Here is a 47783-nt window from a genome sequence, read left to right on the forward strand (position 1 = left end):
TGGCGTCCCCAAGGGGATTCGAACCCCTGTTACCGCCGTGAAAGGGCGGTGTCCTAGGCCTCTAGACGATGGGGACACAGAATATGTGTCACTAGGACAATCGATTAGTTTAACTCACATCCTGAGCTTTTAAGGTAATGGCGTATAGTACAAATAAAGACTCGAGCTTTATGTGTTACGCTATTTTCTCGGTAAAACCGCCTTTAACTAAAAAGTTAAATGGCGTCCCCAAGGGGATTCGAACCCCTGTTACCGCCGTGAAAGGGCGGTGTCCTAGGCCTCTAGACGATGGGGACAAAAATCTTGTTGCAAAGCAAGCTTTGCAGATTTTTGTAGGCAAGATGAGCTCGCGAATCGCGCGACCTTATTTTTGATGCTTTACAAAAACCAAAATTCTTATCTATCTTTTCATCTACTGGCCTAGGTGGTAGTAGAGAATCCTTGATATTGGTGGAGCCAGGCGGGATCGAACCGCCGACCTCTTGCGTGCCACGCAAGCGCTCTCCCAGCTGAGCTATGGCCCCTAACTTATCTCGTTTGAAGTAAGTAGGTGTCATTCCTTGACAGCGGGGCGCATTCTAGGCATCTGCCCTTTTTATGTCAACGATTTTTTTAAGAATTTTCTCTGTTTGCTATATATTCCAGCGCTTTGTTTATACGTTGTTCAATTTGTACAGGTTTTAGTAAATTTAAAGTTAGATCTAACGAGGGTGAATTACCCGCACCTGTCACCGCAACACGTAAAGGCATCCCCACTTTTCCCATACCAATGTTTAGTTCTTCAGCTGTTTGATTTATAGCATGATGAATCGATTCAACATTCCACTCGGTCAAGGCAGATAATTTGCCTTGTACAACTAACAAGGCCTCTTTTGCAACGGGGCGTAAATGCTTTTTAGCGGCTTTTTCATCGAACCCATCATAGTCTTGATAAAAATATCCACTGATTTGGGCCATTTCTTTTAAAGTTTTAACACGGTCTGCTTGCACACTGATCACATCTTCCAGTGCTGGACCTTGGCTTACATCTATGCCTTGCTGCATAAAGTGCCATTTAGCGTGTTCTGCTACGTCTTTAGCTGGTAGTGCCTTCATATAATGTTGATTTAACCAGATAAGCTTATCGGTATTAAACGCCGAAGCCGATTGACCTATGGCATCCAAAGAAAACAACTCAATCATTTCATCAACTGAAAATACTTCCTGATCGCCATGAGACCAGCCAAGGCGCACCAAATAATTCAATAGCGCTTGAGGTAAATAACCCTCATCCCTAAATTCCATCACTCCAACCGCATTAGTGCGTTTTGAAAGCTTCTTACCATCGTCGCCCAAAATCATAGACACATGGGCATACTCAGGAATAGGCGCGCCTAATGCCTGCAAGATATTGATTTGCCTTGGTGTGTTATTAATATGATCTTCACCGCGTACTACATGGCTAATGCCCATATCCCAATCGTCCACCACCACACAAAAATTATAAGTAGGCGCACCATCAGAGCGGCGAATAATCAAATCGTCTAATTCGCTATTAGCAATTTCAATATCGCCGCGAATATGATCCTTAATTACCACGCTGCCTTCTAACGGAGTTTTAAAGCGAATAGCAAAAGGTTGATCCGTTGGATGATCGGTGCGGTCGCGCCACGTACCAGGATAACGTGGTTTTTCACCCTTAGCTTTTTGTTCTTCACGGATAGCATCCAACTCTGCAGCAGGCATAAAACACTTATAAGCTTTACCTTCAGCTAACAATTGGTCAATCAGTTGATTATAACGGTCAAATCGCTGAGTCTGGTAAAAAGGCCCTTCATCCCAATCTAGGCCTAACCACTGCATGCCTTCGAGGATCGCATCAATAGCCGCCTGGGTAGAGCGCTCAATATCTGTATCTTCGATACGCAATACAAACTTTCCCCCTTTGCTTTTGGCATACAACCAAGAATAAAGAGCGGTACGCGCCCCACCAACGTGAAGATAACCAGTAGGACTAGGAGCAAAACGAGTAACTGTTGTCATGTATATAAAAACCTGTTCTAAAAATTGGCAGCATTTTAACAGCCAATCGCAACAATTTATATCGTCAAAGGGTGAGTTTAAATAAAAGATTCAAAGGACATCGATGCAATTTTTCCCCATAAAAAACTAAAAGAACAGAATTCAGCGCACTTTTTATTCGATTAAACAGTATTTTTAAAATAGATGTTGACAGTCAAAAGTCCAACCCTATAATAGCGCCCTCTTATCAGCCAACGGCAAATAAGAAGAACAAGTAGATTACTTAGCTCAGTTATAAAAACAGAGCATCGCCCTTATAAGGCGGAGGTCACTGGTTAACATCAGTATAAATAAAGTGACTATCAAAATATGGACGCTTAGCTCAGTTGGGAGAGCATCGCCCTTACAAGGCGAGGGTCACTGGTTCAAGTCCAGTAGCGTCCACCATCTTATATATCAAGCACTTACCTCAGAATTTTCTGTTCAAATATCGAACAATTTTAGCCCGTGGGACCCCAGTGAGTCATTTGTGGGCCGCCAATGGGACTTTTGTGGGACATTTGTGGGTCAATAAGTGTTTACTCATCCTCTACAGACTTTGTGTTTACTGGGCTGAAGGCCGATACCACTGAGCCAAAAGGAAAACGAGGAACAATACTCAAAAACCTAAATTGTACAAAATAGTATTTAGCTTATTTTCTTGCTCTAACATTATCATTAAGTTAAAAGAAAAACTCAGTTGGTTGGGAAAGACACTCTTCAGAGATTGAGCCATCAATATCATTTTGTAGCGGATAAGATTGTATGCCAGTTAAACACCCCACAATTCCTGATGCATTAGCTCAGGCAGATTACTTCTAAGTGTAAAGCGACTCTAGTTCTAGAAATTTATTAGAGGGGTCTATATTGCATGTCTAATTATTGGACTAACTAATGATTCTGAGACATTGTCCCGTGTGGTATAGGGTTAAACCTAGCTCAGTAAGTGCTGACTTTAGATTTGAACCGGAGACTTTTGACTCTTCTAATGTTTTGAATGGTAATGGAATACAAGCCCTATCCCCGGTTTGAATATAGTCGGCAAAGCACTTACCCATAAGAGTTCCAGTTGTGATACCACGGCCATTATATGCAGTCGCGGTCAGTATACCTTCCTCAGGCTCCAACACCCGAAAGATATGATTTTGTGTAAAACCAAATTTACCAAACCATTCATACTGCCAATTAAACTTGGGTAGATAAGGGTAGTAACTTTTTTGTATATTGTTTGCCCACAACTGATAAAACCCTTTCGGTTTATATGCACTGCCGCCCACAGTTCCTAGTAAGAGACGGCCATCCTTATCACGGCGAAAGCTAGATAGCGCTATACGCGTGTCCCATGCCCCTGTTTTGTATGGCAAAATACGGTCCGCCATTTCTCCTCTAAGTGATTCAGATGCTATCTGATAATAAGAGACTAAATAGAATGTTTTTGTAGCTTCTGTCCATTCACCTTTTGTGTATGCATTAGTGGCAATAATCACCCGTTCAGCTTTTACATTTGCATTCGGAGTTCTAACGTACCAATTACCAACCGATTTTTCTAATGAGTTAACTGTTGAATTTTCATGAATTGTCACACCCAACTTAACAGCTACTTCAGCCAGGCCATTGACATATGCAAGTGGGTTTATCGTGCCTGCACGGTGGTCAAGTAACGCCTTATTAATACTCTTGGTTCCGCAATACTCATGACAACGGCTTCCCGTTAATACCTCAACATTTGCCCCGCGGCGAATCAACTGTTGATATCTGGTATCTACATCGGCTTCGCCTTTAGCATTATGTGCCATATGGATATTACCTGACTGCGTCGCTTGTGCTTCAATGCCGTACTTTTTAATCAAATCAAACACGAGGCGTGGTGCATTTCCAAGTGCCTCAGTTAACCGTTCTCCTTCCATTGCGCCAAGGGTTATTCTCATATCATCAGGTTGGGCCCAAGTACCAGCATTTACGAGGCCTACACTCTTCCCAGAAGCACCACCGCCGATAGTTTGACTTTCTAATAGGATAACTTTGAACCCTTTTTCAGCCAAGTGTATGGCTGCCGATAGTCCTGTGTAGCCGGCGCCAATAATACAAACGCTGGTCTGAGCATCGCTACTCAGCTCATCATAGTGATGAATTTGGGGGGTAGAAACGTTCCATAAGCATTTCTCTTGCAACATCTCATACTCCTGCGCTTTGATTATTTTTTAGCAGGAATTGTTGCGGTATTCGAATCTACTGATGGATCTTCACGTGGTGAAAACTTCCCAAGAATAGCCCATAGCAAACCGTACAAAGGCGAAAGCCAACAGGCAAACGCAAAAGGTGCATACGCTAATGTTGCTATTCCAAGTGTCGCTGCGACAAAGCTACCACCCATGTTCCATGGAATAAGTGGAGACAAAAGCGAACCACTGTCTTCTATGCTGCGAGTCAACAATGTGCGCTTATAACCCATTTCTTTATATTTATCTTTTAATAAACGACCGGGAAGCACTAATGTTGTGTATACATCTCCGATTATAGTACCTACACCAATAACACTAGTATATGTAGTTAAAACTAGGCTTAAACGTGATTTAACGAGTTTATTTATTTTTACCATAATGGCATTTAGAGTGCCGTAATGTTCAAGTGAACCGATGAAGGCTAAGGCAAATATGGTTAAGGTGACTACCCACGTCATCGACATCACCCCCCCTTTTGACAACAGTTGGTCAACGACATCAAAACCAGTGTCACTTTTAAAACCATTTTGTAAAACGTTGAAAATGTCACTAACCCCAACGCCTTGCATAAAAAAAGCGACCAAAGAGGCCACGACTACACCACATAGTACAGTTGGAATGGCTGGTACTTTCATGACTGCGGCACTTACAACTACAAAGGCAGGTAAAAGGGTGATTAGACTCAGGTTGTAGTTATCCATTAATGCCGCTTTCAAAACACTAATTGAAGACATATCAATACTATCGTTACCATAATCCAAACCAATCCAAGCGTAGATAGCGAGTGCTGTAATCATAGCGGGAATTGTCGTCGGTAACATTCCTCTAATATGCTCCCAAAGGTCCACCCCAGCCGCGGCTGGCGTCAGATTAGTAGAATCAGACAAAGGTGACATTTTGTCACCAAAAAAAGCGCCAGAAACAATTGCACCACCAGTAAGATAAGGAGGAATACCTAGGCCAACACCTATGCCCATCATAGCAAGGCCTACTGTACCTACTGTGCCCCAAGAAGTTCCTGTAGCAACAGAAATAATGGAGCAAATAATACAGAGTGAGAATAGAAATAAGGACGGTGAAAAGATACTAAGACCATAATAGAGTATAGTTGGAACTGTACCTGCAATTATCCAAGAGCCGATTAGCATCCCAACACTCATTAGGATGATCATAGCTGGTAAGCCTATCTTGACGACCTTTAAAAAACTAGCTTCCATACCTTCCCAATCTCGCCCTCTTAGCTTCATAAATAAGCCAGTGATTAGGATACCGCAAGCTAAAGGAATATGGGGTGTGAAATCTTTAAATACAAAAAACTGAACCATCAAAATCATGGCCGTTAGAACTAGAGGAGCTATATCAAGTAAAAATCTAGGGGAGTCATCGTTAACAGGATTGTGAAGTTTGTCGTCCATCATAATACACCTACCTTATTTAGTAGTAACTAACAGCCGTAGCAGCCCATCCTTGGTTGCTTGCAATTAGTAATTTTGCAATGAAACTTAAATAATATCAAGCGCTTGCGCCAAATTGCAGTTATCAATATTCAACTGATTGTTTACTCACTGATGGACTACAATTCTGCGCTTCGGGTGTAAAGCATAAACAAACATGCTTTACACCCGAAAAGTGATTGTATTTCATAGTAAGTGAAAAACTATCATCCAAAGTTAATCCCTTGAGCGAGCGGTAGTTCCGTTGAATAGTTGACAGTATTAGTCTGACGACGCATATAATTTTTCCATGCATCCGATCCTGACTCGCGACCGCCCCCCGTCTCCTTCTCGCCTCCAAATGCTCCACCAATTTCAGCACCACTTGTACCAATATTGACATTCGCAATTCCACAATCACTTCCTCGATCACTTAAAAAGATCTCTGCTTCACGTAAATCGTTAGTGAATACACAAGATGATAATCCTTGTGAAACATCATTTTGCATAGCAAGTGCGTCATTAAAGTTTTTATAAGTCATAACGTATAAGATAGGTGCAAACGTTTCATTCCTTACAACGTCATTTTGTTCGTCAAACTCTACAATAGCAGGCTTCACATAATAGGCATTAGGGTACTTGTCCATCAATACACGTTCGCCACCTGTGACTTTTCCTCCTAAGTCTTTCGCTTTTTCTAAAGCCAACTGCATGTTATTAAAACTGTCATTATCAATGAGTGGCCCAACTAAGTTACCTTCTAATGGGTGTCCAATACTGACTGTTTCATAGGCGGATTTTACGCGTGACAGAATATCTTCTTTAATAGATTCATGAACAAATAAACGGCGTAGCGTGGTACAACGTTGACCTGCCGTGCCTACCGCGGAGAACAAAACACCTCGGATAGCAAGATCTAAATCTGCGCTCGGTGTCAAAATCATAGCATTGTTACCACCCAATTCGAGTAGACATTTGCCAAAACGCTCTGCCACTTTAGGTCCTACAATTTTACCCATGCGCGTGCTACCTGTTGCACTGATCAAGGCGACATCTTTGTTTTCAACTAAAGCATTACCGATATCTGTTTTACCTAATAATACTTGTGACAAATATTCAGGTGCTTCACCGAATCTTGCTAGTGCTTTTTCAAACAGCGCCTGACAAGCTAGTGCTACTAGAGGGGTTTTTTCTGATGGCTTCCAGATCACAGGATTCCCGCAGATGATGGCAAGAGCAGAGTTCCAAGCCCACACAGCAACCGGAAAATTAAATGCCGAAATGACTCCTATTACGCCCAGAGGGTGCCATGTCTCGCGCATATGATGACCTGGGCGCTCTGAAGCAATAGTCAATCCGTATAACTGGCGAGAAACACCGACAGCAAACTCACAGATATCGATCATCTCTTGGACTTCACCTAGACCTTCTTCTTTAATCTTACCTGCCTCTAATGATACTAAGGCACCTAAGTTTTCTTTGTGTTCACGCAGCGTTTCACCAAGCAGACGAATTAACTCGCCACGCTTAGGTGCGGGAACTGTACGCCAAGCTTGAAATGCAGCTTTGGCATTTCCTACTTTATTTTCGATGGAATCAATACTGTCTAATGAAACCTTTCCAATGAGCGAGCCATTAATAGGTGATTGAACAATAAAATCTCCATTTTGATATTGTTCTTCTCTCACGCCCATTGCAGACATGTATTTCTTAATCATAATGTTTCCTTTAAATATTGGGGTATTGGGTCATTGATAGGCTTACTAAGTTATTTTGCATGCATGATAGCTGCAAGTTATTAGAACTATTGCAGTCACTTCATTTAGAAATGAAAGGTCTAATATTTTGGCCATGGTTTTATATCAAGTAAATTTTTTAATTTCTAATGGATTGTAAAAGTAATGCTCTAGAACTCACACGTGTCCTAAAAAAAGGAGCGCCCGAATATAAAAAGCGCTCCTTTGCCAGGAAATTTTAACTAAACTCTAAAAAAATAGACTCTAGAATGAGTAACCAAATTTTGCATAGTAATATCCACCACTAATTCCAAATACAGAATGGTTATCATATGGAGTTCCACGATCAACAAACGCTTGGCGACGCGCTGGTGGATAGGTATTTCCGACATTTCGAGCTCCGATAGAAATGTCGACTGGATCAAATCCGGTATAGGTTAGCTCTAGGTCAAAAATCACCTCTGCATCTCGAGTTTTAATATAATCACGGTCAACACGAGTCCATTCCCCAAAATAGGTTGCACGAGCCATCAAGTTAAAGTCACCTACATGATGAGTAGCGGTAAAATTACCACGCCATGCTGGAATGCCATCTTCAAATTCAAGCACTTTATCTTCTGTGTATATACCTGTTGGGTCACTACGCAGAATTTGTTCGTTGTAGCTAATAGCGAGGCTATAGTCGGTAGAGTGATCGCTGTTAGAGTAATCAGCAACATAAGTGGCAACCATATCAGCACCACGCACACGTGTATCAAGTTTGTTCTGGAAGTAACGAACGGTTAGGACACTCAGACCGTTTGTATAGCCGATACTGTCAAGTTGTGTACGCTGTTGTTCGGTCGTATCAATTTGTTCAGACAACAAAAGTCTACCATCAACATCAATTTGGTAAAAATCAAGCGTTGCTGAAAAGTTATCTTGTGACAAAACTAAACCCGCAGAAACACTTTTGGATGTTTCTGCTTCCAAAGCGTCAGAACCAAAAATTTGCGCCGCAGAAGACCCCGGAACTAAAACCGCATCTAAAATAAAATCACCATTAGCGGCGAGTTGAGATGTTTGTGACCCGCCGAATAATTGTCCAGCGGCAGGGGCTCTAAACCCACTACTAAATGCACCACGAATGGCTACAGCATCAGAAAAGTTGAAACGGGTGGCAAGTTTATAACTGAAATTATCCCCAAACGCTTCATAGTCTTCGTATCGACCAGCAGCAGATAATATCAATTGCTCTGTGATGTCAGCTTCCATCTCTAGGTAGCCTGCGTAGCTTGTTGTAGCAAAATCACCTGCAATATCGGGGCTATAGCCTTGAAAGCCGTTTGCACCAACCGGAAGGTCTATAAGTGCACCGGCAGCATAGGAATCTCTGTCTCCAGCTCCAATTGTATATTCTTCATTTCGATGTGTTACACCACCAAAAACATACAAATCGCTTGCAAAACTTTGAACCGGTATAGATTTGAAGGCTTCAAAACTGACTTCGTACTCGCGCTGAGCCAAAGAGCCAGGTTTAAAGCTCGTTGGGGATTCCACACCTAAAGATGCATTTATAGTATTCCACAAGCTATATTCGATTTTGTTATTTCCCCATCTGAATGAGGCGTCCCATCCAAAATTTTCATTCTCTTCTTGTCTAACACCAAAAACAGTACTGAAATCAGTCTGGTCGCCACCAAATTGAGGGATATACCCACCTGGATAGATGGCTGTAAGATCAAATGTTTCAGGATGTTCATCGGTATTATCGTATTCACTATCCGCATAGGTAGAATGCGCACCAAGGCCACCAGCAGCTAATGATTGACGATAGGAAAAGCCAACTTCACTTTCTGATTTCATGAAATTACCAAAAAGATAAGCTTCTCGACCCGCACCCAGATCAATACCCGCATTCCAAACAGTTTTCACTGCATCATATTCAGGATCGCCTGTTGCACCAGCTTCAAGAGGTACGTTTTGCACCCCCATTTCTAACAATCCTTGGACACCAATATGGGTTCCTACACGTTCAGATTTTGACTGAGTGATAATCTGCCCACTCAAATTTAAGAATCCAGACTTGGTTAGAGGTAAACCAATGTTTCCTTGTACATCGAAAGTGCGTCCACCACCATCAAAATACTCTCCGACTTCAGTACTAATGGATCCACCTTCAGAATCATCTTTGAGAGACAAGTTAATCACCCCAGCAATTGCATCTGAACCATATTGAGCAGAGGCGCCATCCCTTAGCACTTGAATAGAGTCAAACGCAATAGGTGGCGTCACATTGAAGTCTTGTCCTTGAGAGCCTGATGTTGTGGCGTGGCCGGTTCCAATTTGTACGGTTGCCGAACGGTGACGACGTTTGCCATTCATTAATAACAACACATGATCCGCAGGAGAACTTCGTAACGTAGCAGGACGCACAAACGAAGAACCATCATTAAGTGGCAGTCGTCTTACATTAAATGAAGGGACAAGGGTACGCAACACATCGTTTAGGTCTGAATAACCTGTACTATCGATCATACCTGGATCAATAACATCAACAGGCACAACACTATCTGTATCTGTCCGTCCAAGTCGTCGAGAGCCAAGTATAACAATTTGCTCTACTTCTTCGCTATTGTTCGCTTCTGAGCTCACGCTTTTATCATTAGGGTTCTCTTGGGCAAAAGCTGCAGAACTCCCTAACGCTAACGTAGCTAATGCTATGGGTGTTAAAAGCATATTTTTCATATTATCTCCTCACTGTAGTTGCTCATAAATATATATATAAGCACCGTCTATTTTCGAAACAATTTTTCCTATAGTAACTATTTATTCCTCCTTTGCAACCCATTAATTACACATTTAAATTAAATATTTCACACTTAAACAAGGAGTTGCAAAGATTATATAAAAGGTCTATTGTTTTCCTATAGGAAAAACAGGAGTGTAAATCATGATCAATCGAAGACATTTTATTGCTGGTACCCTAACAACAGTACTTGCCCAAACCGTGTCTAGTTCCGTATTAGCAAGTTCATTTAAAGGGTCCTCAAAAAACTCTATGATTTTTGATGCGATGGGAGAAATGAGACCAACCTATTCTCGCTCACTTATCGAAGAAATTAGAAAGAGTGGCCTTAACGCAATTACTGTGACACTGACTGACCCTAAGGTTTATGAGCAGCAAGCTTATATAGAAGCCAAGATGGGAATAACCGAATATGATAATTTTATAGCGCAATTTCCTGATTTGCTTACTAAAGGTAGAGCAATCGCAGATATTAGTAAGGCGAGACGAGAAAATAAGATCGCTGTCTTCTATCTATTTCAGAATAGCGCTCAGTTCGGACGGGATATCTCACGTGTAGAAGAATTCTATAAATTGGGCGTTCGAAGTTCTCAACTAACCTACAATTATCAAAACTGGGTAGGTGCTGGTTGTAAGGAATTGAATGGTTCTGGCATTACTCGTTTTGGAACTGAGATTATTAAAGAGATGAATCGGGTGGGTATGCTAATCGATCTCTCTCACGCCAATGAAGCAACAATGCTCAATGCTATAGACGCATCAAGCCAACCTACAATCATTTCTCACACCGGATTTCAGTCAGTTCATAAGAATATACGAAACACCAGCGATAAGGTCCTTAAGGCGCTTGCCAATAAAGGGGGAGTTGCCGGTGTTTGCCAGATTCGTCCTTTTTTAACCCACGCTCGCCCTGATGTCGCTCTTTCTGCCTATTTTGACCACATTGTCCATGCAGTAAATACAGCCGGTATTGACCATATTGCAATTGGTAGTGATCGCGACCATAGAGTGATCACAATGACCGATGAATATTTGGCGGAACTAGCCGAAGAAGAAGGGGAGAATTTTAATATTAAAGAGTGGCCTCTTTACATTGACGAACTCAATGGCCCTAACCGTATGGAAGTGATTTGGGAAGGCCTACGCAAACGTAACTATAGCTCACTAGATATTGAAAAAATTATGGGCAAAAATTTACAACAGCTGTATAAAAACGTCATTGGATAGGTTTGAAAATCGGATGTAACATGCTTCGTTTAATTAAAGCATGATGTATAAAAAGGTCCATTAACTAATGACTCCCTTTGGTACTTCATTCACAAACTAAAGAGCACATGACTTCTTGTAAAGTCATGTGCTCTGAACAATGTTAGTAGTTATCCTTTTTTATAACTGTTGCGACTTCGCTTATTTTATTTGCAGCGAAATGTCGTGGCCGTAGAAAGGAAAACAAGTAAACGGGCATTGACCGCCTGCAGAGTTGGGTAAGTCAAACAATGGCATCCTTCTTTTGATAAACACCATTAAATATTTTTTAAACTTGCCGTTTACGGCAGCAAAAATCGATATTAGAAAACCAACGAGGAAGTAAAATGAAGTTAAAATCTATATTGTACGGTGCCACCACTGTATTTTTTCTAACGAGTGCGTCTGCAAACAACTCAGTTTCTTCAGAGACAGCGAGTTTTGAAGGTGTGTCTTTATTAGGGCAAAGACTCTATTCAGCTGCTCCGTCAGCTAGTGCATTCGCTAAGTACGAATCAGCCAAGTCAGCTTACAAGGCGGCACCAAACGATCCTGAAAAACTTATCTGGTATGGACGCAGAACCGCCTATTTAGGGCGATATCTAGAAGCTATTGCAATTTTCTCTGAGGGTGTAGAAAAACATCCGTCAGACATAAGAATGCTACGTCACCGAGCACATCGCTATATATCTACTCGTCAATTGGACAAAGCTCTTGAGGACTTTTCCAAAGCAGCGAAGATGATGAAGGGGCAGAAAGATCAGGTTGAGCCAGATGGTTTACCTAACGCAATGAACATTCCATTGACAACAACTCAAGGGAACATTAGATATCACCTAGGTTTAACATATTATCTCAAAAAAGATTGGGAAAATGCTCGTCGTGTATTTGAGGAAGATTTGCGCAATACCGACAATGATGACGGAATAGTTGCCACTACGCACTGGCTTTACATGATATTAAAACGAATGGGCCGTGACCAAGAAGCTGCTGCATTGCTTGATAAAATTGATGCTGACATGAATATTATTGAGAACTTCGCCTACCATAGAGCTTGTCTTTTTTATAAAGGTGAAGTTGCCTATGAAGATGTTTTTGCAAACGATATCGCCGGCCCTGGTAACGCTGGTTTAGTTTATGGGTTTGCGAATTGGCATCTTTACAATAATAGAAAAAAAGAAGCGCTTAAAATAATGGAAGACCTTTTGAAAACACCAAGTTGGTCGGCCTTTGGTTATATTGCAGCAGAAGCAGATATAGCCGATTTAAAATAATGATAATGTCAATATTATCGTTGTTCATTTAAAACCATAACTATGGCCTAGCATCTAGGCCATAGTTATATTGTTAACATCAAATTTAACCAGAATTAATCCACAGCACTTTCGCATCTTCTTGACTGGTTGTAATACAGGCATGACGCATGCTGCTATCAATGTAAAGTCCATCACCTTCATTTAAGTCGGCTGGTTCATAAAAATCGGTATAAAATCGAACCGAACCTTCTAGAACATAAACAAACTCTTCTCCATCATGGGCGTTCAAATCTTCAAACTCATCAATTGAACGAGCTTTTATAACCGTGACAAATGGAAGTATTCTTTTGGCACTGAGATCACTCGCTAACATGAGATGATTGTAAACTGACGTTTCGTATGGTCGCCCCTCCCCTTTTCTAATTACGCTTCTTCTAGTTTGAGGTAAAGGATTTTGAGCTGAGGAGAACAGTGATGCAATATCAATTGAAAAACCTGTCGCAAGCTTCTGCACTACGTCAAAAGTGGGAGACATCCGATCGTTTTCGATTTTTGACAGCGTGGAAACCGCTAAACCTGTTGCATCAGCGAGATCATTTAAGGTCCAGTTTTTTGCCTGTCGTAAAGCTCTTACTTTGAGATCAAGCTGGATTTTTGAGGGCGGAAGACCTGCATTGGGCAATGCGTGGCTGAGTATGTCCTTGTACGTTACTTTTTGATTTGCCATATGGGCCTTTGTTAAACTTGAAACGGCCAGACCTAAATAAGCCTAAAATTTGAAAATGCAGCTTTGCGGCCTGTAACATAATTTAATGTTTTAATCCTATACAATCCACAAATTGCATTTATCTCAACTATTTGAAGTATAGATATAATTTCATCATTTAAGATGGATCAAACCATAGGTTTTATATAGTAGAAATATACTACAAACAGGCGCAAACCCAAAGTGAAAATTTCAGAAGTTTAAGGGTTATATCACTATTAGAAGCTTACAAGCGATAAGTCACATTTGTTACACCTTAACCACCTAAAATTTCCATAAATTAACAACAAGCACCGCATAGTTTGAGTTCTAACCTAAGTAGTAGGCTGTAGTGGAAATCGCTAAAGTTAAGCTGATTTCGTTTAAATAAACTCTAATTAAATGCAAGTAATCAAAAGACTTGCTGATAGATACTTTTATCAATAGTATATTTTTTAACCGGAGGTGACTCTGTTTTGTTGTTAACTTAAAACATAGGATAAGTACAATGGCATTTCTCTCGAGAATTATCATACCTCAGCCAATACGTCTGAGTATGGCTGTTTTTTCACTGGTATTTTCAGTTCAAGCTCAATCAGCTCCTCTAGAACAAAAAGAATTGGATGATTTATTTTCTAGTAATGAGCCATCTACAAGAGTAAAAACCACCTTGACCGGTCAAGTATTGACAGAGTCATCATGGCCTGATGCCTATCGAGAAAAAATTAACACCGATCTGAAAGTCGCTAAGGCCGCGTTTCATGCAGCACCAGATAGAGAGGAATCTTACATATGGTTAGGACGTAGATATGGGTATCTGGATCGCTATGATGAAGCAATCAAAGTATTCACAACAGGGTTAGAGAAATTTCCTAACAGTTATAAGTTATTACGCTTCAGAGGAAGGCATTTAGCTCGGAATCGAGATTTTGAGCGTGCGATTGCAGATTACAAACTTGGATTGAAGAAAATGTCAGGCCATGACGATAGTTTTGAACCTGACGGTATGCCTAATAAAGTTAACTTAACAATTTCAACTTATCGCCGAAATCTTCACTACTATCTTGGACAAACAAGTTTTGCGATAGGTGACTATCGCCAAATGTATGATCAACTAGAAAAATCTAGGAAACCTTTGATAGCTTTGCCAATTGATGATCACGAAGTTGCAGTTATATTCTGGCAATACATTGCTTTGAATAAGCTTGGGAAAAAAGCAGATGCCAATGCTCTGCTGGAGCAGCTAAATGAGCCAGTGGTGCTCTTAGAAAATACGTCTTATTACGAAGCGCTCCTCATTTTAACCGGTCGAGGAGAGAGTCAAAACTCAAGGTCTATTGGAGATAATCTTTCCAAGTTTGCTTTAGGTATGAGGCTACAGTTTGATGGAGATGAAAATGCTGCTCGTGATATTCTTAGTGAGCTTGTAACTGACAGCCCTAAAGGCTATTGGCCAGCAGAGGTAGAGCTAGTTAATTCATTGGATTATTAATAAACAAGGAAGGATTGCCTTTGTCCGTTCTCTTACTCTCGAATGCAGATGAAGACATTTCAATTGTCTATGCTAAAAGCCATTGATAATCGAATGAATATTAGTTGAAATTTACAGCAATAAACACAAGTTTGTGTGTGGGTGTTGAAGTACAGAAAAAAATGATACTAATTTTGTTGCTTTGCTATTTTGCTTAGCAGAAGTATGTGATGCATCGTTAGAGAGTAACGGATCGTTACTCTCTAACTGTACAACTTAGTGATTAGAAACCTCACTTTAAAAGATAATTATTAGGTTTACTTAGCAGTCTTTGTCTTCTGCCTTCATACCTTCTTTAACATCTTCACACGCATCTTCAATTGCGTTACCAACATCAGTTGCCACTTCATCTATTTTTTCACCTGCATCTTCTGCTTTGTCATCACCACAAGCGCTCAGTCCAACCACAGCAAAAAGGGCGATAAGTAAAGTAGATAATTTTTTATAAATATTCATAATGTCTCTCCTAGAGTTTTAAATTTTAAATTTTTGGTGATTTGCCACGAATTGCGTTTGCAATAAGCGATATAACCAGTAGAACAATAAAAACAAAGAAAATAATCTTAGCAATTCCGGTTGCGGCTCCAGCTATACCACCGAAACCAAAAACAGCTGCGACTACTGCTACAATTAAAAAGACAAGTGCCCAACCAAGCATGTTTACCTCCTAGATTATAATTTAAATCATTTAAACAAATGACTTACCTTCATATATGCTTTAACTGTGCCAAAATTAAAAATCAACATAAACCACTGAATTATAAGAATTTAATCAAAACATCACATTGAAATACTATTTTTAGTAAGTGTTCTCTCTGCAATATTTACATTACAAAATTGTACTATGTACAATTTTGTAATCTGGTTTCAATATAGTTTATCCCAGCAATAGATTAGTGCTCGCTGATGGCCAAATGTGATCATGGTCATACCCGTGCACTTTTAGAGTCATTAATCTTGAGACTGTTTGTTTTTGGTTAACATGGTATTGAGCTTTTCACCACCTTTAGCGCCAAAATCCAAAGTTCTGATAGGAAATGGTATCAGGATACCCGCTTGCTCCAAGGCCTTCTTAATAACAGTAACCCCTTGGTGCCTTGCTTGCATAAATCCAGTTTCCCCAGGGTATTTTATCCAAAACCATACGATTAAATCGACACTGCTTTCTCCAAAGCTTTGGGCAAATACGGCAGTTTTTTCGCTATTAACGATAAAGTCACACTGATTGATTTTTTCTACAATAATATCAGCTGCTTTTTGTGGATCATCGGCATAGGAAATTCCTACGGGTACATCTACGCGCCTTATGCCTTTAGTTGAATAATTGGTTAGCACATTTCGAAATAGAATTTTATTAGGGATAACCTCTAATTGGCCCGAGAACGTCTCAACCAATGTATTACGCAAGTTAATGGTTTTAACCGTACCAAACACACTGTCGGTTTCAATCACGTCATCAATTTGAAACGGCTTGCGAATTCCCATTGCAATACCAGCAATTAGATTTTCGGTCATATCTTGAAATGCAAAGCCAATTGCCAAGCCTATGATACCAGCTCCGGCTAGTAGAGAGGTTACCGTACCCGTTAGCCCTAAGAATTCTAGGGCAACAAATACGCCAGTAAATAGCACACAAACTTTTATGATTGAGGCAAGTAAATTAGCAATTTGCTTTGACTCGAGTGCTTTGTGCAAGATAGATTTCATGGCTTTACCGCTAATGCGGGCAATAACTGAAAACAAAATAGCTATTAGCAAAGCACCGACTAAGTTTGGTAGGTGCTTAATTAACGCTTCTAGCCAAGTGAGTAGTTTTTCGTCTATTAAGCTCCAAAATTTTTCGATATCGATCATGGCGGTTTAATTCCTCCTGAAAGGGCTGTTATTAGTTGAATAATGATGATGTTGCAGTGTCACTTAGCGCTGTTTGGCAATGAACCCAAGTTTGAGTTATTTATTAAGCGCTCGGATATGGCCATGATTTAGAAGTGCTACAAATATACTTCCTCCTAGCGCGTTACCCACTAAAATAACCGAAATAACTGAAATTGCCTTTGAGACTTGAAGTGAGTCAGAAGTAAACAAAGCAACAAATAGTTCCACTGATCCTGCAATTGAATGGTGTAAACCACCTACACCAATGACAAAAGTCACAATGTAAATACAAAGAATCTGACCGGCAGAAGAGTTTGTGGACAATATAGTCCAGGCACCTAGTGCCATTAACCACCCCGCTAAGACAGCACTGAAAAATAAAGTGCTGTAGTCATAAGAAACTATATGTTGAGCAACCATGGCGTATCCCTCTGATGCGTGAATAACACCTTCGGCGGAGGCAAGTAGTCCTGCACTTAAAAGCCCGCCAGTTAAATTACCTGTAATGACAATCGCCCACAGTTTAAATAACGTTCTAAATCCACTGCGCCTGTCTAGCACTGGATAAAATGCTGTGGCCGTGTGTTCTGTGAATAATTGAGTACCACTAAGAATACACAGCACAAAACCTAAAGGGTAAACCAAGGCTACAATAATGCGGTTAAATCCACTATTTAGATCGCCGACAATAGAGGCCATCACTCCTACTGCCATGACGGTAAAACAAATAATCATTCCCGCAGCAATTGCAGATAAAAACAGTGATAGCACGGGCCTTTCTAATTGTTCCAAACCTTCTTCAATGGCTTTCTCTAAGATATCGTCTGGGTGTCTAAATGTTTCATCGGTGCGTTTTACAATGACAGAAACATACTCATCACTTTCCAATTTCCGTTTCTTGGTCCGCTCGGCAATATGCTCTTGATAGAGCGGTTCTCCATTCTCAGATAGAATGGTTGAATCATTGCTAGTTGTTTTATCGTTCATGTTATCCCCTTAAAAGATCTGCAAACACCGTTTGCAGAATTCACTAAGGGTTCCAAGAGCAATTACCATTCCATAATACAAAAACAAGCTAAACACTGACTTTGTGACTGTGTAAGTAGCAATCATTCAAACAGGAAACGTTCAAAGTGTGAATAATTTACACTGGTAATTGTTAGATTTACGCTCTATCCATTATTGCTCACACAAAATTTTCAAAGATTTTGGGTTAACATTAATGGATAAATTCTGAGCTTCTCTTGACTCTCCATCAATCACATAGTCAATACCTGTTTCACTACTGATGAAAATTTTAAGCGCTTTAGAATGATGAATATTAGTTGGCTTTGAATCCTGTAAAAAACCAGAAAAAGCCAATTCAAATAAGCTGGATACATTATCAGTAAGAGATTTTTGTGGCTTAACCCAAGTCAAATCTAAAAAGCCATTTGATACGTCTGGCCCATCTCCACCCTGTGCCAAAATAGTACTAAAAGGTGCGGCATTAGCGATAACTAAACTTGAAGTTTCTAAGGTTTCTTTAGCCTCGTCATCCTGCTGCAATATATAGGTTTGTACTTGATTTCGGTTGACCGCATTCCATAGAGAATTCAAATAAGCGAATTGACCTCCATTGTCTTTTTCTTCGCGATTCGCGCCTTCAATCATTTGCTGTTCAAATCCAAGGCCTACTAACAGTAGTACCAGTTCATCGTTACAAGTGGCCGTATCTATTAATTGAGACTTACCTTTAATAATGGCATCACAAGCAACGGGCACTGGTAATAACTTTGAACTTATGCCCATTAATACATGAGCTAAGGCATTGGCTGTACCCATAGGTAGTATGCCCATAGTGATCTTTGAATTGAGCAGTTCAGATGCAACTTCAGTAAGCGTTCCATCGCCGCCACAAGCGACAATGACTTGTGCCCCTTGCCCTTTGGCTTCTCTTGTTAATTCTTTTGCTGATTTATCAAGGGTTGTTTCTAATATATTTATCACAAAATGAGGCTGTAAAAGCTGCATTATTTCGGCCTTGTTTTTAGGCCACTTACCACCTCCCGATACTGGGTTTGCGATTATCCAAATCGTTTTCTTTATTTTTAATTTCCCTTGCTTATGAAATTCACTTAAGGCTTTAAGTTGATGCTTATTTAGATTGGCAGTTGCTCGTATACCTCTTATTTTATCTAAGGCTTCTGACACTGAAAGTTTTGGATTTTGGCTAAGTAAATAGGCCGCAACCACCAAAACTGACCGACCTCGCCCCAAGGCACAATGAACAACAACTGCACGATTATTTTTAATGTGATTTTCTAACCAGTGAATGGCTTTTTGTAACTTTTCTAACGAAGGTGACTTATGATCAAGAACAGGTATATTAAAATAATCCAATTCTCTATTTTCCGAACTCCAATCTAACCCATCAAACTCTGCTGTTACATCTAAAACTCCTTTGATGCCTATTTCACTGAGGTTATCTACGTCAGAGGAAAATAAGCGACAACCAAGAAATAAGTACTCATCAATTTGCTGGATGGCCGGCACCTTATCTCGGCTTCTAGCCCAAGAATTGTAAAGCTGCACCCCCATCAAAAAAGGTACAAATAACCAACGTATATAGAATGGAATACTGCCATTGCTCTTTTTACGAAAAATCATGGGGACATTAAAAATATAAGCAAAACTGACAACCGATAATGACAATGCGGCCCAACACAACAAAATGGCAAGGTAAACATTAGATGTGAAGAAAGCTGTCGCCAATAAAACTAAGGCACCAAGCACATAATATTTCACTATAAACATAATAATTTTTACTCCTTTACAATACGACGGATGAAATCATAAGCACTCACTACCCATCAGAATACTTAAAAGAAATGCCGCAACATTCTTTGTTATTGCAGACTTATGCAAATCTCATGCAATTTTTTTAATAGAACGGTTTTTAGTTAGATAAGGTTTTGAAGTGTTTGTAAACTAACAGGTTTAAGAATGGATTGATGGATACCAGCCTGAGTTAATAGGTCTTTTGAAACTTGTTCTCCACTGACCATAACAAGCGCTAACTGTGGATACAGTTGTTTAATGTTTTGCGCTAATTCTAACCCTGACTCGTCAGGAAGATGTAAATCTAATAATACTTTATACCAGTTTCCGCCAGCACTTAACTTGCTGTAGCACTCTTGTGCGGTCAATGCGACCTCGGCTTGTACTCCTAAAGACTCAAACAGTAGTATGGTTATGTCCGCTACCTCTTTATCATCTTCGACAATCAGGATTTTCTTAAAACTATTTTCGTCTTTAGTTACAGTCCTTTCACTGTGAATGACACTAGCCAAACCTTTTGGAAGATGTGTCTGTAACGCTTTGTGCAAGTCAGTTTTTATGATGGGTTTCGGCACTATGCTATCAAACCCTATTTCTTTTAGTTCTTGTTTCACGCCTTTCATTGTAGATGCTGTAATTGCAATAATAGGCTTATCAAATCCTAAGGCGCGAAATGCCCTAATGGCTCTTTTTCCATCCAATTTAGGCATATGAATATCCATTAAAATCAGATCAAAATCTCCGCCTTGTGTCTTTACTTTTTGGTAATGATCAAGTGCATCCTGGCCATTCACTGCATACCGCGTGTTTAATCCAAATGATTGGCAATAGTGTTGTATTAAATTACGAATATCCTCCATATCATCAACCACTAATACCTCACCCGTTAATGATGCCAATGAGTCATTGTCAGGAGTATAAAACTGCTGATCTAGTACCAGCAGGCTTCTAGGTTGTTGGGTTATAGGTCCAGGATCGATTGAGAAAGTAAATGCGCTACCTTGGTTAATTGTAGAATCAACTGTAATTGTTCCTCCCATGTATTTGATCAGCTCAGAACAAATAGCTAATCCCAAGCCTGCTCCCTCTTCTTTTCTGGATATAATGTCTTCAACTTGCTCAAAAGGCCTAAATATAGTTTCCAGCATTGAATCGGGAATACCCTGGCCTGTATCGGTAATTTTAAAAAAGAGATGCTCTTTTTTATCCAGAGTGTCGGTCCATAAACACAATTCTACTTGTCCTTGCTCTGTAAATTTTAAAGCGTTGTGAATTATATTGATTAACACTTGCCGTAATCTGATTGGGTCTGTGTAAATATATTCAGGAAGTGGCTCAGTATTTATTGCTGTTAATAATATGTTTTTTTCTGATGCTTGGATTTGCATCAAGTAAAATATATTGGTGAGAAAATTGTCCAGTTTGACTTTAGATACGTTGTATTCAAGTTTTCCAGCAGTAATTTTAGACAGGTCTAGTACATTATTTAAAAGTTCTAATAAATGCTTTCCATTGTTATGAATGATGTTTAACTCTGGTTTGACTTTAGTCGCTTTATCAGTGCCAAGCAGTAACTCTGTATATCCCAAAATAGATGTCAAAGGTGTTCGTAATTCATGACTAAGATGGGCTAAAAATCTATCTTTTGAACGATTGCGGGTTTCAGCCTTGATCCGCTCGACTTTTTCCTTTTCAATTTCTTGCCTTGCTAGCGCATACCTAATAGTACGAGCAAATCGTGCTGTGGTAATATCACCCTTTACCAAATAGTCCACCGCCCCAGCTTTAAGTGCGGCTTGATCCACGGCTTCATCGGATTGCCCAGTTAACATAATAATGGGTGTAGTACAGGCTTCACGTTGAGCAGTTTCCAACACTGTTAAACCGTTATAGGCACCCAATTGAAAATCCAATAAACAGATATCATGAATACCTCTGCGGAGTTGTTCAAGTGCAGCATTAGGATTCGTCACCCAGTCTATGACAAAGTGGTATGAGTCAAGTTGCCGCAGTGAATCACATGTGAGTACATAGTCGTCTTCATCATCTTCAACTAATAGTACTTTGGCTGTTTTAACTGTCATTAAAACCTTACTCAGGTGACTCGTTTGGTAATTCCACAAACTCAACCCAATAGCGACCTAGTGCTTTCATTAACTTCACTAGTCCATCAAAATTAACGGGTTTGGCAATGTAGGACGCTGCCCCTAAATTATAGCCTTTAATTTTGTCTTCCTCTTGCACCGAAGTCGTCAAGATAACCACAGGAATATTTTTAAGATTGGGATCGGCTTTAATTTCTTGTAATGCTTCTCGCCCGTCTTTTCGAGGCATATTTAAATCAAGTAAAATTAGGCTGGGTTTAGGTGACAAGCTTTTATCTGAAAATTTTCCTTCTCTTCTTAAATACTGAAGTAACTCGACACCATCTTCGACACAATACAGACTATTTCTGACACGACTTTCTTTTAATGCGTCTTTAGTAAGTAAGCGATCATCTTCATCATCATCAGCCATAAGAATAGTGATGGGCTTTGAACAACTATACTGCATAAGAAATTTCTCCAACATTTTCAACTAGGGTTGTATCAGCGGGGATTTCGAATGTAAATCGGGCCCCTTTACCAAGCTCACTTTTTGCTTCAATTTTTCCACCATGCCTTTCAACTATTCTGCGGCATATGGCCAAACCAATTCCGGTACCTTTATATTCGGTACGTGCGTGCAGACGCTGAAAAGGAGCAAAAATTTTGTCAGAAAATGTCTGCTCAAAACCAATGCCATTGTCTTCTATTGTAAACACATGCCATTTAGCATGATCCACTTGTTTCTCTTGGTAAAGCACTTTTACATGAGGAGACGAATTTGGGCGGCGAAATTTAATGGCGTTTGAGATCAGGTTGACAAAGAGTTGATGCATTTGACTGGGGTCGGCATTAATATTCGGCATTTCTTCAACTGTAACTACCGTGTCACTCTCTATGATACTAATTTCTAAATCATCTATGATTTCTTCAATGACTTGATTTAAAGCCACATCAGAAAACGCTTTGCCCCGTGTCGATATTCTAGAGAATTCGAGCAAATCATTAATCAAATTTGACATTCTTTCTGCCGCTTTTTTCATGCGATTAATATAGTCTGCTCCGACCTCATCAAGTGCTTGTGAATAATTGGATTCTAACCTATCCCCAAAAGCACGTATCTTCCTAAGAGGCTCTTGCAAGTCATGGGAAGCTACAAATGCAAAGTCTTCTAACTCGCGATTGCTGCGAGATAACTCTTCTGAATAAAGTGTTAACTCCTTGGTTCTTTCTGCCACTTTATCGGTTAATTTTTCATTTTGTTGCTCTAGCAACTTTTGATGCATTGATTGTTCTCGACTATTAAGTTTTGCTAGCAATGCTAGGCCAAACAAAAGCAATGCACTGGTTATCCCTGAAATAGCAAAGGTCACTTTTGCCTCTTTTTGAATATTGGAAAGCCTAGTAAACATTTGGTTTCTGTGGGCAACTTCCAACTCCTTCATATAGTCCAAACTCGCACGAAACTCCATATACAAGTCACGTCCTTTGCCCGTCATAATGACTTTAAGTGCTCTTTTCTCTCTATCTGCCGACACCAGCTCGACAGTCTTTACAAGTTCTTCTACTTTCTGTTGAACTAAAGTTAATAAAAGCTCTATACGTTTAGTTTGTCCCGGAATGTCGGAGTTAATGGCAACTAAATCTTCTTTTTGTTGAGACAACCTAGCCATTGCATCTTGGTAAGGTGTTAAATACTCTTCTAATTCTGTTAATAAATAGCCGCGCTGCCCTGTTTCAGCCATTAATACTAGGCTATTTAACTCATCTAATTCCCCTATAATTTCACCGGTGTTATATAAGCTTAGTTGCGTATTTGATAGGTCATCTATGGTTCGCATGGCTAATACGCCGTTAAATACAATAACGGCCACCACAATTACAATCGCGACGAGCCAATTAACTAAGCTGCTCTCAAACAATTTTCTGATAGACATATATTCTCGTAAATAAGTCGTAGTGTTAAATATTAGTCAGTACTAGTTTTTTCTATAGCAGTGCGGATATGTTCAGATATATTCTGAAGCCCCGAACTGCACGCTTGGCATTCATTAATAATTTTATCGATACTGGTTATGGCTTTTTCTTTTGGCATATCATTTTCCAACACCAACTTTATAAGCTCTGCTTGCATCGATATTCTGTTAAGTGGACTGCGAGTATCGTGTATTAATTTGTCGATTTGATTTGCGTCAATATTCATTCTAACTACCATTTTTATTGCGCCTTGGTAAATTTTGATTACCGACCTTAGTCTTCAAAATCCCCGTAAGCGTGTAATCTGTTATAAAGTGTTTTTGTGCTAATCCCCAACATTTCAGAAGCAAGTGTTTTATTGCCGTCAACTTTGCTCAAAGTCACGTTAATTAGCTCTCGCTCAACCTCTTCAATAGTTTGCCCAGCAGAAACACCTGCCGGTTTCGCTATGGCAGAAGAAAAAGGAGATGAAAAGTCTTTAGGCAACGCTATAGTTGCGGCATTGATATCACTCATTATGTAGGCGCGATGAATTGCATGCCTAAGCTCTCTTACATTCCCGGGCCAATGATGGTTTTTAAGTATTTCGTATTGCTCATTTTCCCACTTAAATTGTGTTGCGTTTTCTTCATTTAACTGGCTTAAAAATACATCCGCTAACAATGGAATGTCTTCCTTTCTTTCTCGCAATGGTGGAATATTAATTGGAAACACGGCCAATCGAAAATAAACATCCTCACGTATAATGTTTCCTTCAGCTAACTGCTCCATGGAACGATTTGAAGCCGAAATCACCCTACAATCAACTTCAACTTCTCTCGTACCACCCACAGGTGTAACCCGTTTAGTTTCAAGCACACGTAACAGGTTTGGTTGCATATCAATAGGCATTTCTGTCACTTCATCTAAAAATAAAGTGCCTTTACATGCTCTTACAAACACACCTTGTTTACTTGATACGGCTCCTGTAAATGCGCCTTTTTCATGACCAAACAACTCACTTCCAATCAGGTCTTTAGGTATAGCACCGCAATTAGTAGCAACAATAGGGCCTTCATTATTTGTGGCAAAATGGATCGCATTAGCAACCACTTCTTTACCTACTCCGCTCTCTCCCATGAGCATGACATTGGCCGCGGTATTCGCGACTTTTCCAATCATCTGGTAAAGCGCTTGCATTGCAGGTGACTCTCCTACTAAACAGCCAAAGTGCAATTGGGGATCCGCTCCCTTATTCCTCGCCTTAGTCGTTTTATTTTTTACGTTACTGTTTCTGTTTAATGTTGCTTCGATGTCTTCACGCTGCAGTGGTTTTACCAGGTAATTTATTTTAGGTTCACATAAGTTAGCTAAAACACCTTTCACAGAGGGATGCCCTGTAATTAAAGTGATATAGGCATCAATTTGATTACTCTTCATGTAATCAATTAAGTGCAAACCACTGCCATCGGGTAGCATAAAATCCAGTAAAACATGATCAAATTGTTGAGTTTGCATCCAACTTTTAGCTTCCGAAATATTAGCAGCCACAGAAACGTCAAAACCCAAATATTCAATTATCTGACAGACAATATCCGTAAATTCAGTGTCATCATCAACTAAAAGCACTTGTTTCATATATTTCCTAATCTAGGTTTTGGTTCAAAGGTGAACATTGACCTTACCAGATATTTTCTCGCCCCAAAAATAAAACAAGTACTATAAGGTGTCGCATCATTAGTGCCTGACAAAAATAAGCCCCCTTAAAGGGGGCTCAGTCTTCATATCAAAGGTGTTTTATGACTTACTTTCAGTTACTTTAAGTTCATTTTCGACATTGAGAACATCATTGGTGTTCTTTGAAATGGCACCAGCAAGATCCTTAGCTGCATTAGAATTTACCATTCCAGTTAGTGTTACCACACCTTGTTCAACATCCACTTCAATATCCATACCTTTTACTTCAGATTCAAATAAAAGTTTTGATTTAACAACTGTTTCAATTTTAGCATCTAGTAAGGTTTGCACATTGTCCTTATCTAAGTCACCTTTTTGATTGACTACAGAAAGTCTGTTGCTAACGCTTTCAACACCGTCAAGCTTTGCAATTAACTCTTGGGCTAATGCTTTATCAACTTCACTATCAACCTTACCTGTTAATAACACCTCACCGTTTTTAACGTCGGTATTAATATCAAAAGAATTTAGGTTTGTATTTAGCAATAAAACAGTTTCAACCTTGCCATCAACCCACGCATCTTTTGCTCCATCTTTCCAAGTATTTTCAGCTAAAACCGGAGCACTGATACCAGTTAGTGCAGTAATAAGAGCGATTGAACGAATTGAGTTTTTCATAGGTTTCTCCTTTTTTAAAATTCACAATAATTAATGCTATATCGATGCCAACATTTAAATCACTGATAAATAAGAATAAAATACATTCACAACAAAACTTTAGATAATGGAGTGTTTAAATATTACATAGTGCTTTGTAATATATTCAGACTTTTCTCAAATCGTATTGGTCATAGTGGTTTACTAAGAGGAAGTGACGCTGGACATGCCTCGATTGAAAGTCGCTGGTGTTCTCTGAGTGACTAATTGTTAGGGTGAATTGGTATAAGTCCAATCATGCCTACCATTCTACTTTACCCTAGAGGTCACCTTATTGACCAAATACAAAATGGATTGATAGTGAATGCCGCTATGATGAGATAGTCCAATTTCGCAGGTGCGGCTATTGCTATATCCTTGAGTACAGCCCTTGGGGATTTGTGCTTTTAGGCCTGATAAGGCGCTGGCATTGAGCTCTGGGGTGGTGAAGCCTTTGCTTCCAGAAAATCCGCAGCAATGAATATGCTCAGGTATTATCACATCAGTGCTACAGCGTTTTGCTAGGTCTTGCATTTGCTGCTGTAATCCCATTTTCTGGCTTGAGCAGGTCACATGCAACATCACACTTTCATCTGTTGGGGTGAAATCTAAGTGTTTGGCTAATATTTCGCTGGTAAAACTCACTGGCTCATAAACAGTTAATGGGCTGCCTTCAAGCTCGCCACTTTCAAACATAGATTTACAAGGGCTAGTATCGAATAAAATCGGGTATTGACCATTTTCACTGAGGGTTAACAATCTAGCCATTAGGGTTTGCTGTTGCTGTTTGGCTTGATTGACCATACCTTGGCTATTAAACGGCATACCACAACATACACCTGAAAAATCGGGGCTAATCACCTCAAAGTTGGCTTTTTCAAGTAATGCTAGCGTCACCTCGGTGAGGGATAGTTGAACTGAGGCATTCACCCCCTGCCCCATTGTTCTGCTGGCACAACTTGGAAAATACACCACTTTGTTGCGAGCGTTACTAAGTTGTACATCAAGTTTTATTCCGTAATAGCGGCTGCCATTTGGGGTGCTAGTTAACCATTTGGGGATGTGATTAAAAGAGATTTTTCGAGACATAGCACTGAATGAACTCAGCACTTGGTCTCCAACCAATCTTTGTACAGCGGCTAACATTGTTAAGCCTAATCTTGTGGTTTTTTCTAATAAACCAAAATGATTAACCAGCTTATTAGCAAGGTTTTCATACCTTGTGTTTTTGTCATGCCTTAGGGATAACACTAACTCACCGGTATTAATACCCACCGGGCAATGCTGGGCACAAAGTCCAGTGGTAGCACAAGTGTCAATGGCAGAATACTGAAAGTCTGTTTCCAACTCTTTTAAAGTTTGTTGATCTTCTTGAGTGACTCTTAAGCGCTGAATTTCTCGATAGTTGCTGATACGTTGTCTTGGAGTAAAGCTTAAGCCTTTGGAAGGGCAGACCGGCTCACAAAAACCGCATTCGATACATTTGTCGACTATTTCGTTCGCTTTAGGTAAGGCTTTTAGGTGTTTAATATGGGCTTGGTTGTCTGGGTTAATAATTACATTTGGGTTAAGTAGGTTCTGCGGATCAAATAACACCTTAATTTGCTTCATAAGCTGATAACCTTGCTCACCCCACTCTAATTCCACAAAGGGTGCCATATTACGCCCAGTGCCATGTTCGGCTTTTAATGACCCCTTATAATCAACGGCTACTAGCTGACACACTTCATGCATAAAACTTTCGTATCGTTTAATTTCTTGTGCCGTTGAAAAATCTTGGGTAAATACAAAATGTAAATTTCCATCAAGGGCATGACCAAAAATAATGGCTTCAAAGTATTCAAATTTTTTAAATAATGCCTGTAAGTGCGACACCCCTGCACTAAGCTGTGCCACAGGAAACGCTACATCTTCAATAATAACAGTGGTGCCAGTTTCTCTATTGGCGCCAATAGCGGGGAAGGCCTTTTTTCTGATCGCCCACAACTTATTATATTCTTGCGGCTCAGCAGTAAAACCCACCGCATCACATTGCTCGAAGGATGCCAGCAAACTAGTCAGTTCAATTATTTGTGTGCTGAGTTTATGTTGATTGTTGGCGCGGGTTTCAATTAATAGTGCCCCTGCACCTTCTGGCATATTGTCTATAAAAGCTGGTATGCCTGCTTGGTCATTCACAGATAATAACGAAGGGTAATCTAACAACTCAACAGCAGAGACATTGGCGTCAGCAAGGGCGCTTACCGCAGCACAGGTTATCTCTATATTTGGAAAAAGCACCAAAGAGCTGGCACGGTGTTTATGTTCAATCACAGTATGGTAAGTGATTGAGGAAATGAAGCCTAAGGTTCCTTCGGAGCCAATCATCAAATGCGCCAGCATATCGATTGGATCATCAAAATCAATCAGTGCGTTAATCCCATAACCCGTGGTGTTTTTTAAGCGATATTTATGCTCAATTAACTGCTTTAATTCTAGGTTTTCTTTGGTTTGTTGGGATAACGCACTTAATTGCGATAACAATAGCGGATGCTTTTGCTTAAATTGCTTAATGCTGGTTTGATTGCTGTTATCAAATATACTGCCATCTTGCAGAACAACACGAATATTGGCTAGAGTATGGTAACTATTTTGCGTCACCCCGCAGCACATGCCACTGGCGTTATTTGCGGCAATGCCGGCTATTTTGCAGGTGTCGATTGAAGCTGGATCTGGCCCTAATTTGCGGCCGTAGGGTAATAAATATCTATTGGCGTCGGCACCAATTACGCCGGGACCTAGCTTTATTTTCCCACCTAAATCTAATATTTCGTGCCAGCGCCAGTTGTTGGTGAGCATAATTAACACTGAATCTGACTGCGCCTGACCAGATAAACTGGTTCCCGACGCCCGAAAAGTCACAGCCACCTTAAAGTTCACTGCTAATTGTATGGTCTTAACTAACTCTTGCTCATCATCAATAAATACCACTACCTTTGGGATAAGGCGGTAAAAACTAGCATCCACCCCATAAGCAAAACGTTTCGAATAATCGGTTATTATTCGCGCTTTAGGCAAAACGTCCTGTAAAGATGCAGCAAAATATTTGTGGCGATCACCGCGCATTGTCCAAACTTCCTTACACTCTACTAGCAATTATTAAGATGCGATGGCAACAGTCTATTTTATTCAACAAAAATAAACAGTTATAAGTGATGAATCTATATTGAGTTTATGATGTATCACAAAATTTTTCCTAAGCTATTCAATAATACCTATCGCCATAAGTAATCACCCACACAGTATTACTTATGGCGATAGATATAACATTTCCTTTAGATACTTTTAGCATTGAGTGAGCAGAACCGCGCTTAGTTAACAATTTTTCTTTTAGAAGTATTTAATCCTTATTATTTCAGCCGTACATACGATAACCTTTAAGCAGATTAAAAATATTGGTAATCAATGAATTCACAACTGGCTAAAAATACCAAGGTACTTATCGTAGATGATCAAGCATTAGCTAAAGGATATATGAAATATTCTTTAGAGGAGCTAGGGTTTGGCGATATTACTTACGTGGATAAAATTAATCTTGCGTTAACCACCATAAGAAGCCAGCGCTTCGATTTAATCATTTGTTCCTACAACTTAAAGCGTGAACAAGACGGTTACTATTTCTATGACGAAATAAAAACCAATGGAGAACTCCCCTTAAGTACAGCTTTCGTATTTATCAGTGCCGATACCAATTCAGATTTAGTGCAAAGTATAATTGAATTACAGCCCGATGATTTCTTAGCCAAACCTTTTACAGTCAAAGATTTAGATAGAAGACTAAGTCGAGTACTTGCCCGAAAAAAGGCGCTAGCTGACGTGTATTTGTGCATTGATAAACAGCAATATGATCGCGCATTGTCGGAGGTGGAGTTGTTTCTAGGTAAACCTAAAGAATCAGAATTCTTTCCATTAGCTTTAAAAATTAAAGGTGAAATGCTTACCGCCTGTGGCAACTTTCAACAGGCAAAGGATTTTTATCTTGCTATTTTAAAGGTGCAGACCTTTACTTGGGCGCAATTGGGTTTAGTTAACAGCTACCTGCATCTCAATGAAGATGAATTGGCAGAAAAATTAGTGTTACGCTTAGCCTTTAAGCCCGACTCTCAGCTGGCCGCCTATGATTTACTAACGGCGCTGCAAATCAAGCAAAATGACTTTGATACAGCACTGGAGTGCGTAATGATGGCGACTGAAATTTCCCCTAGGAGTATTCGCCGCCACAAAACGGCCATGGATTTGTCACGGATCACTCATGACTATGAAACCCAATTCGAAGCGGCAAAAAAGATAGTAAGATTTGCCAAAAATTCTATTCATGATAAGCCTGAGAATTACCTAAATGTAGCACGTTCAGGTATTGATTATGCGATGACAACAGACGCCTCTGATACCGAAAAGTTAATCAAACAAGCTAAAGAATATGTTAGGCAGCTTAAGCAAGCCTTCCCAAAAGCTGAACTGCAAGAGCAAATGAAAGTGGTCAATGCCAGATTGCTATATCTTCAGGATGAGAAGGACAATGCTTTAGCCTTACTTGATAAGCTCGATGAAGATAGCTGGGAAACTGAAGGCGTTGACGCGCTATTAGATAAAGCCAAAATATTCCACGACTTAGGTTTGTTTGAGCGTTCACAAGCTATTTTAGAACAAATTGAAGATCGCTATATTGATAATCCAGATCAAAATAAAATTTTCTTGCACTATATCAAACAAGAGAAACACGAAAAATCGACCATCAAACTCAACTCAAAAGAACTTAACAATACGGCAGTGAGTTATTTTCAAAAAGGTCAAATCGACAATGCCATGGAAGTATTTACCCAAGCCTTTACCATCATGCCTAAAAACGTGTCTATTGCCCTAAATTTGATGCAAGCGATTTCAACTAAAGCGATAGAATCGGGGGTATCAAATGTACCCGACTCTATGCTCAAAAAATGTATTAATACGGTTGAAAACAGTACACTCAGTGAAGCTCAACAAGAAAGGTATCACAAGATCCGCACCACCTTGGATGACTTGTCTCATTAGGTCACCTTGAGTGGAACATTAAAGCCTTGTTCTTTGAATAATTCAGTTTCTACAATTGTGGCCAAGGTTGCTACCGCCTTCCAGACATCCTCAAAAGACGTATAAAGTGGCGTAAAACCAAAGCGTAATATATTGGGGGCACGAAAATCTGCCACTACGCCTTTTTCGATCAATGCTTGGCAAATGGCAAAGGCGTCATCGTGAGAGTAAGCCAATTGACTGCCTCTTTGGGCTGCTTTATCTGGCGAGCATAACTGCAATTCACTCAAGCAATCTTGGCCGTTAACGAGGCGGATAAATACATCGGCCAATGCCAAAGACTTGTCTCTTAGCTGTAGCATGTCGACATCTTGCCACACATCAAGGGCCGCATCTAAGGCACTCATGGCAATCACGCTAGGGGTGCCACTTTGAAATTGATTGATAGAAGCAGAGGGCTGGTATTTGGGGTCAAAAGCAAAAGGTGCGGCGTGTCCCATCCAGCCGGATAAGGGCTGTTTTACCGCAGCTTGATGGCGACTTGCCACATATAAAAAGGCGGGGGCTCCGGGGCCGCCATTTAGGTATTTATAACCACAACCCACGGCAAAATCTACATCGCACTTGTCTAGCTCTACAGGCACGGCTCCGGCGCTATGGGCTAGATCCCAAATGACCAATATGCCTTTATCATGAGCCAGCTTAGTTAGCCTTTGCATATCTAGCAGATTACCGCTGCGAAAATTTACTTGGGTGAGCAATAATACTGCCACCGACTCATTAAGGCTCTGCTCAATGTTTTGCTCTGCAACCAGCTGCAACGCGCATAACTCAGGCCCTAGTAGTTCGCTTAGACCTTGCACCATGTATAAATCGGTAGGGAAATTATCCGAAGTCGATAACACCACTTTACGCCCATAGTTCAACTTTAAAGCCCCAGACAACAACTTAAACAAATTCACCGAAATAGAATCACAACAAATCACTTGGCCTGAATCCGCGCCAATTAGCGGTGCAATTTTTTCACCTACTTTTATGGGTAGATCAATCCAATTATGGCTATTCCAGCTTTTTATTAAGTCTTCGCCCCATTGCTGAGTCACCACCTCAGCCACAGTTGTTTTTACTGCTTTAGGCAACGCACCTAAAGAGTTGCCATCTAAGTAAATAGTATTGGCAGGTAATTCAAATTCTTGGCGTTTATGTGCCAGCGGATCGGCTTTGTCTAAGGCAATAATATCTTCTAAATTCATTTGGCAAGGCTTCTTAATTGCTCTACTAAAAGGGCAAAAGCACTTGATCCTGGGTGGATCCAATCAAAGTGCCCTGCCCCTTCTAGCATCAACACTTTTCGCTCTAATTGCTCTAACTTAAAGGGCGGCACAATGTTATCTTGGTCACCTTGCAGTAGCACAGTATTGGAGTGTAATGGCTGTTTACTTGGATTAGCACTTTGGTATTCAACAGGTTTATCTTGTGGCATACCCTGCATAAAATCTTTGGTAACGGCTTGGCAGCTGTTTGAACCTTTAGCATATTCTTCAATATCGGTTATGGCCGCCAGTCCAATCACTCCTTTTAACTGGCTATTTACACCACCCGCCAGCAAAGCCAAATGGCCACCAGCCGAATGCCCAATGGCCACCGAGTTGCCTAAGGTAAATTCACCCTTATTGTACTGAGCCGATGCTTGTATTCCCGCCTGAATATCTTCAAAGGTCACGGGCCAACCGCCTCCGGTTTTGCCGCTGCGACGATATTCTAACGACCACACATTAAAACCCGCTTGCGCCAACCCTGTGCTTAACGCATAGGTATGTTGAATGTCATAAGCACTTAACCAACAGCCTCCGTGGATTAAAATAACCAACGGTAGCTCTGTGTCAGCAGTTTTATTAGTGCGCCAAAGTAAGGCGAATTGCTGTTCATCGTCACCATAGACTACTTTTTCATTCGCAGCGGTAAAAGACAAAGCAGCCACTTTTGAATAAGCGACGTTGTTTGCTACTTTTGGAAATTCAATAGAAGACTGAGAAGCATTGGCAATAAAAGAGATTAGGACAAAGGACAATAATAGTAAGCGTTTCAAAGTAGTGGTTTCCATAAATAAAAAAGCAGTGCTAAAACTAACACTGCTTATAAACCTAAACCAGTAGTGACACTAGATCATTTCAACAGCTATGGCTGTTGCTTCACCGCCACCTATACATAATGATGCCACACCTTTTTTAAGGTTGTTTTGTTTAAGGGCATGTAAAAGGGTTACGATAATTCTGGCACCAGACGCCCCAATAGGATGACCCAAGGCACAAGCGCCGCCTTTTACATTGACTTTGTCTGGGTTTAATCCCAATTCATTGATCGCCAACATAGTGACCATAGCGAAGGCTTCATTAATTTCGAATAAATCAACATCGTCTGCTGTCCATCCGGTTTTAGCGAAGAGTTTTTGCATGGCGCCAACGGGCGCTACGGTAAAGTTTTCTGGCTCAATAGCATGTGAACTATGGGCCACAACTTTCGCTAATGGCGTTAAACCTAACGCCTCGGCTTTACTCGCTGACATCACCAGTAGCGCCGCCGCGCCGTCAGAAATTGAACTTGAATTAGCCGCGGTGACCGTACCGTCTTTTTTGAATGCGGGGCGTAAGCTTGGAATTTTTTCGGGTTTTGCTTGTTTAGGGCCATCGTCGCTATCTACTACCACATCGCCCTTGCGAGATTTAATAGTTAATGGAGTGATTTCATCGGCAAATAAACCCGCTTGTTGCGCATCATTGGCTTTTTTCAAACTGGCTAGGGCAAACTCATCCATTTGTTCACGGGTGATCCCTTCGGCATCGGCTGTGGCCTGTGCAAAACAACCCATGGCTTGACCGTCGTAGGCATTTTCTAGTCCGTCAAGCATCATATGATCTAACACTTGGCCATGACCCATGCGATAACCAGAGCGGGCTTTTGGCAATAAATATGGGGCATTGCTCATGCTTTCCATGCCGCCTGCGACTATGGCTTCTGCTGTGCCAGCTTTGATCAAATCATGGGCCAACATTAGGGCTTTCATGCCCGAGCCACAGACTTTGTTTATTGTGGTCACACCGCTTGCTAGTGGTAAGCCAGCTTTTAAGGATGCTTGTCTTGCAGGTGATTGACCTAAACCTGCGGGTAATACACAGCCCATTATCACTTCATCAATGTGCGGCAACACCTCAGAGGATTTTTGCGTATCTGCGAGCACGGATTGGATAGCGCTGGCACCCATTTCTGTGGTGGTCAGTGGCGCTAAACTTCCAACAAAGCCGCCCATAGGGGTACGTTTTGCGGCGACTATTACAATTGCATTATCTGACATAAAAACTCCTAAATTTGCTGATTCACTAACTTTGTACTTCATAGCTGTACAACATTTTCTGCGATGTTTGAGTAGATTGATTACCCATCCTAGCAATTTTTCCACTACAAGATTGATTTTAAAACCTCAACAGTTTACATTGCCTTACAGTTTACGTAAACGTAAACCTTATTAACAAATTATTGACTATCTACAGACGAGCACAGCATGAGTGAACAGACGTTTAGCATAGGTGAATTAGCCAAATCCATGGACATTACGCCACGCTCCATTCGCTTTTACGAAGAGCAAGGTTTATTAAACCCGACTAGAATTGGTCAACATCGCATTTATAAGAAAAAAGATCTGGTGCGTTTAAAACTGATTTTGCGTGGTAAACGATTAGGTTTTTCTCTAGCTGAAACCAATACGCTGTTTAGTTTGTATGACAGTCACCAAAATTCTAAAGCACAGCTTGAAGCTATGCTTAAAATGACCGCCGAAAAACGCGCTTATATGCAACAACAGCTTGAAGACATCAAAATGTTGAAGACTGAACTAGAAGACGTAGAAGCCCGTTGTCAAAATGAACTCAATACACTAACCCAAGGACAAACCGCATGAACGCCCCTTACCCCACTTTAAATTTTGGTCTCGGTGAAGACATCGACATGTTACGCGACCACGTCTATAACTTTGCTCAAGGTGAAATTGCGCCTTTGGCAGAAAAAGCCGATCAAGACAATGGTTTTCCTAATGAACTTTGGCCAAAATTAGGCGAAATGGGGCTATTAGGAGTCACGGTTAAAGAGCAGTACGGTGGTTCGGATATGGGTTATTTGGCTCATGTGATAGCCATGGAAGAAGTCAGCCGCGCCTCGGCAGGTATCGGACTGAGTTACGGAGCCCATTCAAATTTATGTGTGAATCAAATTCACAAAAACGGTAGCGAAGCACAAAAACAAAAATATTTACCTAAATTGGTCAGCGGCGAACACATTGGCGCATTAGCTATGAGTGAGCCTAATGCTGGCTCTGATGTGGTGAGCATGAAACTCCGCGCCGACAAACGCGGCGATGTGTATGTGTTAAACGGCAATAAAATGTGGATTACCAACGGCCCAGATGCGCAAACCTATGTAGTCTATGCCAAAACCGATATGGCTGCAGGTCCTAAAGGTATGACGGCCTTTATTGTAGAGCGTGACACTAAAGGGTTTAGTCAGGCGCAAAAACTCGACAAACTAGGTATGCGTTCCTCGAATACTTGTGAATTGGTGTTTCAAGATTGTGAAGTGCCAGCAGATAATATCTTAGGCCAAGAAGGGGCAGGCGTAAAAGTATTAATGAGCGGCTTAGACTACGAGCGTGTGGTGTTATCCGGTGGGCCTCTGGGCATTATGCAAGCCTGTATGGACTTAGTGGTACCTTATATCCACGACCGTAAACAATTTGGTCAATCTATCGGTGAATTTCAGCTGGTGCAAGGCAAAGTAGCCGATATGTACACCCAAATGAATGCCGCCCGTGCATATGTGTATGCGGTTGCTCGTTCATGTGACAGAGGTGAAACCACTCGCAAAGATTCCGCTGGCGCTATTCTTTATGCTGCGGAATTGGCTACTAAAATGTCGCTCGATGCTATCCAACTTTTAGGTGGCAATGGTTACATTAACGAATTCCCTGCTGGGCGTTTATTACGTGATGCCAAGTTATACGAAATTGGTGCGGGCACCTCAGAAATACGCAGAATGTTGATTGGCCGCGAGTTGTTTAAAGAGTCAACTTAACCGCGCCCTTAGAATTATCGAATTATAAAATTACCGGAGCAGCACTGTGCCGAAAATCATCAGTAAGCTAAATACTAAAAGCCAAGACTTTGTGGCGAATGCCCAGCATATGCAAGTACAAGTCGACGACTTAAAAGACAAAGTTGCCACCATAAAACAAGGTGGCGGTGAAAAGTCCAACCAACGTCATTTAGACCGTGGCAAACTACTGCCTAGAGAGCGTATTAACACACTACTCGATGACGGCTCGCCGTTTTTAGAATTATCTCAATTAGCCGCCTATATGGTTTACGAAGATAACGTACCTGCAGCAGGTGTGATTGCGGGTATCGGCCGAGTATCGGGCGTTGAATGTATGATAGTGGCCAATGATGCCACGGTAAAAGGCGGCAGTTATTACCCTCTCACAGTGAAAAAGCACTTACGGGCGCAAACCATAGCCGAACAAAACAATTTGCCCTGTATTTATTTGGTTGACTCGGGCGGGGCAAACTTACCCCGTCAAGATGAAGTATTCCCCGACCGTGAACACTTTGGCCGCATCTTCTTCAATCAAGCGAACTTATCTGCTCAAAACATTCCGCAGATTGCTGTGGTTATGGGCTCTTGTACTGCTGGCGGTGCTTATGTGCCGGCTATGGCCGACGAGTCTATTATTGTTAAAAATCAAGGCACTATCTTTTTAGGTGGACCGCCACTGGTTAAAGCCGCGACAGGTGAAGTGGTCAGCGCTGAAGACTTAGGCGGCGGCGATGTGCATTGCCGCACCTCTGGTGTGGTGGATCACTTAGCCAATAATGATCACCACGCATTAAAAATTGCGCGAGATGCCATTGCCCGCTTAAATCGAAACAAAACCATTGAACTTGATGTGCGTGAACCCATTGAACCACATTATGGCAGCGAAGAAATTTACGGTGTTATCCCTAAAGATACTCGCCAGCCTTATGACGTGCGAGAAGTGATAACGCGAGTTGTAGATGGTTCAGAATTCGATGAATTTAAAGCCTTGTACGGTCAAACTCTGATTTGTGGTTTTGCCAGAATATATGGTTATCCCGTGGGCATAGTGGCCAATAACGGTATTTTGTTTTCTGAATCGGCGCAAAAAGGCGCGCACTTTATTGAGCTGTGTGCCCAGCGTAAAATTCCGCTGGTCTTTTTACAAAACATCACCGGCTTTATGGTGGGCAAACAGTACGAGTCTGGCGGCATAGCCAAACATGGTGCAAAAATGGTCACGGCTGTGGCTTGTGCCAAAGTACCGAAATTTACTGTGTTGATTGGTGGCAGCTTTGGTGCCGGTAACTACGGTATGTGTGGTCGTGCTTACGATCCTCGTTTTATGTTTATGTGGCCTAATGCCCGTATTTCGGTGATGGGCGGTGAACAAGCTGCTGGTGTGTTGTCCCAAGTGAAGCGGGAACAAAAAGAGCGCATCAACGAACAATGGAGCGCCGAGCAAGAAGCCGAATTTAAACAACCTATAATCGATACCTACGAAACCCAAGGCCATCCTTATTATGCCTCGGCGCGCTTGTGGGACGATGGTGTTATCGATCCAGCAGACACTCGTCAAGTATTAGGATTGAGTATTTCAGCTAGCTTAAATAAACCCATAGAGGACACCAAGTTTGGTGTCTTTAGAATGTAAGGGTGGAATGATCATGAACCAAACCGATAACGTGTTATTTGAAATAGACAACAGGGGTGTGGCTACCGTCACCCTCAATCAGCCAGAGATCCACAATGCTTTTGACGATAAGTTAATTGTTAAGCTCACCGAGATATTTACGCAAATTCATAACAATGACGATATTCGCGTGATGGTATTGGCGTCATCTGGTAAAAACTTTTGTGCCGGCGCCGATTTAAACTGGATGCAGCGCATGGCGACTTACAGCTATGAGCAGAATTTAACTGACGCCAACGCACTAGCAACAATGTTTTTTACCCTAAACAACTTAAATAAACCCACTATTGCCAAAGTGCAAGGTGCAGCTTTTGGTGGCGGAGTAGGGTTAGTGGCTTGTTGTGATATGGCCATTGCCAGTAAATTAAGTCGCTTTTGTTTAAGTGAAGTGAAGCTAGGACTTATTCCTGCGACTATTAGCCCTTATGTAATTGATGCAATTGGTGCCAGATTAGCACGACGCTATTTCACCACCGCTGAAGTGTTTTCGGCTATGCGCGCCAGACGTATTGGTTTATTAAGCGAAGCGGTGACCGAGGAAGAACTCGAAAGCACAGTTGCAAGCTTGATTGAACACTTGTTAAAAAATTCACCCGCGGCTATCCGTGAAGCTAAGCAGCTTATTTTTTCTGTACAAAACCAGCCAGTGACGGCTGAACTTTTGGCCAGCACCAGCGAAAAAATTGCCGAGATTAGAGTCTCAGAAGAAGGTCAAGAAGGCCTGAATGCGTTTTTAGAAAAACGTCCTGCTAACTGGCTAACGGAGTAACATATGTTCACTAAATTATTGATTGCCAATCGCGGCGAAATCAGCTGCCGTATTATCAAAACGGCTAAACGCATGGGTGTGTTAACCGTTGCCTTATATTCAGATGCTGACCAACAAGCGTTGCACGTAAAAATGGCAGATGAAGCAGTTTATGTAGGGCCATCACCTTCAAAAGACAGCTATTTACAAGGCGAAAAGATCATTCAGATTGCCCTGCAAGTAGGCGCAGATGCCGTTCACCCTGGTTATGGATTTTTATCCGAAAATGCCAATTTTGCTAATTTATGCAAGCAAAATAATATTGTTTTTGTGGGCCCTCCGGTTGCTGCAATTGAAGCTATGGGTTCAAAATCTGCCGCTAAAAACATTATGGAAAAAGCCAATGTACCTTTAGTACCCGGCTATCATGGCGATGACCAAAGCGAGGCAGGGTTAAAATCTCACGCCGACAAAATGGGTTATCCGGTATTACTAAAAGCGGCTGCCGGTGGCGGTGGTAAAGGTATGCGCCAAGTATGGAGTTCTGAGGAGTTTAATGACGCCTTAGCCGCAGCTAAACGCGAAGCCATGTCGAGTTTTAACGATGATTTGATGTTAGTTGAAAAATACCTCACTCAACCCAGACACGTTGAAATCCAAGTGTTCTGTGACAATTTTGGCGATGGCGTTTATTTGTTTGAACGAGATTGCTCAGTGCAGCGTCGCCATCAAAAAGTCATCGAAGAAGCCCCTGCCTTTGGCATGAGCAAAGAGCTTAGAGCGCAAATGGGTGAAGCAGCATTAAAAGCGGCCAAAGCCATCAATTATGCTGGTGCAGGCACAGTGGAGTTTTTATTAGACAGCGACGGTCAATTCTATTTTATGGAAATGAACACCCGTTTGCAGGTTGAACATCCAGTTACCGAAATGATCACCGGCCAAGATTTAGTTGAGTGGCAATTACGGGTGGCCAATAACGAAACGCTACCCATGGCACAAGATGCATTGGGGATCCATGGCCACGCCTTTGAAGCCAGAATTTATGCCGAAGATCCTAATAATGACTTTTTACCTGCTACTGGTACTTTGTCGTTATTACAGCCGCCTGTTGAATCACAACATGTGAGAGTGGATACCGGTGTGGTGCAAGGTGACGATGTGTCAGTGTTCTACGATCCTATGATTGCCAAATTGATTGTTTGGGACGAAAACCGCGAAAAGGCCTTAGCACGATTAACCAAAGCCTTAACCGAATATCATATAGACGGTGTGGTCACCAACATTGAGTTTTTGTACAACTTAGCTAACAGCGAGCCGTTCAAAAATGAACAAATCGACACTGGTTTTATCGAAAAAAACCAAGAGTTGTTGCAGCTCAATGAAGCCCAAGATGTGCAAACTTTATTGCCAGTTGCCGCCTTGTACTTGATGCTCAATACCCAGCAAAATTCCAATACTAGTCAGCAAGATAGCCACTCACCTTGGGCACAAGGCAACGCATGGCGCGCCAATGAACAACATATTCAAACTTTGGACTTGTTAGTAGGCGAAAACACCTATGCCGTGCAAGTTAGTCAAATTGGTATGGGCGCGAAAAGTGTGTTTTCTATCACTGTGGGTCAACAAAACTACCATTGCAGTGGAGAGCTTGCGCAAAACCAGATGTTATCCACTATCAATGGTCACAAAACCTTGGCTAATGTCACGGCTCATCAAGATGGTTACTCGATATTTAGTAACGGTAAGGTCATTCGCTTTAATAACATTCAGGCCGATTTAGGTGATATCGAAGACAATGCCGCAGACGCTGGATTTGTCGCGCCCATGAATGGCACTGTGGTGGCGATTTTAGTTGAGCCACAACAGTCAGTTGAAAAAGGCCAAACTCTTATGGTGATGGAAGCCATGAAAATGGAACACAGCTTAAAAGCCCCAGCAGATGGTGTGGTCAGTGAGTTCTATTTTAAAGCAGGCGAGCTGGTAGATGGCGGCGTAGAGTTACTAGCGTTCCAACCCTCAGAAAAGGCGAGTTAAAATGCTGCCAACCTCAGTCAAAATAGTCGAAGTAGGCCCTAGAGACGGCTTACAAAACGAAAAAGGCGTAGTGCCGTTAGACGCCAAAGTAGCCTTAGTGGAGCAACTTGCCGATGCAGGTTGCGCCGTGATCGAAACCGGTAGTTTTGTGTCGCCCAAATGGGTGCCACAAATGGCTGACAGTACCGCGGTATTTCAGCAGATAAAAAGAAGCCCTAAAGTTAGTTACGCCGCCCTAACCCCAAACCTACGTGGTTTAGAAGCGGCAATCGAAGCCAAAGCCGACGAAGTGGCGATTTTTGGCGCGGCCTCTGAGTCTTTTTCGCAAAAGAACATCAACTGCTCCATCGCAGAAAGCCTACAGCGTTTTTTACCTGTGATAGAACTGGCACAAAAGCAAAATATCCCGGTAAGAGGTTATGTGTCTTGTGTTTTAGGCTGCCCTTACGAAGGGGATATTGCGCCGCAAAAAGTGGCAGAGGTTAGCCAGCAGTTATTAGATATGGGCTGCTATGAAGTGTCGCTGGGCGATACTATTGGTGTAGGTACGCCAATCAAAACTCAACAAATGTTAGAAGCGGTGTTAGAAAAAATCCCCGCTGATAAATTAGCAGTGCATTTTCATGACACCTACGGTCAAGCCTTAGCCAATATTTTAGTGGCACTGCAACAGGGTATTTCAGTGGTGGATAGCGCAGTATCGGGTTTAGGCGGTTGTCCTTATGCTAAAGGGGCGTCTGGCAATGTGGCCACCGAAGATTTGGTGTATATGCTGAATGGTATGAATATCAAAACCGGCATAGACCTAAACAAGCTCACCGCGGCAGGCTTAACTATGATGCAGGTTTTAGGCAGGCAATCGAATTCTAAAGTAGCGCTAGCTTTGAATGCACAAGGACAATAAGTTTTGACTGAGGTTACTTCTAAAACTAAAACCTTACCACCTAATGTACGGATTATGATTGCCCTTGTCGCCTCGCCTACCCTACTAGTGGTGGGCATGTTGTTTTACACCTTATTTATTGATGGCTGGCAAAAAGTCAGCGTCAGTATGATTGTATTTTCACTACTTTGCGTTTTGGCTTATTACGTGGTGATAACAGGCCGCCCTCCACGCTTAACAAAGAAAAAATACACCCAAACAAAAAACTAATCTCTATTTTAAAAATTCATTCGGGTACAATATTGCTATTCAACTCAGTGACACATAAACAGCAGTAAGGTAGAGCAAATGGAGTTTTTTACTTGGGACGTTAACCCAGTATTAATTGAATTATTTGGATTAAAAATACATTGGTATGGCGCCTTGTTTGCCACCGCTATTTTTGCAGGTTTGCAAGTATTGAAGTGGATATTCATCCAAGAAAAAATCAAAATGGAATTACTCGATTCGCTACTAATGTACGCTGTTCTCGGTATCATTGTAGGTGCCAGACTTGGACATTGTTTATTCTACGATCCACAATATTACCTCAGTAACCCATTTAAAATTTTGGCCATTTGGGAAGGCGGCCTAGCCAGTCATGGCGGTGGCGCAGGTGTGATCATCGCCATGTATTTTTTCGCCAAAAAGCACCAGCTTAACTTTATGTGGATATTAGATCGGGTGGCTATAGCGACCGCATTATTTGGTTTTTTTGTACGCTTTGCCAACTTTATGAATTCTGAAATTATCGGTATTCAAACCGACTTACCTTGGGCTGTGGTATTTGCTCGGGTCGATCTACTTCCAAGACACCCCGCACAATTATATGAGTCATTGTCCTACTTAAGTATATTCGCAACGCTAGTGGTGTTGTATCGCTTTACTGCAATTAAAAAGCATGGAGGCGCCCTGTTAGGTGCATTTTTATGCTTGGTTTTTACCGCTAGATACCTCATCGAATTTGTTAAAGTCAAACAAGCGGCCTATGCCTCAGATACACTTATAAGTACCGGGCAACTATTGAGTATTCCATTTTTCGTGGTGGGGATTTATTTACTGTTTAATGCGTGGAAAAAAGCCGCGTCTTAATCAAGCCAAACAATGAATCTAATAATGAGTAACGACCGATTAATTAAGTAAGCGCAACTATTATACTGTACTCAGTTAAACGGTTTTACTCTTTACACTATCATTAGCCTCCCATGTTCGTATTCTTTCAGTGATCATATCTGCTACCTGCTGTGGCTGCTCCAAAGGAAACATATGCCCATGTCCAGCAAAGACCTTTTGTTCAATCTTCGTCTTTTTAACAAAACTACCCAAAAGTGCTGGCACACATACGTCGCTGTTACTGCCTGTGAGCAATAAACCGGGTACAGATAACCGCTGGTAATATTTGTTCAAGTTGTGGGGCACATTGCGGTAAATACTCGCTTCAATTTGCGCATCAAAGTTAAGTTGTAATTTTCCTTCTCGCTCGTCTATAACAGCTGACACGTAGTCTTGGATACATTCTAATTGAAAATGTTTAAATAGTGCCTTCGCTTTGAAATAAGCCACCACGTCTGTCCCTAATGGCCAACTTTGACAACGTACTTTTGCTTTTCCTGCTGGCGAAAATTTGTCAATTAACGGGGAATACTTAAGCAATTTAAAGGCAACTCTGGCCAAGCCTGAAGCAATAGGAGGATCGAGCATAATTACTCCTTTGATTAAGTCTGGCCTTTCACAGGCTGCCATAAAAGACACCACAGCCCCCATAGAGTGCCCTACAGCATAAACAGGTTTAGCAACATTTTGAGTGAGATATTCAATAAGTTCTGCTACTTGATTGCTTAGATTGGCATTCACGGGATAACGCGATGAATGTGCGAACTTAGTTATAGCATGCACCTTGAAATCATTGGGAAACTGCTGAAACAACTGCTGGTAGCTGCCTGCAGGAAATCCATTAGCATGCGCAAAATGTAGGTGTATATTGGTTGAGTTGGTCATCTATTGCCTGTTATTAGGGAGTTTTTATGAGAGTGATTAGATTAAAAATAATAATGGCCCCAATACCTGAATATTGGAGCCATACAATGCTATTTTACAACTAGAGATAGTATCAAACAATCATCCTTAACCATTTCGCTCTTCAGCTGCCTGCCAATCAGCAGGTATCTTTTTGGCCGTCCAAAAGAATGCAATTATCGCCAGCACATAGGGAACCGCAAGCCACGCCAATGACATCCTTAAGGATTCTACCTCACCGTACTCGGCCGTATAAAAATCACTCACTATGCCAATAAAAGTAGGACCGCCACCTAAGGCAATAATATTCAGTACAAAGAAAAATAACGCCGTAGACATGGCTCTCACTTTTACCGGAGCCAAGGTTTGTGCCAAAGCAAAAGAAGGCCCTAAATAAAATCCACTGGTAAACAGCAAAACCGTGACCAAACCAATAGATAACCACAGTGATTCCACTTGTAACGACAGATAATACGCTGGTGCACCCACGACTAAGGCCAACGCTGGCACTAGCCCATAAGCACCTTTGTTGGTTTTACTCCATTTATCAACTAACACACCGCCAAGCCAAACACCGCCAGCATAAGCAGTACCATTGATAATCCCTAAGGTAATCAAAAATTGGGTGATATCTAACCCAGCATGAGCCCGCACATAGAAATCAATCATCCAAGTGGATATGGCGTAATTACCAAAAGAGCCAAAAGAAATGGCAAAACACATGCCCCACCACGACTTAATCGACAAGAGTGCCTTAATAGACTGCCATGAATTATTTTGTGCCGATGCCGTTTGCATATTGCCACTACGGGGCGGCTCCTTAACCGTTAGCTTAAGCAACAGGGCTAAGGCCACGCCTGGTAAACCTACGGCAATCATCACTATACGCCAGTCCGCCTCACCACCTTTAAGGAAAAAAGCCGAGGCAAAGAAAGCAAACATAATTCCAAAGGGGATCCCCATCGAATAAATCGCTAAGGCACCGGCTCGTTTTTCTTTAGGAAATAAATCAGAAATAATCGAATGAGAAGGAGGACTACCGCCGGCTTCACCTATACCAACACCAATACGCGCTAAGGCAAGTTGCGTGAAGTTTGTGGCAAGCCCAGATGCCGCGGTAAAACCACTCCAAAGTGTAAGTGAAATGGCAACAATATTGACCCTACTGTACCTGTCAGCAAGCCAAGCAATGGGAATCCCCAACACTGTGTATAACAAGGCAAAATATAATCCTTTCAGCCAACCTAACTGGGCATCATCAAGGCCTAAATCAGCCTTTATAAAAGGTGACAAGATCCCAATAATTTGGCGATCAATAAAATTAAAAGCATAAATCAAAGTTAAAATACATAGCACATAGTTTCTATAACCATTTGAAACAGCTGTGGGTGTTTCTTCAATAGTGCTACTCATTGTCTCTTCACTTGCCATCGATAATATACTTGGAGCTAAGTTTTTGATGACCTCATGTTACGGGGGCAAGCCTAGTAAATTCAAGTTAAATTGTTAATTTTTTGTAAGTATAACAGGCAGTTATGCTCATTCATAAAGACATGAAATTGTCTTGCGTCAACTAAAGTTTATGATAATTAGCCTCGAATCAGACCAGTTTCTGAGTAACCATCCGCCTTCGGAGTCACATCAACCCATGCATATTGATACTTTATTACACTCGGTTAAACAGCAATTCAAATTAAGCAATCGCGATATTAATCTATCCGTTACAAGTAGCTGGGCTCAAGGACGAACCTTATACGGCGGTGTCTCCGCGGCCTTGGTGTATCAAGCCATGCGAGAGGCGGTGGCAGACGATAATGTTCTGCGCTCACTTAACACTAACTTCATTGCACCGATTGAGTCAGATTGTGAATTTAATATTAATGTTGAAGTGTTAAGGCAAGGTAAAAATGTCACTCAGGTAATCGGGCGATTAATACAAAATAATCAAGTTGCAGTAATGAGCCAAGCAAGCTTTGGCGTTGCAAGGCAATCCAGTATTCAAATCACCAGTAATTTACAGCACACCATGGACTATCCGCAGCGATCCAATGTGATGCCTCCACCATTAAAGTTAGCCCCAAGCTTCTTAAAGCATTTCAACTTAATCCCGACTAAAGGTGGTTTGCCATTTTATGGCTTAAAGGAAGGTGATGTACATGGCTGGATGCGATTTAATCAGCCACCAAGTGATTTTACTGACGCACATCTAGTGGCGCTCATAGATATTTGGCCACCCACTGTATTACAAATGTTAAAAGTGCCCGCCATGGCAAGTACCATGAGTTGGAATTTAGAGTTTATCCACCCCCATCAAAAGATAGCTGGTGAAGATTGGTTTGCATATCAAGCTCAGACCCGACAAGCAGTCGATGGTTATGCCCATACCGAAGCCAACATTTGGGATAAACACGGCGAATTAGTGGCTATTAGTAGACAAGTCGTGGCAGTATTTGCTTAATCCAATTGGCGTCTACCAACAGCAATATTGTTAGAACATCGAAAATGAAGACGGGCTAAACAAGGCTAAGGCTCCAATTAATTGTAAATTACTAAAATCAAGAGCACTGTTCACACTATCTATATCAAGCATTAAACTCTCGTACATTTCGTCTGTTACTTTAGAGTGAGTTAAGTACAAGTCACTGTTTACATTGTTAAGTGCCAACATATAGGCCAGTTGAATAATTTTTTCTTCTTTGCTGACGGCTAGATGCTCACTAACATGAGTTTTTGCTACAACCTGTGAAATACCTGTGGGAATACCCCACAATTTTAAGAGCTCAGCTGAGAGATCAGCGTAACAAAAACCAAGGTGAGTGTTTTGCATCATTAAAGGGGTATTGTCACTTGAAATAGCACTGCATTTTGACGCTGCTGTAGGGTTTAGCTGCACCAATACCAGCTCACCAATATTATGCAATAGACCACAAACAAACATCTTCTCTGGCTCTTTTAAGCCCACCTCTTCAGCCAAATATTTACATATTAGGGCACAGCTTACAGCTTGCTCCCAAAACTTTTCTAAGTCGATCACATTTGGCTCAATACTCTTAAATGCACTTGCCACACCATAAGCTAATACAAGGTCGTAAATAGACTTAGTGCCAATCACCTGAATAGCTTTAGTGACGGTCGTAATTTTATTGGGAAACTTATATAAAGCACTGTTAGATACTTTTAAGACTTGCGACATTATGGCTGGGTCGTAATTAATGACTTGTGCAATATCATCCATAGAAGTGGTGTCATCATCAATTAATTGCTTAATTTTTATAACAGCCTCGGGTAACACAAAAATATCGCCGGCACTCGCTGTATAGTCTTGTAGATCCATCAATATCATTCACCTTAGATTATATGATAAGCAGTGTAATCGATGATTGAACTTGCTGCATCCCCAATCTTTCACCATCCCAAAATATAATAGGACAAAATATTCATCTTTATTCTGAATAATATCGATGAATTCAGACGTCTGACATAAGCGTCATCCTCGCTGGCGGGGATCCCAGTTACTTTGGTGTTGCAGGTAGGGAAGACACTAGGTTCCCGATAACGACTTTCGGAAACGACACTAACTGCCTGCGGGCCATGCTGCGCATGTTCAAAATTGTTCCAGACAATTTAGTTATTCGTATCATCCATGATACTCACCCTTCGGGCAGCCAGAGGCTGTACAATTTGTTCCATACAAATTGTCGAACCACGCTGGTTCTCGTCCAACACGACCTACGTCAGATTATTGAATATGTTTAAGAAAATAGTGGTGTTTATGTTTTGTGACAACTAAGAAGATGGTGGGGTTTAACCAGTCTCTTTAGCAGCACCGCTGCGCCTGGCTAAACAATCCGACACGGACGTCGAGTTTGGGTGCCGATCATCAGGGACGTGTATTTGACTACTTTAAAGATTTCACAAAATGCAACGCTTGAACATGTGTTCGAGTTCAGCACGACTAAATCAAAGTTTATTAGAAGTTTTGAGTATTTGAATATTTTGAATCTAGAGAAAACTTAAAAGATGGTGGGTCGTGCTGGATTCGAACCAGCGACCAATTGATTAAAAGTCAACTGCTCTACCAACTGAGCTAACGACC

Annotated in this window: 37 protein-coding genes, 4 tRNA genes and 1 pseudogene; 14 read left to right on the forward strand and 28 right to left on the reverse strand. The window is 41.2% G+C overall.

The window, feature by feature from the left end; all coding sequences use genetic code 11:
- From Q0688_RS14905 to gltX, 4 genes are all read right to left on the reverse strand, one after another.
- A tRNA-Glu gene (locus Q0688_RS14905) sits at positions 1-76 on the reverse strand.
- Positions 77-220: 144 nt separating this feature from the next.
- Positions 221-296: transfer RNA gene (locus Q0688_RS14910), tRNA-Glu, on the reverse strand.
- A gap of 152 nt (positions 297-448) precedes the next feature.
- Positions 449-524, reverse strand: a tRNA-Ala gene (locus Q0688_RS14915).
- An 88-nt stretch (positions 525-612) separates the two neighbouring features.
- Positions 613-2022 (reverse strand): glutamate--tRNA ligase, encoded by a 1410-nt coding sequence (gene gltX, locus Q0688_RS14920; protein ID WP_299078376.1) that lies wholly within the window; start codon positions 2020-2022, stop codon positions 613-615.
- A gap of 350 nt (positions 2023-2372) precedes the next feature.
- On the opposite strand from gltX, the gene Q0688_RS14925 reads away from it, so the two are divergent.
- Positions 2373-2448: transfer RNA gene (locus tag Q0688_RS14925), tRNA-Val, on the forward strand.
- Between the two features lie 283 nt (positions 2449-2731).
- Here the strand turns inward: Q0688_RS14925 and Q0688_RS14930 are convergent.
- From Q0688_RS14930 to Q0688_RS14950, 5 genes and pseudogenes are all read right to left on the reverse strand, one after another.
- Positions 2732-2875: pseudogene (locus tag Q0688_RS14930) on the reverse strand (IS4 family transposase); the annotation flags it as partial.
- Between the two features lie 52 nt (positions 2876-2927).
- Positions 2928-4214 (reverse strand): FAD-binding oxidoreductase, encoded by a 1287-nt coding sequence (locus tag Q0688_RS14935; protein ID WP_299078381.1) that lies wholly within the window; start codon positions 4212-4214, stop codon positions 2928-2930.
- A 20-nt stretch (positions 4215-4234) separates the two neighbouring features.
- Positions 4235-5680 carry a Na+/H+ antiporter NhaC gene (gene nhaC, locus Q0688_RS14940; RefSeq protein WP_299078384.1) on the reverse strand — a complete coding sequence of 482 codons (1446 nt, stop codon included), beginning with the start codon at positions 5678-5680 and terminating at the stop codon, positions 4235-4237.
- Positions 5681-5922: 242 nt separating this feature from the next.
- On the reverse strand, positions 5923-7413 hold the full coding sequence (locus Q0688_RS14945; protein WP_299078387.1) for an aldehyde dehydrogenase family protein: 1491 nt from the start codon (positions 7411-7413) through the stop codon (positions 5923-5925).
- A gap of 282 nt (positions 7414-7695) precedes the next feature.
- Positions 7696-10158, reverse strand: coding sequence for a TonB-dependent siderophore receptor (locus Q0688_RS14950; protein ID WP_299078390.1), 2463 nt, complete (start codon positions 10156-10158; stop codon positions 7696-7698).
- Positions 10159-10363: 205 nt separating this feature from the next.
- On the opposite strand from Q0688_RS14950, the gene Q0688_RS14955 reads away from it, so the two are divergent.
- Positions 10364-11446: a membrane dipeptidase gene (locus tag Q0688_RS14955; protein ID WP_299078393.1), complete on the forward strand. Its 1083-nt coding sequence runs from the start codon at positions 10364-10366 to the stop codon at positions 11444-11446.
- A gap of 365 nt (positions 11447-11811) precedes the next feature.
- On the forward strand, positions 11812-12738 hold the full coding sequence (locus Q0688_RS14960) for a hypothetical protein (RefSeq protein ID WP_299078396.1): 927 nt from the start codon (positions 11812-11814) through the stop codon (positions 12736-12738).
- A gap of 85 nt (positions 12739-12823) precedes the next feature.
- On the opposite strand, the gene Q0688_RS14965 is transcribed toward Q0688_RS14960, so the two are convergent.
- Positions 12824-13447, reverse strand: coding sequence for a helix-turn-helix domain-containing protein (locus tag Q0688_RS14965; RefSeq protein ID WP_299078399.1), 624 nt, complete (start codon positions 13445-13447; stop codon positions 12824-12826).
- Positions 13448-13973: 526 nt separating this feature from the next.
- On the opposite strand from Q0688_RS14965, the gene Q0688_RS14970 reads away from it, so the two are divergent.
- Entirely contained in the window at positions 13974-14957 is a 984-nt protein-coding gene (locus Q0688_RS14970) for a tetratricopeptide repeat protein (protein ID WP_299078402.1), read from the forward strand.
- Between the two features lie 300 nt (positions 14958-15257).
- On the opposite strand, the gene Q0688_RS14975 is transcribed toward Q0688_RS14970, so the two are convergent.
- The 12 genes from Q0688_RS14975 to Q0688_RS15030 all read right to left on the reverse strand — a co-directional run bounded on the left by Q0688_RS14975 (position 15258) and on the right by Q0688_RS15030 (position 29209).
- Positions 15258-15452 (reverse strand): hypothetical protein, encoded by a 195-nt coding sequence (locus Q0688_RS14975; protein WP_299078405.1) that lies wholly within the window; start codon positions 15450-15452, stop codon positions 15258-15260.
- Positions 15453-15477: 25 nt separating this feature from the next.
- The gene (locus tag Q0688_RS14980; RefSeq protein ID WP_299078408.1) at positions 15478-15654 is read right to left on the reverse strand and encodes a DUF1328 domain-containing protein; all 177 of its coding nucleotides are present in this window, start codon (positions 15652-15654) and stop codon (positions 15478-15480) included.
- A gap of 293 nt (positions 15655-15947) precedes the next feature.
- Positions 15948-16850 (reverse strand): mechanosensitive ion channel family protein, encoded by a 903-nt coding sequence (locus tag Q0688_RS14985; RefSeq protein WP_299078411.1) that lies wholly within the window; start codon positions 16848-16850, stop codon positions 15948-15950.
- A gap of 96 nt (positions 16851-16946) precedes the next feature.
- Complete coding sequence (locus Q0688_RS14990; protein ID WP_299078414.1) at positions 16947-17858, reverse strand: formate/nitrite transporter family protein; 912 nt, start codon at positions 17856-17858, stop codon at positions 16947-16949.
- Between the two features lie 192 nt (positions 17859-18050).
- Positions 18051-19667, reverse strand: coding sequence for a diacylglycerol kinase family protein (locus tag Q0688_RS14995; protein WP_299078417.1), 1617 nt, complete (start codon positions 19665-19667; stop codon positions 18051-18053).
- Between the two features lie 146 nt (positions 19668-19813).
- Positions 19814-21775, reverse strand: a complete 1962-nt coding sequence (locus Q0688_RS15000) for a response regulator (RefSeq protein ID WP_299078420.1) — start codon at positions 21773-21775, stop codon at positions 19814-19816.
- Positions 21776-21782: 7 nt separating this feature from the next.
- Positions 21783-22244 carry a response regulator gene (locus Q0688_RS15005; protein ID WP_299078423.1) on the reverse strand — a complete coding sequence of 154 codons (462 nt, stop codon included), beginning with the start codon at positions 22242-22244 and terminating at the stop codon, positions 21783-21785.
- Positions 22234-23712, reverse strand: coding sequence for a sensor histidine kinase (locus Q0688_RS15010; RefSeq protein WP_299078425.1), 1479 nt, complete (start codon positions 23710-23712; stop codon positions 22234-22236). Before Q0688_RS15010 ends, Q0688_RS15005 begins: the two co-directional genes overlap by 11 nt.
- Before the next feature lie 32 nt (positions 23713-23744).
- Complete coding sequence (locus Q0688_RS15015) at positions 23745-23978, reverse strand: histidine kinase (RefSeq protein WP_299078428.1); 234 nt, start codon at positions 23976-23978, stop codon at positions 23745-23747.
- A gap of 47 nt (positions 23979-24025) precedes the next feature.
- Positions 24026-25369, reverse strand: a complete 1344-nt coding sequence (locus Q0688_RS15020; protein WP_299078431.1) for a sigma-54 dependent transcriptional regulator — start codon at positions 25367-25369, stop codon at positions 24026-24028.
- A 159-nt stretch (positions 25370-25528) separates the two neighbouring features.
- The gene (locus Q0688_RS15025) at positions 25529-26086 is read right to left on the reverse strand and encodes a BON domain-containing protein (protein ID WP_299078434.1); all 558 of its coding nucleotides are present in this window, start codon (positions 26084-26086) and stop codon (positions 25529-25531) included.
- Between the two features lie 288 nt (positions 26087-26374).
- Complete coding sequence (locus Q0688_RS15030; protein ID WP_299078437.1) at positions 26375-29209, reverse strand: FAD-binding and (Fe-S)-binding domain-containing protein; 2835 nt, start codon at positions 29207-29209, stop codon at positions 26375-26377.
- Positions 29210-29548: 339 nt separating this feature from the next.
- On the opposite strand from Q0688_RS15030, the gene Q0688_RS15035 reads away from it, so the two are divergent.
- Positions 29549-31174, forward strand: coding sequence for a response regulator (locus Q0688_RS15035; RefSeq protein ID WP_299078440.1), 1626 nt, complete (start codon positions 29549-29551; stop codon positions 31172-31174).
- Here the strand turns inward: Q0688_RS15035 and kynU are convergent.
- The 3 genes from kynU to Q0688_RS15050 form a co-directional block, all read right to left on the reverse strand.
- Positions 31171-32406, reverse strand: coding sequence for a kynureninase (gene kynU, locus Q0688_RS15040; RefSeq protein WP_299078443.1), 1236 nt, complete (start codon positions 32404-32406; stop codon positions 31171-31173). The genes Q0688_RS15035 and kynU overlap by 4 nt on opposite strands.
- Positions 32403-33242, reverse strand: coding sequence for an alpha/beta hydrolase (locus Q0688_RS15045; RefSeq protein ID WP_299078445.1), 840 nt, complete (start codon positions 33240-33242; stop codon positions 32403-32405). The genes kynU and Q0688_RS15045 overlap by 4 nt, the downstream gene beginning before the upstream one ends.
- A 72-nt stretch (positions 33243-33314) precedes the next feature.
- Entirely contained in the window at positions 33315-34505 is a 1191-nt protein-coding gene (locus Q0688_RS15050; protein ID WP_299078448.1) for an acetyl-CoA C-acyltransferase, read from the reverse strand.
- A 207-nt stretch (positions 34506-34712) separates the two neighbouring features.
- Between Q0688_RS15050 and Q0688_RS15055 the strand changes: the two genes are divergently transcribed.
- From Q0688_RS15055 to lgt, 8 genes are all read left to right on the forward strand, one after another.
- The gene (locus Q0688_RS15055) at positions 34713-35108 is read left to right on the forward strand and encodes a MerR family DNA-binding transcriptional regulator (RefSeq protein ID WP_299078451.1); all 396 of its coding nucleotides are present in this window, start codon (positions 34713-34715) and stop codon (positions 35106-35108) included.
- Positions 35105-36274 carry an isovaleryl-CoA dehydrogenase gene (locus tag Q0688_RS15060; RefSeq protein ID WP_299078454.1) on the forward strand — a complete coding sequence of 390 codons (1170 nt, stop codon included), beginning with the start codon at positions 35105-35107 and terminating at the stop codon, positions 36272-36274. The genes Q0688_RS15055 and Q0688_RS15060 overlap by 4 nt, the downstream gene beginning before the upstream one ends.
- A 46-nt stretch (positions 36275-36320) precedes the next feature.
- On the forward strand, positions 36321-37928 hold the full coding sequence (locus Q0688_RS15065) for a carboxyl transferase domain-containing protein (RefSeq protein ID WP_299078457.1): 1608 nt from the start codon (positions 36321-36323) through the stop codon (positions 37926-37928).
- 13 nt (positions 37929-37941) lie between these two features.
- Positions 37942-38736 carry an enoyl-CoA hydratase/isomerase family protein gene (locus Q0688_RS15070; RefSeq protein ID WP_299078460.1) on the forward strand — a complete coding sequence of 265 codons (795 nt, stop codon included), beginning with the start codon at positions 37942-37944 and terminating at the stop codon, positions 38734-38736.
- 3 nt (positions 38737-38739) lie between these two features.
- Positions 38740-40749 carry an acetyl/propionyl/methylcrotonyl-CoA carboxylase subunit alpha gene (locus Q0688_RS15075; RefSeq protein WP_299078463.1) on the forward strand — a complete coding sequence of 670 codons (2010 nt, stop codon included), beginning with the start codon at positions 38740-38742 and terminating at the stop codon, positions 40747-40749.
- 1 nt (position 40750) lies between these two features.
- Positions 40751-41653 (forward strand): hydroxymethylglutaryl-CoA lyase, encoded by a 903-nt coding sequence (locus tag Q0688_RS15080; protein ID WP_299078466.1) that lies wholly within the window; start codon positions 40751-40753, stop codon positions 41651-41653.
- A gap of 3 nt (positions 41654-41656) precedes the next feature.
- On the forward strand, positions 41657-41902 hold the full coding sequence (locus tag Q0688_RS15085; RefSeq protein ID WP_299078469.1) for a hypothetical protein: 246 nt from the start codon (positions 41657-41659) through the stop codon (positions 41900-41902).
- Between the two features lie 78 nt (positions 41903-41980).
- The gene (gene lgt / locus Q0688_RS15090; RefSeq protein WP_299078471.1) at positions 41981-42763 is read left to right on the forward strand and encodes a prolipoprotein diacylglyceryl transferase; all 783 of its coding nucleotides are present in this window, start codon (positions 41981-41983) and stop codon (positions 42761-42763) included.
- Between the two features lie 75 nt (positions 42764-42838).
- Here lgt and Q0688_RS15095 read toward each other — a convergent pair whose 3' ends face one another.
- Together Q0688_RS15095 and Q0688_RS15100 are read right to left on the reverse strand one after the other, a co-directional pair.
- Complete coding sequence (locus tag Q0688_RS15095; protein ID WP_299078474.1) at positions 42839-43669, reverse strand: alpha/beta hydrolase; 831 nt, start codon at positions 43667-43669, stop codon at positions 42839-42841.
- Positions 43670-43795: 126 nt separating this feature from the next.
- On the reverse strand, positions 43796-45100 hold the full coding sequence (locus Q0688_RS15100; RefSeq protein ID WP_299078477.1) for an MFS transporter: 1305 nt from the start codon (positions 45098-45100) through the stop codon (positions 43796-43798).
- A 235-nt stretch (positions 45101-45335) separates the two neighbouring features.
- On the opposite strand from Q0688_RS15100, the gene Q0688_RS15105 reads away from it, so the two are divergent.
- Positions 45336-46145, forward strand: coding sequence for a thioesterase family protein (locus Q0688_RS15105; protein WP_299078480.1), 810 nt, complete (start codon positions 45336-45338; stop codon positions 46143-46145).
- Positions 46146-46175: 30 nt separating this feature from the next.
- On the opposite strand, the gene Q0688_RS15110 is transcribed toward Q0688_RS15105, so the two are convergent.
- On the reverse strand, positions 46176-47021 hold the full coding sequence (locus tag Q0688_RS15110) for an HDOD domain-containing protein (protein WP_299078483.1): 846 nt from the start codon (positions 47019-47021) through the stop codon (positions 46176-46178).
- Between the last annotated feature and the right edge of the window lie 762 nt (positions 47022-47783).

The organism is uncultured Paraglaciecola sp. (assembly GCF_937123705.1).
Taxonomy (GTDB): Bacteria; Pseudomonadota; Gammaproteobacteria; order Enterobacterales; family Alteromonadaceae; genus Paraglaciecola.

Bases quoted from the DNA above. Each gene is read 5' to 3' on its own strand.
- Q0688_RS14935 (WP_299078381.1), bottom strand. From the start codon at position 4,214: ATGTTGCAAGAGAAATGCTTATGGAACGTTTCTACCCCCCAAATTCAT.
- Q0688_RS15075 (WP_299078463.1), top strand. From the start codon at position 38,740: ATGTTCACTAAATTATTGATTGCCAATCGCGGCGAAATCAGCTGCCGT.
- lgt (WP_299078471.1), top strand. From the start codon at position 41,981: ATGGAGTTTTTTACTTGGGACGTTAACCCAGTATTAATTGAATTATTT.
- Q0688_RS14980 (WP_299078408.1), bottom strand. From the start codon at position 15,654: ATGCTTGGTTGGGCACTTGTCTTTTTAATTGTAGCAGTAGTCGCAGCT.
- Q0688_RS14965 (WP_299078399.1), bottom strand. From the start codon at position 13,447: ATGGCAAATCAAAAAGTAACGTACAAGGACATACTCAGCCACGCATTG.
- Q0688_RS15100 (WP_299078477.1), bottom strand. From the start codon at position 45,100: ATGAGTAGCACTATTGAAGAAACACCCACAGCTGTTTCAAATGGTTAT.
- Q0688_RS15030 (WP_299078437.1), bottom strand. From the start codon at position 29,209: ATGCGCGGTGATCGCCACAAATATTTTGCTGCATCTTTACAGGACGTT.
- gltX (WP_299078376.1), bottom strand. From the start codon at position 2,022: ATGACAACAGTTACTCGTTTTGCTCCTAGTCCTACTGGTTATCTTCAC.
- Q0688_RS15015 (WP_299078428.1), bottom strand. From the start codon at position 23,978: ATGAATATTGACGCAAATCAAATCGACAAATTAATACACGATACTCGC.
- Q0688_RS14975 (WP_299078405.1), bottom strand. From the start codon at position 15,452: ATGAATATTTATAAAAAATTATCTACTTTACTTATCGCCCTTTTTGCT.
- Q0688_RS15025 (WP_299078434.1), bottom strand. From the start codon at position 26,086: ATGAAAAACTCAATTCGTTCAATCGCTCTTATTACTGCACTAACTGGT.
- Q0688_RS15005 (WP_299078423.1), bottom strand. From the start codon at position 22,244: ATGCAGTATAGTTGTTCAAAGCCCATCACTATTCTTATGGCTGATGAT.
- Q0688_RS15080 (WP_299078466.1), top strand. From the start codon at position 40,751: ATGCTGCCAACCTCAGTCAAAATAGTCGAAGTAGGCCCTAGAGACGGC.
- Q0688_RS15050 (WP_299078448.1), bottom strand. From the start codon at position 34,505: ATGTCAGATAATGCAATTGTAATAGTCGCCGCAAAACGTACCCCTATG.
- kynU (WP_299078443.1), bottom strand. From the start codon at position 32,406: ATGAATTTAGAAGATATTATTGCCTTAGACAAAGCCGATCCGCTGGCA.
- Q0688_RS15070 (WP_299078460.1), top strand. From the start codon at position 37,942: ATGAACCAAACCGATAACGTGTTATTTGAAATAGACAACAGGGGTGTG.
- Q0688_RS15095 (WP_299078474.1), bottom strand. From the start codon at position 43,669: ATGACCAACTCAACCAATATACACCTACATTTTGCGCATGCTAATGGA.
- nhaC (WP_299078384.1), bottom strand. From the start codon at position 5,680: ATGATGGACGACAAACTTCACAATCCTGTTAACGATGACTCCCCTAGA.
- Q0688_RS14955 (WP_299078393.1), top strand. From the start codon at position 10,364: ATGATCAATCGAAGACATTTTATTGCTGGTACCCTAACAACAGTACTT.
- Q0688_RS15010 (WP_299078425.1), bottom strand. From the start codon at position 23,712: ATGTCTATCAGAAAATTGTTTGAGAGCAGCTTAGTTAATTGGCTCGTC.
- Q0688_RS14985 (WP_299078411.1), bottom strand. From the start codon at position 16,850: ATGATCGATATCGAAAAATTTTGGAGCTTAATAGACGAAAAACTACTC.
- Q0688_RS15020 (WP_299078431.1), bottom strand. From the start codon at position 25,369: ATGAAACAAGTGCTTTTAGTTGATGATGACACTGAATTTACGGATATT.
- Q0688_RS14995 (WP_299078417.1), bottom strand. From the start codon at position 19,667: ATGTTTATAGTGAAATATTATGTGCTTGGTGCCTTAGTTTTATTGGCG.
- Q0688_RS14990 (WP_299078414.1), bottom strand. From the start codon at position 17,858: ATGAACGATAAAACAACTAGCAATGATTCAACCATTCTATCTGAGAAT.
- Q0688_RS15105 (WP_299078480.1), top strand. From the start codon at position 45,336: ATGCATATTGATACTTTATTACACTCGGTTAAACAGCAATTCAAATTA.
- Q0688_RS15060 (WP_299078454.1), top strand. From the start codon at position 35,105: ATGAACGCCCCTTACCCCACTTTAAATTTTGGTCTCGGTGAAGACATC.
- Q0688_RS14950 (WP_299078390.1), bottom strand. From the start codon at position 10,158: ATGAAAAATATGCTTTTAACACCCATAGCATTAGCTACGTTAGCGTTA.
- Q0688_RS14970 (WP_299078402.1), top strand. From the start codon at position 13,974: ATGGCATTTCTCTCGAGAATTATCATACCTCAGCCAATACGTCTGAGT.
- Q0688_RS15055 (WP_299078451.1), top strand. From the start codon at position 34,713: ATGAGTGAACAGACGTTTAGCATAGGTGAATTAGCCAAATCCATGGAC.
- Q0688_RS14945 (WP_299078387.1), bottom strand. From the start codon at position 7,413: ATGATTAAGAAATACATGTCTGCAATGGGCGTGAGAGAAGAACAATAT.
- Q0688_RS15035 (WP_299078440.1), top strand. From the start codon at position 29,549: ATGAATTCACAACTGGCTAAAAATACCAAGGTACTTATCGTAGATGAT.
- Q0688_RS14960 (WP_299078396.1), top strand. From the start codon at position 11,812: ATGAAGTTAAAATCTATATTGTACGGTGCCACCACTGTATTTTTTCTA.
- Q0688_RS15110 (WP_299078483.1), bottom strand. From the start codon at position 47,021: ATGGATCTACAAGACTATACAGCGAGTGCCGGCGATATTTTTGTGTTA.
- Q0688_RS15000 (WP_299078420.1), bottom strand. From the start codon at position 21,775: ATGACAGTTAAAACAGCCAAAGTACTATTAGTTGAAGATGATGAAGAC.